This window comes from Limnothrix sp. FACHB-406 (genome assembly GCF_014698235.1).
In the GTDB taxonomy this organism is placed as follows: domain Bacteria; phylum Cyanobacteriota; class Cyanobacteriia; order CACIAM-69d; family CACIAM-69d; genus CACIAM-69d.
Map to the genome: position 1 here is coordinate 1 of NZ_JACJSP010000012.1, position 56235 is coordinate 56235.

Consider the following 56235-nt stretch of genomic DNA (forward strand, 5'->3'; position numbering starts at 1 on the left):
TTGACACTTGCCTATGGCGAGTATTACCTGATCACCTCAACAGAAGTGCAACCCATTCAGTCCGAAAACCAAGGGCGGGTGGTTGCCTTAGATCCCGGTGTCCGCACATTCATGACCTTCTTTGCTGAGTCATCCTATGGATGGATTGGCAATGACTCGAACTTGCTGATTCAAAAGCTGTGCTTCAAGCTGGATCGCCTGATTTCCAAAATCACCAAGGCTAAGTCAGCCCAGAAGCGCCGCTTCAAGAAAGCCGCCGATCGCCTACGTTCTAAGGTGCAACACCTGGTGAAAGAACTTCACCACAAAACCGCACGGTTTCTGACTGAAAACTTTGATGTGATCTTACTGCCCAGTTTTGAATCATCTCAAATGGTGAGCAAATCACGTCGAAAGATTAAGTCGAAAACCGTGCGGCAGATGTTGACCCTATCGCATTACCAGTTCAAGAAACATCTGGAATGGAAAGCTTGGGAGTTGGGCAAGATTGCCTTGACCGACATCAACGAAGCCTACACGTCCAAAACCGTTTCATGGACAGGTGAAATCGTCAAGATTGGCGGCTCTCGGATCATCAAGTCGAAAGTTGATGGGCGGTCAATGAATCGGGATCTCAATGGTGCTCGTGGGATTTTCCTGCGGGCATTGGTTGATACGCCTTGGTTGAGAGACCATCTCAACTTATGCATTTGTTAGCATCCGTTAGCAAAAAAGTATCGGTCGCAATTCACAGTTTTTAGTTTTTAGTTTTTAGTTCCAACAATCCCAAGGAATGGCAAAGCAATGGCTAACCACTTTCCCCATGATTTGAGATATAGCGACTCCCATGAGTATGTCCGGGTTGAAGGCGACGAGGCCACGATGGGGATCACGGATTTTGCAGCCGACCAACTGGGCGATGTGGTGTTTGTGGAACTGCCATCCGTAGGACAAAGGGTTGAGGCCGGTGACTCGGTGGGGTCGATCGAGTCCGTGAAGGCCGTCAGCGAGCTATATGCCATGGTGTCCGGGGAAGTGGTGGCAACCAATAACGAGATGGATAGTTCTCCAGAGTTGGTGAATGAGGATCCCTATGGGGATGGATGGCTGGTGAAAATTCGGATGAGCAATCCGCAGGAACTGGATCGAGCAATGACGGCGGATACCTACTCCAGATTGGTATCTGGGCAAGAGTAGGGGCCGTTACGAGGACTCGTTACTGGCGGGAGCGAGCGGCGATCAGGGCCTGTTGAGCGGTGCGCCGCAGCAGGTCGATCGCCGGGGACTCGGTGGCGGGCAGGTGGGCCAGATCGGCAATGGTTCCCGATCGGGCAATCAGGGCGGCGACGGTGCTGATCGCTTCGATCGCCCCCGCCGCGAGTAACAGCGCCCCTTGCAATTGGCCCTGGCGATCGTGCTGGATTTGGCAACGACCGGCCGCTAGGGCCAAGGCCGCGCTGCGCAGTTCTGGCCCTTCGCCACCGCCCACCACCGCCAAGGGCAGCGGCCCCCGCACGGCCCAAGGCTGCTGTTCATAGCGGATGCAATGGGGGCGTTGGATTGGGGTTTGCAGGCTGTTACGGATGATCAATTGGGCTTCGGTGGCGGCGATCGCCCCAATCGGGTGGCCTCCCAGCAGGGCCCCGCAGCCATATAGTTCTGGCGCGAGGGGCAATTGCAACCGGTCATTGGCGGGCCAATCGCCAATCCCGATCGCCCGGGAACAAAGCCGCTCAAACCCCTTGGGCAAGAGAGCTTGATAGTTACCGTCCGTGAGCAAGCAATCCACTTCCCGGGCCCGATCGCCAACTTGAATCCAGGTTTGTCCCTCCAACACTTTGCACTGTTGGGGGGCAGCCCGCAAAATCACCTCGATCGCCTGGGCTTCCAGTTCCGCTTGCAACCATTCGGCCGCGGCCACCGGTAACCCTCCCAAGACCCGATCGCCCGCCGCCGCCAAGGTCACTTGGGCCCCCAATCCCCGGAGTACCTGGGCCAGTTCGATCGCCATGGGACTGTCGGCGGTGACCAACCAGCGCTCGCCGGGCCGCACCCCCCGATGGGCCAATTGGGCGATCGTGTCCGGAGTGTAGGCCGTCACGGGGGCCTGCTCTGTCCACAGGGGCACGGTCGATCGGCCCGGCAACGCCAACAGACAACGCCGCCCCGCCAACAGGCGATCGCCCAATTGCACCCGCCACTGGTTCCGGTGTCGCATCAGTAACCCATCGCCCACCAGGCAGTCCACCCCACCCGCCGCCAAGGCAGCCCGTTGATCGCCCCAGAGGCGATCGTGCCATTGGGCCTGGCGTTGCAGCGATCGCCAATCAATCGTCCCGGCCGCCAGGGCCGCCCCTTGACTCACCAGCAACTCAGCCCAAGGGCGCGTTTCCGGTTCCAACGGCTCAATCAGCGCCACCCGCAACCCCGATCGGGTCGCCTGTTGGGCCGCCAGCCGTCCGGCCGCGGTTCCGCCCAAAATGATCCAATCGTGTTGTTCGTAGCAGGCTGCCATAGGGGGTTAAGGAACGACTGTGCCAAGGACGTGGGCCGATGATGATGTCAAGGATGCAAAAGGATGCGATCGCCCAGGATGATGCATTCAAAACTTGTTTGAGCTTTTGTCTGGGCTTTTATTTGGGCTTTTGTCTGGGCTTTTATTTGGGCTACTGACTACGCTACCAATTGAGCGACTGACTAAGCTACCGATGATTTGCTCAGGGATTCGCCAACAATGGGATGCGCATCATAGGCTATATGAGAACACATCCTTAGCCTTTTTTTGGCGGCTCCCGACTGTCTAATTTTCCCATCTATCTATTTCCATTCAATCTCAGCAAAGACTTTGGAGAGGTTTCATGCCCTGGAAATCTGCCCCCTACGAATCAGTTCGGAAAGCCATGAATCCCGGCGATATTGTTGCGTTTTCGAGCAATGTGGGATTTTCATCGCTGATTAAGATGGCCACGCGATCGAACATCACCCACATTGGCATTGTTTTTCAAACCAAACTCTTTATCTATGGAGAGGCCCAAGAGGGATTCTTTAATCAGGTGATGGAGTCCACCGTGGCCAGCGGGACGAGGGCCGGGGTAATTGCCAATCGGTTGAGCGATCGGGTGAAGTTTTATCCAGGAGATATGTGGTGGTTGCCCCTCAGACAGGACGTGCGCGATCGCATGGATTTGCGAGCTTTTTATAATTTTCTGCTCCATCATGAGCACCGTTCCTATGACATTGCCCAGGCAATTCGCTCCGCCTTTGATTTGCCCAGCAATTTACCGATTCCTGGGAAATTAACCCGTAATGCGGAAGATTTTTCACGGTTCTTCTGTTCAGAATTGGCGGCGGCGGCCCTGGAAGCCAGCGGGGCGATCGGGTCGATTAATGCTTCGGAAGTGACCCCGATCGACCTTTGTATGTTCTCAATCTACGAAGATGATTATTATCAGTTGAAGGGGCAAAAGAAACTGATCAGTGGCTATAACACCCTGAATCCTAATGGTTGGGGACAGGAGTAAGGTAATTTACGCTCGTAATTTACTCGTGTCTCCCTGTTCGACTGGCTGCACCTGAGTTGGCGCGAGCGTATTACTCGATCGCGCAATACTTAGGCAGCCGAATCGCTGCTTGATCGCCCGTTGAACAGTTCCAACACCTCGCGGCAGTAATGCTTAATTCGATCGGCCGGTTCGGCGCGGGGTTGGCTGTCGCCCTCAAACTGCCAGGCCTCGATCGTGGAGAAGCGCCACTGTTGCCCCCGATGGTCGTAGCCCGCCACCTCCACACCGATCGCCCGTTGGGTGTCTTCCACCGGATCCGCAAAAAAGCGCACTTGCACCAGCAAACTGCGGCAGGCACAGGCGCGGCTGTAGCCCGGGAAGTGAAACCCAATGTCGATCGAGTCTGGATCAACGGTGGCGCGGGTTTCTGCATCATTGAGCCAAGGTTTCAGATCCACGCGCACATCGGGAAAAGCGATGCGAAACAAATTCACCGCAGCCGCGATTTGGCTGGCTAGGGCGATCGAGTGGGCACGTTCGGCGGCGTTCACGCAACTCCTCCGGGCGAAACGGGCGATCGGCCTGCGGGCCAGGGCCGGCGGCGGGGCAATGGCGCTAAACCCCGACTCAGGGCCATGAAACCCGCATGGATTAACGTCGTTTCATCATAATGTACGAATCCCAACTGCAAAGGAATGGTTGCTACCAATGCCGAGTCCTCGCCGTGCTGCTGACGATCGCCCCGATCGCCGTGTGGTCTATTCGGAATTTGGCGATGCGGTTAATCCAGACGCGATCGCTCGGGCGGTTCCTGACCTGCCGCCCAATCAACAAAACCTGAAAGTGCAACTGTCCCGCAAAGGCCGCGGCGGCAAAACCGTCACGGTCATCAGTGGTTTTCAGCACAAGCCCGAGACGCTACAAGCCCTGCTGAAAACCCTGAAAAACCGCTGTGGAACCGGCGGCACAGTCAAGGACAACAATTTGGAAATTCAAGGAGATTATGCCGATCGGCTGGTGGCGTTGCTGGTGGAACAGGGCTATAAAGCCAAGCGCAGTGGTGGATAAATTGGCTTGAATTGATTGCTTGAATCAATCGGCTTGAATCAATCAACTTGGATTAATCAACTTGGATTAATTGACCGGAGTAAATCAATCGGCTTGAATTAATCGGCCTGAATTAATTGGCTTGAATTAATCGGCTTGAATCATACGCCCTTTCCCTTCGCCCCTCGCCCTTGCCATGTTGTCCGCTGATTCGTTGCCCAATTCCTTCGGCTTGCTATTCGATTTGGATGGCACTTTAACTGAAACCAATCCCTTGCATTACCGAGCTTGGGAACTGGTTTTGGCGGAAGTGGGCTATGACCTCACGCCCACGATTTATGAACAGGTCATCAGTGGCCGAACCAATGCCCAAATTGTGGTGGATTTGTTGCCCAGCTATTCCGTGGCGGAGGGAGCAGCCCTGAGCGATCGCAAGGAAGCGCTGTTTCGGCAGTTGGCCCCCGACTTGGAACCGGTGCTGGGGTTGCCTTTGCTGCTGAAAGCCCTGGAGCCTTGCCATCTGCCGATGGCGGTGGTGACCAATGCGCCCAAGGACAATGCGATCCACATGCTGACAGCCTTGGGGCTGCGGGAACGGTTCGCAACGGTGGTGCTGGCGGAGGAAGCGCCCCCCGGCAAACCGGATCCCGCACCCTACCGGTTGGGGTTGGAACGGTTGAACCTGGCTGCCAGTGGGGCGATCGCCTTTGAGGATTCACCCCCCGGAGTGCGATCGGCGGTGGCGGCGGGGATTTTCACCGTGGGTCTGAGCACCACCCACGCGCCCGAGGAACTGACCCAAGCCGGGGCCTCGTTGGTGATTGAAAACTTTACCGATCGACGGCTTTGGCAACTGTTGCGATCGCGCTTGGGAGATGAGGCGATCCCGCTTTCGGCTGCATCCACCGTTTAACCCCAATCTCCCTTACCGTTGCGCAACCCTCAGCCCTATGGATCCTCAGCCGATCACTGAATTGGGAAGCCATCGCCCGATCGATTTCCCCAACGGTTTGCCCCAACTGGATTTGTTAGCGCGGGCCTTGGCCTTTGCGGCCACAAAGCATCGACACCAACGGCGCAAGGATCGAGCGCGATCGCCCTATATCAATCACCCGATCGCCCTGCTGCGGGTGCTGGTGCATGAGGCCCAAATTACGGATCCTCAAGTGTTGGCGGCGGCCCTGCTCCACGACACGATCGAGGACACAGACACCACCGCTGCCGAATTGGTCACCCACTTTGGCCCCGAAATTGCCGCCCTGGTGCAAGAGGTGACGGACGATAAGCGATTGCCCAAGGCCGAGCGCAAGCAGTTGCAAATTGACCATGCGCCCACCTTGAGCGATCGAGCCAAGTTGGTGAAATTGGCGGACAAAATTTGCAATTTGCGAGATGTGGATCAGTCGCCCCCGGAGCGCTGGTCGATCGCCCGTCGCCAGGCCTATTTCGACTGGGCTGAACAGGTGGTGACTGCCTTGGGGCCAATGCCGCCGGCCCTGATGGAACCGTTTCGCGCCATTTTGCAAACCGGCCGCGCCCATTTGGCCGCCCCAGCGGCCGATCGCCCCTTGCGGCTTTATTGGGCTGGGCCGCTGTTTTCCTTGGGAGAACGTTGGCTGAATCAAACCTTGGCCGAGGAACTGCAAACCTTGGGCTATCCAGTCTTTTTGCCCCAGGCGGCATGTGCGGGCCTCAGTGATCCGCAGGCGATTTTTGAACGCTGTCGATCGGGGCTGGATCAGGCAAACGCCGTGATTGCCGTGTTGGATGGGGCCGATGCGGACTCGGGAACCTGTTGGGAATGTGGCTATGCGTTTGCGCGTCAGTTACCGATCGTGGCGCTGCGCACGGATTTTCGCGGTTCTGGTGATGCGGGCGGCTTCAACGCCATGCTGCTGGGAACGGCCCGATCAGTCATTGCGCTCACGGATCCGGCCGCCGACTTGCCCACGGTGCGATCGCGCTTGGTGGCGGCGGTTGAAGCCTTAGTGCCGCTGAATTAAGGGTTGATTTAACTGATCTGATCGATCAAGGCCGTGACGCGATCGCGAATTTCGTCGCGCACCCGCCGAAACACCTCGATCGGCTGGCCATCGGGATCGTCCAGTTGCCAATCCTCAAACCGTTCCCGCAGCACCCAGGCTTCCGGCAAATTCACCCCGCAGCCACAGAGGGAAATCACGCCGTCGAAGTCTTCGGGGGCAAATTCGGCCAGGGCGTTGGAGGTTTGGTCGCTGATCTCAATTCCCGCTTCCGCCATCACCGCGATCGCCGTGGGATGCACCCGGCTGGCTTCCAGACCGGAACTCACCACCCGAATTGTGCCCGCTCCCAGGGTTTTCGCCCAGCCTTCCGCCATCTGCGATCGGCAAGAATTGCGCCGACAAACAAACATCACCGATTTCATAAAGTCCTCCTGTAGGGGCGCAACGCTTGCACCCTTGGCTTGCGCCCTTGGCCTGGGCAGAAATCTAAAATCCGACGCAACGCGGATCGAGCAACGTGGCCTTTTCGGGCGATCGGGGGAACCAGTGGGCCGTGCGCCGACAGCATTCCACCAGCAACAACATCACCGGCACTTCGATCAACACGCCCACCACCGTCGCCAGGGCCGCCCCCGAGTTCAAACCAAACAACATCACCGCCGTGGCGATCGCCACTTCAAAATGATTGCTCGCACCGATTAAAGCCGCCGGGGCCGCATCTTCATAGACTAATTTCAGGGGTTTCGCTAAGGCATAGGTAATCCCAAAAATCGTCAGCGTTTGAATCAGTAACGGCACGGCAATTAGGAAAATATGCAGCGGATTATTCACGATTAGCTCTCCCTTAAAGGCAAAGAGCAAAATCAGGGTTAATAACAATGCTGAAGTGGCGATCGGGCTGAGGTAGTGCAAAAATTTTTGCTCAAACCAATCAGCTCCCTTGTATTTAAAAATCCAGTGGCGTGTGTAGATTCCCGCTGCCAAGGGTAAGCCCACATAGATCAACACGGACAGGGCGATCGTGGCCCAAGGAACCGCCAAATCATTGGCCGCCAACAGCCACCGTCCCAAAGGCGCATAGAGCAGCAGCATGGTCAGCGAATTCACCGCCACCATCACCAAGGTGTGGCCCTGATTGCCATAGCAGAGATAGCCCCACATCAACACCATGGCCGTGCAGGGCGCAATACCTAACAAAATTGCCCCGGCAATGTAGGAATCTGCTAGGGCGATGGATGTGCCACGCAATAGCTCGGAACCTTGGATCAGTGGGCGGAACCAATGGCCTAAAAATAGTTGAGCAATCGCGATCATCGTGAAGGGCTTAATCCCCCAATTCACCACCAGGGTCAGCAACACCGGCTTGGGCGATCGCATGGCCCGTTTAGCCTGGGTGAAATCGATTTTCACCATGATCGGATACATCATGAAAAACAGGCAGACCGCGATCGGGATTGACACCTGATGCACCGTCCAGGCATCCAGGGCGATCGCCACATCGGGAAACAACCGCCCCAACAGAATGCCGACCCCGATGCAGACCAGCACCCAAACGGTCAGATAGCGTTCAAAAAAACTGAGTTGGCCGCCCACATTCGGGGCCTTGGCACTGGGATTGATGGTCATAACACCTCGCGATCGGGCAATGCGCACCGATTTCCCCCGATCGCCTCCATTGTGCCAGGAATAGTTCAAAAAAAATTGATGAATTCAAAAAAAATTGATTTGAAAATCTCCAGCTACCCAACCGAAGGGGCAAGGGGTTTAAACCCCTTGTCTGTGGGCACGGCCGGTCTGTGGGCGCGGCGAATCGCTAGGAACAGCAGGCGCGATCGCCCCCGGTAACCCAGCCCGCCAAACTCGCCAAATATTGCTCTAAACGCTCAAATCCCATCGAATTCAGCCGGTAATAGTTCCAGCGGCCGTCTTGGCGCACTTCAATCAAGCCTGCTTCCCGGAGCACCTTCAGGTGAAACGACAGCTTTGATTGACTAACCCCCAGCAGCTCGCAGAGGTCGCACACGCACAACTCACCCTGACGCAAATGTTCGATCGCCCCCAACCGAATCGGATCGCCCAGGGCATGGAACCCCGCCAGCAGGGTTGCTCGCTCCACCGTTTCCGCCCGTTCGATCGATTTCAGTGCCATTTTGAGGTTCCTTGGCCGCGCTCTTGCCCAGCCTAACGCCCCTTGGCCCAGGTTGCTCAAGAGTCCGAGGCGATCGGCAGCAAGTCCGCCAGGGGCCAAACGCAATCGGGAAAGGCGATCGGGGCGATCACTTGGGTGCGATCGAGCTGCATAACCAACCCATAGCCCGCCGAATTGGGATTGCGAAACACCCAGAGCCGATCGCCCGGCAAATCTAGCACCCAATAATCCGCCAAACCCGCTTGGGCATAGGCGCGGGCCTTGGTTTGGGTGTCGTAGGCGAGGGTGCTGTCCGCCACCTCAATCAGCCAATGAATTTCCGCTGGGGTTGGGTGATGGTCGGCATAGTCGAGGGGATGGGGCCGGACGATCGCCAGGTCGGGTTCGGGTTGGGATTGGTCATTCAGGGCGATCGGGTCTTGCAGCCGAATCAGCACCGTTTCGCCCAATCGCCGACCCAGCAGCCGCGCCAAACGACTCACAGCAGCGGCATGGCGGGTTCCCTTAGCAGCCATTTGAATCAGTTGACCATTCAGCAATTCAATATGTTCTTCGGGGCCAAAACAACCCTGATCAATCAGGCATTGATAGTCACGAACTTGCAGCGGTCGCAGGGTCAAGGGTTCAGCAAGGATCGGCGGCATAGGACAGGGCTATCGATCGGCTCGATCGGATTGTAGCCAAGGCTTAGGGGCGATCGGGGACGATCAGTTCTGATCTCCGCGCCTCATCATGGCCCGAATGCCCAACAGTGCTCAGGTCATACTCCAAATTTTATTTCGTGCTTAAATAGTTAGTACACGAAATAAATCACGCTTGCAGTTTTCCCATGAACGCCACCGCTCGATCGCCCCGTTCCGCTGCGCCTTGGCAGGAAATTTTGGCCCCCCATGGCTTGGGCTATCGGATTCGGCTGCTGTCGCAACTGATGGGACGGCGGTTTCAGGAGCTACTGGAGCCGCACGGTCTCACGCCGTTTCACTGGGTCGTGCTCTGTTGCCTGTGGGAACAGGACGGGCTAGCCACCTGCGCGATCGGCGATCGGCTGCGGCAGGTGGGCGGCACAATGACCGGCGCACTCGATCGCATGGAGGAGCGCGGCCTGATTCGCCGGGAGCGCGACTGCCACGATCGGCGCGTGTGGCGGATTTGGCTGACGGATTTGGGCTGGCAACTGTGGGAAATTTTGCCGCCGATCGCCATGCAGTTGCGCGAGGAAACCCTCCAGGGATTTTCAGATCAGGATCGTCAACTCATGTCCCGTTTGGTCGATCAGGCGATCGCCAATTTGATTCCACCCCCCTAAAGCCCTGGGTCAGAGAGTTAGTAGGGTGGGCCATGCCCACCACCCCCTAACCAAGACAGCATCGATCCTCCAAGCCATGATTACCCTCGCGCAAGCGGCGATCGGATGCGTTGATCGAGGTTATAGGTGGGCAATGCCCTACAAGTTACAAGCTCACTCACCACCACCCTCAAACCAGCCTTCAAGCGCCCCAATAGTACGCACACGAAATAAAAATACCCGTAATAGTTGGTCATCTCGCCCTTGAGCATTGGCCCCCGTTACGCCCAAACCCTTAGTCAGAGGTCAGGACTCGTGAAACCCCAGTTGATCAGCAAAGTCGATCGCAACGGCACCAAGCCGCCCGCAACGGCCACCGTGCTGGCCCCAGATCCAGAACCGATCGCCCCACCCGAGAGCACTGAGCCGATCGAGCCAGCAAGCGCCGCCCCCCCGATCGCGCCGCCCACCGCCGCCAAGCGCCGCCCGTACAAACTGGCGATCGCCTTGGTGCTGGTGGCCGCTGGGGCGATCGCCGGGGGCCGCTGGGCTTGGCAGTTTTGGCAATACGCCTCCACCCACGAGGAAACGGACAACGCCCAGGTGGCGGGTCATCTTTATCAAGTGGCCAGCCGCGTGCCGGGCACAGTCACGGCCGTGGCGATCGAGGAAAACCAGCATGTGACGGCGGGGTCAGTGTTGGTGCGCCTCGATCCAACGGACTACCAAGTGAAAGTGCAGCAATCCCAGGCGGCCTTGGTGGCGGCGCAACAGGATGCCCGGGCGGCCCAATCCTCGATCGCCCTGGCCGGAGCCAACACCGCCGCCCAACTGACCACGGCCAGCGGTGATCTAAACGATGCCACCGCTGCGATCGCCAATGCTGAAGCGGCCTTGAACGAAGCCACCGCAGGCGTACCCGTGGCGCGGGCGAATTTGGCCCAAGCTCAGGCGGCCTTGACCAAAGCCAAGGCGGACTACGATCGCTACAATGCGCTCTACCAAGACGGGGCGATCGCTGCCCAGCAACGGGATGCCGCCAAGGCCGCCTACGATGTGGCCCTGGCCCAAACCGCCGCCGCCCGCCAACAGGTGCAACAGGCGATCGCCCGAGTGGCCCAGGCCCGCCAAGGGGTCGATCGGGCCAAGGCCACCCGCCAATCGCGCCAGGGCGATCTGCAACAGGCCCGCGCCACCGGCAACCAAACCCAGGTCAACCGCGATCGCTACGCCGCCGCCACGGCCCAAATTGCCCGCCAGGCCGCCGACCTACGGGCCGCCCAGTTGCAGTTGTCCTACACCACGATCGCCGCTCCCGTCAGCGGCCGGATTGGCCGCAAATCCGTGGAAGTGGGCGCACAGGTGCAGGCGGGTCAACCGCTGATGGCGATCGTCGGCGATCAGCTTTGGATCGAAGCCAACTTTAAGGAAACCCAAGTACAGCGGATGCACCCCGGCGAAGCGGTCGAGATTCGGCTCGATGCCTTTCCCGATCGCCCGTTCCGCGGCCATGTGGAAAGCTTGGCCCCCGCCTCCGGCGCGCAATTTGCCCTGCTGCCCCCGGACAATGCCACGGGCAACTTCACCAAAGTGGTGCAGCGGATTCCCGTGCGGATTGCGATCGACCCCGACAGTTTGCGCGGCTACGAAGCCCAAGTCACGCCGGGGATGTCCGCCAATGTCAGCGTGGCGGTGCGCTAGGAGCCAGGCCCCATGAGCGCTACATCTAATCCCACGATCGCCCCGACCTATCCCACCGGCTGGCTGAAGTGGGCGATCGCCGCCACCGCTTCCCTGGGCGCAATCCTGGAAGTGATCGACACCAGCATTGTCAACGTCGCCCTCACGGATATCCAATCCAGCGTCGGAGCCACCCTCAGCGAAATCGGCTGGGTCGTCACGGGCTACGCGATCGCCAACGTGATCGTGATTCCCCTAACGGCTTGGCTGGGCGAAACCTTTGGCCAAAAGCGCTATTTTGTCCTTTCCTTGGCCGGCTTCACGATCGCCTCCATCCTCTGTGGCCTGGCCGGTAGTTTGCCCGAGCTGGTGGCCGCCCGCATCTTGCAAGGGTTGCTGGGCGGCGGCTTGCTGGCCAAGGCCCAATCGATTTTGTTTCAGAGCTTTCCGCCCGCCGAGCAGGGGTTGGCCCAAGCGGTTTTCGGAGTCGGCGTGATTACGGGCCCAGCGATCGGGCCGACCCTCGGCGGCTACCTGACCGATAACCTCGGGTGGCGCTGGATCTTTTTCATCAATATTCCCTTCGGCATCGCGGCGGTGGCGATGGCCCTGCTGTTTTTGCCCGCCGATCGCCCGCGCGATCGCTCCGGCCCAAGGCGATCGGTTGATTGGTGGGGCATTGGCCTGCTGACGATCGCCGTCGGCAGCCTGCAAACCTTCCTAGAAGAGGGCGAGCAGGACAACTGGTTTGAGTCCCCGACGATCGTGGCCCTAGCGATCGCCGCGATCGTGGGGTTGGGGCTGTTTATTTGGCGGGAGCTGACCGTGCGCCACCCGGCCGTGGATTTGCGCGTGTTGCGCCATCGATCGCTCGCGGCGGGCAGCATCTATTCCGCCGTGGTGGGCATGGGTCTCTATGGAACCTTGTTCGCCGTGCCGATTTTTGCCCAGAGCGTGTTGCACTACACCGCCCAGCAAACGGGCCTGTTGCTGCTGCCGGGGGCGCTGGCCTCCGCCGCCACGATGCTCATGCTGGGAAAAGTGAGCAGCTTGATCGATCCCCGCTGGGCGATCGCGGCGGGCAGCGTCATGACCAGCCTCGTGATGTTTTCCCTGGCGACCCTCAACCCCGACTCCAGCAGCGATTCACTCTTTTATCCGCTAATTTTTCGGGGCGTGGGCACGGTGATGATGTTTTTGCCCCTCAGCTTGGCGACTCTCGGCTCGTTGCCCCCGGCTGATATTCCCGCCGGGTCGGGGTTTTATAACCTGACGCGGCAACTGGGTGGCAGCATTGGCATCGCGATTTTGACGACGCTGCTCGATCGCCGCAATGCCTTTCACCGCAGCGTGTTGAGCGAGCACCTGAGTGTTTATAGCCCCGAAACCCAAGCACGACTCGATGCCCTGACCAGCGCGTTTCAGAGTCGTGGCGTTGATCCGACGACGGCTCACCAACAGGCGATCGCCTCGCTGGATGGTCTCTTGAGTTTGCAATCGTCGATTCTGTCGTTTAGCGATACGTTTTGGGTGGTGGGGATGGCGTTTTTGGCTTCGTTGCCGCTGTTGTTGTTGCTGGGCAAGGGTCGCAAGGGCCAAGCACCGAGCGGAGGGCACTAGGGGCGATCGGCTTGGCTACAATCAAACCAAGCAATTCCCGGTCAGACCATGCCGCTTGATCCTGATACCACTGAAGCGTTCATCGATGCCCTCTATGTGGCGTTCGATCCCTTGAAGCCGCTGCCGCCGAGCGATCCGCGCTATGTCAACTGTGATGAGGTGCGCGGTGGGTCTGATGTGCTGAAATTGGCCAAGCCGATCAAGCGGTTGTCATCGGAGCGGGTGACTTGTCAGCTCTATACGGGGCATCGGGGGGCAGGGAAATCCACCGAGCTATTGCGCCTCGAAGAAGACCTGAAAAAAAAGGGCTTTACGGTTGTCTATTTGACCGCAGATCAAGATGATATTGATCCCCAGGATGCGGAATACATTGATATTTTGCTGGCTTGTACGCGCCGTTTAATTGAAGCATTTCGCGATTCTGACAAGGCAAAACCTGTATTGGATTGGTTGCGTGAGCGCTGGGAAGATCTTAAGGACTTAGCTCAGACTCCAATCAGTTTTGAAGGCTTGTCTATTGAGCAGCAGTTCAGTGCCTTCAGCAAGCTGACAGCTAACCTCAAGGCCGAGCCATCGTTGCGATTCAAAATTCGCAATCGAATTAATCCCCACTCAGTGACGCTCGTTGAAGCACTGAACAAATATATTGAGCGCATCCAAGAAGCCTTAGCCGGTGGCGATCGCCGGTTGGTGTTGATTGTGGATAACTTGGATCGAATTGTGCCCAAGATTCAAGAAGATGGGCGATCGAACCATGAAGATATCTTTATTGATCGGGGCGAGCAACTAACCAAGCTGGCTTGTCATACGGTCTACACGGTTCCGATTTCGCTAGTTTGTTCACAACACTGTAATCGGCTGGACGATATTTATCAAACCTGTGAAATATTGCCGATGATTGCAGCCAAAAACCAGGAAGGTGATTGGGATGAACCTGGCTTGAAAACGTTGGCAACAGTCATCCAAAAACGGGTTGCTGTAACGGCGGACGAAGTTGCTCAAGAATTGGGAAAAACGTTGCCACCACTCAGCTTGGAAGGGGATATTTTTGACCGTAAGGAAACCTTGGTGCAACTGTGTTATTACAGCGGTGGTCATACCAGAACCTTAATGCGGTTGATGCAACGATCGCTTGATGAGGTTGATCGCTTGCCGCTGAGTCCCAAGGCGGTGCAAGTAGCGATGACGGCGGAGCGCGAAACCCTGCGCCGAACGGTGAATGCGGATCAGTGGGCGATTTTGGCGGAGGTTGACCGTACCAAGAATATTGAAAACAATCCGACCTACCGTACGTTGGTGTTTTCTCGGTGCATTTTGGAGTTTCGGGATGAGCGGGGGCAAGCTTGGTATGACGTGCATCCGCTGATCCGCGGTTTGGCAGAATTTAAGCAAGCTACTGAGCAAGCTAAAGAATCCGCTGAGGTGGCGTAATGGGTGTGCGTCGGTGGCTCAAGGATCGAATACGGCGAGGATGGCGACGATTATTTGCGTCGTCTCCGGCTGTGGTGGCTCCGATAGCTACAGCGCCACCGCCTGAAGTAGCGCCCACCAGCGAGGAATCACCCTCAGCTCCAGAAACTGATTGGGATTTGAGCGTTCCTATCGATCCGGGGCAACAGTTTCAGGCTTTGATGCGCGGGTTGCGGCGACGAAAAGGCTTTGGGCTATTTTTTGTGCGCTGTGCTGGGGTTGTGGCTGATGAGCTACATGGCCAGATTCAGGGATCGCTGCCTGATAAGCAAATTGGTTTGTTGGAACTGGCAGGCGAGGAGCCTGACCTGTTGGCGCGGGTGTTGACCATCTCCAATTTGTCGGAGTTGGATGTGGTTGTGGTGCGAGGGATTGAAAAATCTTTGAGTGGTCATCTCAAACCGGGCTATGGCGGCGAGGGAGCTTACTACAGTTTAGAAACCGTGCCCCCTATTTTGGGTTCGCTGAACTTGCAGCGGGAGCGGTTTCGGGAGCGTCTGTCCTGTGCTTTGGTGTTTGCGGTTGAGCCTTGGGCGTTGAAGTTTTTTATTCGCCGAGCTGCTGATTTCTTTGACTGGCACTCGGGGGTTTATGAGCTGACTGATGATCAACAAACACTCGATACCAGAGCGCAGCAACTTTCCATTGAAGGAGACTACAACAAGTTTTTGAGTTGGTCGCCTGAGCAGCAGATCGAATATATGACTCAACTGGAAAACTTGCTAGAAGAACCTAGTTTGGCTCAGTCGCGCCGTATTAATTTGCTCTTTAAGCTAGGCAATTTGTCCTTGGCAGCCAATTATCTTGATATTGCGGTTGGAGCCTATGACCAGGCAGTGGAAATTGAACCGAATTTCTATGAAGCTTGGAATAATCGGGGGATTGCGCTCCTGAAGCTTGAACGCTATGAAGCGGCGATCGGTAGCTACAATCGGGCGGTCAAAATCAAACCCGACTACCACGATGCTTGGAATAACCGTGGCAATGCCTTAGGCCGGCTCGAACGCTATGAAGAGGCGATATCGAGCTATCAAGAAGCACTAACAATCAAGCCTGATTTTTATGAGGCTTGGAATAATATGGGTTGGGCGCTGGGCAACCTGGGGCGATATGACGCGGCGGTTGCTAGTTATGATCGAGCGCTGGCGATCAAACCTGACTATCAAGAAGCTCAAAATAGTCGTCGCTGGGCGCTGGGAAATTTGGGCAGGCTTGATGCAACTTCTGGTAGCTATGAATCGGCGCTGCCATTTGCCCCCAACTCATCCCAATCCAATCAACCCACTGAAACGAAGAAAGCTTTACCACCTGGTAACCTAAGCCGACCCATCAGCAACCTTGGGCAACAAACTCCAACACTCGACCCCTACGATCAGGCGATTTCCCTTGGTCTTGATGATCACGAGCTTTGGTTTAAGCGAGGCGTTGTGCTGTTTAATCGCGGGTGGTATGGAGAGGTGCTTGCTAGTTTTGATAAAGCCCTACAATTCAAACCTGATAAACACGAAGCTTGGTACAACCGAGGCGTTGTGCTGTTTAATCTCGGGCGGCATGAAGAGGCACTCGCCAGTTTTGACAAAGCCCTACAATTCAAACCTGATAAACACGAAGCTTGGTATAACCGAGGCACTACACTGGGAAGACTCAAGCGGTATGAAGAGGCGATCTCCAGCTTTGACAAAGCCCTCCAATTCAAACCTGACAAACACGAAGCTTGGTACAACCGAGGCAATGCGCTGAAGGATCTCGGGCAGTACGAAGAGGCGATCTCCAGTTTTGACAAAGCTCTCCAATTCAAACCCGACCAACACGAAGCCTGGTACAACCGAGGCAATGTGCTGAAGGATCTCGGGCGGCATGAAGAGGCGATCCCCAGTTTTGACAAAGCTCTCCAATTCAAACCTGGTTTGCATGAAGCCTGGCACAATCGAGGTACTTCGCTGTTCAATCTTGGGCAATATGAAGAGGCGCTGGCCAGTTTTGACAAAGCCCTCCAATTCAAACCTGACAAACACAAAGCCTGGTATGCCCGAGGCCTTGTACTGCAGAGTCTCCAGCGGTATGAAGAGGCGATCGATAGCTACGGCCAAGCTCTCGAATTCATCGTGCCCACGCTCTGAGTGGGCACGCCCTCCCCGACGCTCTGCGTCGAAACACCCCCAACTGGACGCAGAGCGTCAACCCGCCATTCCCACGCAGAGCAATGCCAACCGTTTTGCAAGTCGGCCCCTACAGCTTCATTTTCTTCAGTAGTAGTAGTTGCGGTGCAGGGGAGAACGCTCGGAAGGCAATACCAATCGCCATTCATCTCCCATGCACCGCCACCCGTAACGCATGGAACGACGATCGGTTGGGTGGCGATCAATCCACGGTGCATGGGAGAACAAATCAACCGTTTCGTAACAATTGCAAATTGCTCCCATGCACCCTACCCGATCATCATTCATCAGTTGGGAGCGATCGCGGCTCGTCAAAAATCCCACGGTTCAAATAGCTCCGCCACCGGAAACGCAAACCCGCTCACCACATCCTCCCCCTCCAACAAATCGCCAACCCGCAACAGGCGATCGGGTTCCGGGCCGTGATAGACCAAAATGCAGCGCTCATTTGGGTCAATCTTCCACAGCAAGCGCGTCCCGTGGGCAAAATATTCCACGATTTTTTGGTGCATTTCGTCCACCGTGTTGCCCGGTGACAGAATCTCCACCACCAAATCCGGCGCACCCTCAAAATAGCCTCGGGGCGGGCGGCTGAGACCCTGCAACCGAGATCGATCGATAAAGGCAATATCGGGTGATCGTCGGTTGCCATTGCCCAAGGTAAACGCCGTGCTCGAATCACAAACCGCTCCCAAACGGCGCGATCGCACCCAATTCATCAGCGCCGCCACCAAAACGCAGGCCAAATAGCCATGCTCCATCCCCGCATGGCCCATATCCACGACCTGACCGTTCACCAACTCGTAGCGATGCCCCTCCCTGGGTAAGGTCATCCAATCCTGATCCGTCCAGGTTTGAGGGCTTGTGGCAATGGTCATTCCCGTTGCGCTCCTGCCGATCGCGATCGCCTGTTGCTATTGTGCCGTGGTCTACCCGATCGCCTCGGGATCAATACCCAACTCCCGCAGCCGGGCCGCCAGGCGATCGGCTCGATCGCGCTCCTGTTCAGCCCGTTCCCGTTCTTGCTCGGCGCGTTGATGCTCTTCCTCAGCCCGATCGCGCTCTTGCTTGGTGCGCTGGATTTCTTCCGCCAGGGTCGAAAAGGGCTGACCGTCCGGCCGAAACAGGGTGAGGCTGTCTTCGCCCATTTGGAACCGAATGCCGAGCCGGGGACTCACCCAATCGTCCGGGCGATCGTCCCGGAGCTGCAAATCGCCCCGTTCCGATCGCACCAAAATGCTCAAATCATGGCGATCGGGATCGTAGATGTAATATTCCTCAACGCCGTAGGTGTCATAAAAAGCCCGCTTTTTCAGCACTTCCCCAAAGCGATTTCCCGGCGACAAAATCTCAAATACCACTTGGGGCGCGATGTTGTTTTCACACCACTGCTTGTAGGAACCCCGATCGCCCTTGGGAACCCCAAACGCCACCATCACATCGGGCGCTTGGCGGGTTTTGTTGTCCCCTTCCACCGGATACCAGAGCAGATCGCCCGCCACAAAAACTTGCGGATCGTTGGTAAAGATGGCGGCAAGGTTCATGTAGATCTTTTGGATCCAATGAAACTGTTTCGTGTTGTCCGCGATCGGCTGGCCGTCGCTGTCGGGATAGTCGATCGGTGGGGGCTGAATCCCTGGCGTGATCGTCGTGGTGGTGGGTTGGGCAATCATCGGTTAGTCCTCACGATCGCGGTTGGTCTCATTATGCCAACGGAGCCTGATGCCAACGGAGCCTGATGCCAACGGAGCCTGCGATCGCCCGGTGGGGGTTTGTGGGGCCTAGGAAACCTGGATTCGGGGGAATTTTGATACGATCGCAGCAGCTTTGTTGCTGGCTCAAGGCTCAAGATACTTTTGGCTCAAAACCCTGAGCGGAAGGTTGCTTGATGCCACAGTGCGGCCTCAGGGAGCTAAACCGTTGGTGCATCTTTAATCGGCGTATTGTCACGCAGTCTGTCTTTTGGGGGGGCGATCGCCGCTGTGGCGGTCGGTTGTCATCATTTACCGAATTTTGACCACGAAATACCGGGATTTTGGGGGCAATTTCCCTTGAATCTCTGGTTTGAGGCGGATTTGGTCTGTGCGGAGTTGTAGCCCCTACCTAGTAACTGATGGTTACGACAGGCTGCATCGTTTTCGGCCGCATGGCGCTGCGATTATTGTGAATGCTCCAACGACAAGCTCGGCTGTGGTTGCCTCTGGTAGCCCAATTCTGATTGGCATTGCCGATCGGGAGTTGGCGCAGGCCTTGGCCCAGGTGGTGGCGGAGTTAGGGTGCGAAGCCCATTGCCCCGCGAGTTTGGATGAGTTGATGGCGGCGGCCGCTCGGCTCCAGCCGCTTTTGGTGTTGGTGGGGTCTTGGCCGGAGCTGGCGGCCTTGGAACTGTGCCATCAGTTGCGATCGGCGGCCCCTCACCAAAACACCCCAATCGTACTGGTAGGGGCGGCGGGGCAAATCGATCGGAGCGCGTTGTTTGCGGCGGGGGCGGCGGACTATTTGCTGTTGCCCCTGGAACCGGCGGAGGCTTTGGCGCGCATTCGGTTGCATTTGGATCGCAGTCGGCTCGATCGACTCCATGAGCGGGCCCGCAATCTGACGCTGTTTCGGGGGCCGGCCCTGTTGGCAGCCAGTTTGCAAAAGCGTTTGCGACGACAGGCAGAATTATTACAAGAGCAGCTCTTTTTGCTCGATCGGGAAGTGCGGGAGCGGCGGCAAATGGAATCGGCCCTGCGCGATGAGCAAAGCCGCACGCAAAAGTTGCTGTTGAATGTGTTGCCCCAAGCCATTGTCGATCGGCTGGCAAGGGAGGATGGGTTGGCGATGGAAAACGAAATCCTCGCCGATCGGTTTGAGGAAGCCACAATTTTATTTGCCGATATTGTGGACTTCACGCCCCTTTCGGTGCAGTTGCCGCCCTTGGAGTTGGTGCAATTATTAAATCGAATTTTTTCGGCGTTCGATCGATTAGCCGAAGAATTTGGCCTCGAAAAAATTAAGACGATCGGTGATGCCTACATGGTGGCCGGCGGAATTCCTGTGCCGCGCCCTGACCATGCCCTCACGGTGATGGAAATGGCGATCGCCATGCGCCGAGAAATTAATCAACTGCGGCGAGAAACCGGGCTGCCCTTGGCCTTGCGAATTGGCATCAACACGGGGGCCGTGGTGGCCGGCGTAATTGGCATCAAAAAATTTAGCTATGACCTTTGGGGCGACACGGTCAATGTGGCCAGTCGAATGGAGTCCCAGGGGATTCCCGGCAAAATTCAGGTGACCGAGGCAACCTATGCCTACCTGAAGGATCATTACGAGTTTGAGCGTTGGTCTAATTTGCCGGTGAAGGGGCGCGGTCGCATGACGGCCTATCTCTATGTGCGGCGGCGATCGAGTTCTTGGCCCAATCCGGAAGCCAACTCGGCCTCGGAAGAAACACCGGCCCCTGTGCCCCATGGCACTGACTCGGGGCCGTCGGAGTTGCGATCGCGCGAGCCAACCCCTGAAATTGCTCTTTGATGGGGGTTGCGATCGTGGTGATGATCGCGATCGTTCATGATCGTGATTGTGACTGTGATTGACTGGTTGAGGATCTGGGGATCTTGGGCCAAGCCATTATCCTGGGAATAGCTGAAGCAAGACCGGGGAACAGGCATGGTTTCGGAAGCGGCAAGGAAAGCTTGGTGGCAACGGCTGCAAACTTGGCAAAATCAACCCCGGCCGCAACCGGAAGAATCGATCGCCCTGCGAATCTTGGTGCAAATTTTGGTGGCGATCGGGATTTTGGCCACCGATGTGGCCGCTGGAACCCAAACCAGTTGGTGGGCCATTCCCCTCAGCTTTGGCGGGGCCTACTGGAGTTGGCGGCAACGGCGGCGGCGCAACCTGGGGGCGCAACTGGCGATCGCGGCGGGAATGCTGGTGGCCTTGGCCGTTTTCTTTCGATCGCTCCTGGGCAATTTGGGAGATACGCGCCTGGTTTTGGCGGAGTTGCTGATCCATTTGCAGGTGCTCCATTGCTTCGACTTGCCCCGGCGCAAGGACTTGGGCTACTCGATGCTGATCGGGCTGATTCTGATGGGGGTGGCCGGAACCCTCAGCCAAACCATGTTGTTTGCGCCCGTGTTGGTGGCCTTTGTGGGGGTGGCGCTGCCAATGTTGGTGTTGGACTATCGATCGCGCCTGGGATTGGAACCGGGCGATCGGGATTGGCGCACCCTCACGGGGCTAATTCGGCCGGGTCAGATGGCGCGGTTGTTTGGGGTGGTGGCGGTTTTGGGGCTGGTGGTCTTTGCCCTGCTGCCGCGTTTTCCGGGCTACCAACTGCGCCAGTTCCCGGTGACGGCTCCGCCCAATTTGATGGATCAGGTGTTTGATAACCGGGATCAGTCTGCGTCGATTCGCAATCCGGGTTATGGGCAAGATGGCCAAGCCCTCGGGGGAACCAGCGGCGCAGGCCGCGGCCAAACGGACAACACGTTCTATTACGGCTTTAGCAGCACGATCGACCAAACTCTTCAGGGGCAACTGGTTCCCACCTTGGTGATGCGGGTGCGATCGCAGTCACCGGGCTTTTGGCGAGTGTTGGGGTTCGATCGCTACACCGGTCGCGGGTGGGAAATTTCCCGCAATGACGACACCCAAAGCCTGGTGCGGCCCGATTGGTCCTATCGCTTTGTGATTCCGCCGGAGCCAACCCGCGCCCAAATTGAAGAGGTGGTGCAAAGCTACACGGTGCTTTCGGCCTTGCCCAACCTGATTCCCACCCTGGCCCAACCCACGGAGCTGTTTTTCCCAACCCGAGGAATTGCGATCGACAAGGAAGGCAGTATTCGATCGCCCCGCATTTTGGATGAGGGGTTAACCTACTCGGTCATCTCCCAAGTGGCCTACCGCGATCGCACCCGACTGCGCCAGGCCCGCCGTACCTATCCCCCCTTCATTCGCAACTATTACCTCGATGTGCCCGCGGCCCTGCGGCCCAAGTTGCAAAAACGGGCCCAAGAGTTACTCGCGAAGGCTCCCAATGCCCGCAATGATGCGTATGAGCAGGCGCTGTTCTTAGCCCAAGCCCTGAAGCAAACCTACACCGTACAACCGGACTTGCCGCCACCGGCTGCGGGTGAAGATTTGGTCGATCGCTTTTTGTTTCAGTATCAAGGGGGCTATCCCGATCATTTCCCCACCACTCTCACCCTCATGTTGCGGAGTTTGGGGATTCCGGCACGGGTGGCGGCCGGGTTTGCGCCGGGTCGGTTCAATCCTTTCACCGGCCTATACGAGGTGTACAACACCGATGCCCATTTGATCACAGAGGTTTATTTTCCCGGGTATGGCTGGTATAGCTTTGACCCGATTCCTGGCCATCCCTTGATTCCACCCTCGATCGAGAAAAATGAAACCTTCAGCACCCTAGAAAAACTCTGGGCTTGGGTGGCTGGTTGGTTGCCCACGCCCCTGCGCAATTGGCTGGATGGGGTGATTTCAGGGGTGCTGGGGGGACTGCTGGCGCTGGTGGGTCGGTTGCTGGGTTTGTTAACGGGGGGCTGGACGGGTATTTTGGCGGCGATCGCCCTGGCTTTGGTGGTGGGTGGGGCCCTGTGGTTGGGTTGGTTGGGCTGGCACGCTTGGCAACGGCGGCGGCGCTTGGCTCGGTTAGCCCCGATCGCTGCGTTATATCAGGAGGTGCGCGATTGGTTAGCAGAAGACTGTCCCGCCTATCCTTGGCAAACACCATTGGAATATGTGGCCGCCTATGAACAGTGGCTCGCCCAGCAGGGGGGCGGCCCCGGCGCGGGCGATCGCTTGGCGCTGTTGGCGGCGGTGGCCGGGGCCTACAGTGATTGGCGCTATGGCGATCGCCCGGCGGATGTGGCGGCTTTGCGGGAACAGTGGCAACGGGTGCGACGGCGCGATCGGCCCCGGCTGTTGGGAGCGGCGGCTCGCTAGGGGGCGGGCGATCGGGCCCTGGCCTTTGGTGTTCAACGGTGGGGGACTGGTTTGGCGCTAAACTTTTAAGACGCAATTCCCGTTCCCAGGATTCAGGACTCCAATCCGCACCGAGGATCTTCGAGGTTGGGAATCGGTAAAGGCTCCGTTGGCCGTTGTTTGCCCAATTGCCCATGACCCTCAAAGCAATTCTGCTGGACTTTAACGGCACAATCATTAATGACGAACCGCTGCACGGGCAACTTCTGCAAGAGATGTTGCTGAGTGAGAATTTGCGGCCGGATCCGGAGGAATTCCGCGAGGTCTGTTTGGGCCGGAGCGATCGGGCCTGTTTGCGGGATCTGCTGGCTCGGCGGGGGCGCATGGTGGATGATGACACGCTCGATCGGTTGGTGGCCCGCAAGTCGCAACTGTATCTCGATCGTCTGGCCCACTTGCCCCAACTGCCGATCTATCCGGGCGTGGTGGACTTTTGCAGTCGGGTGCGCACCTTGGGGTTGCCCATGGGAATTGTGACCGGGGCCCTGGCTGCGGAGGTGGAGACGGTTTTGAGTCGGGCGGGACTGCGATCGTTCTTTAGCGTGCTGATTACGGGTGATATGGGCCTAGAGAGCAAGCCCGCTCCCGATGGTTATTTGCAAGCGGTGGCCCAGTTGCGATCGCAGCTCGATCGGCTGGATTTACAACCCCAAAATTGCTTGGCGATCGAAGACACCTACCCTGGCATTGCGGCGGCCAAGGCTGCGGGAATGCAGGTGGTGGGCGTGGCCACCAGCCACCCATTCCAAATGGTGCACCGCCGGGCCGATTGGGTGGTGGACTTTTTAAATACCTTGGATCTCGATCGGGTGCAGCGGCTTTTTGCCGGTCGGGAACGGCCCGAACCGCCGATTGGTGCTACCATGTCCGATACGCCAATTGCCTCGGGGAATTAGCTCAGTTGGTAGAGCGCTGCGATCGCACCGCAGAGGCCAGCGGTTCGAGTCCGCTATTCTCCATTTCAACCAGTTCCCATTTCAACCAGTTCCTTAAACTTGGGGCGCGTTGGCCAACACAGCCGTCAGTTTGGCTGCGGCTTCGAGGCTGTCGGCCAGGGAAATCGGCAAGCTTTCAATTAACTCGCGCGTTTCATCACTGGGTTCCCCCAACACCCGCAGCACGATCGCGGGGCCGCGTCCCTGATTCAGGGCCAAATTATTAGCCCAATTATTCACAGCCAAGTCCCCTTCACTGCGGGTGGTGGAGAGGGGTTGCGGTAATTCTTCCATCGGTTGGGTTTCCTGTCGCCACCAACCATGGCGCTTGGCATATTGGTGAATCACTGCCACCACGCCATCCAGGGTGATGGCACTGCCCAACAAATCCAGCAGCACCACCCGCACTGGATGTGGATGGCTGAGACTGGCTAAGGCCTGTTCGAGCCGCCCTTCTAGGATTTCGGGGCGACCACCGCCCACGGTCCAGCCCACATTGATGAACCCGGCCACGTTGCCCCCAAAGCGGCAAACCAAATCCAAGGCCGCTAAGGTCAGCCCCATGCCATTGCAGACAATCCCGATCGGGGTGCTGGCGTTCTTTTTGCTGCGATCGCCATTGGTGGAATTGCTGCTCTGACCGTTCACGGCCCCCTGAGCACCGTGGGCCGCATTGGCCACCGAAGCGGGCGCGGTTCCGCCCTCAATCCAAACGGGCTTGAGGCTGGGCGGCATCACTACGCCGTTGAGCAAGCATTTCAACTCCGTGTGGCGATCGATCGCACTGTCGTTCACGGTGACTTTGCCGTCCAGGGCCATCAGTTCCCCGGCGCGATCGACCCCTAGGGGATTGATCTCCACCAAATCCAAATCATTTTGGACAAACAGAGCATACATCCGCTCCACAATCTCGCTGACGGAAGGCACTAGCTCGCCCCGTAGCCCCATCTTCAGCACCAAACGGCGGGCATAGAAGGGCGAAAATTCCCCATCCACCAACACCTGATGCACCGTACCGGCGGACAGCTTGCCATCCATCCCCCCTTGGGTGGATCCCAGCAGCACCGGCCGCCGGGCGTTGTCATCCAGCGCCACCGCCAGATAAAACTCCTGCTCCACGTTGTATTTGGCCTCCGCCAACAGCAACGCAGGACATTCCCCCCCGATCGGCAAGCTGAAAATGGCTTGGGCGGCGGCCACCGCGTCGATCGTGTTGCTGGCGAACCGGATCCCACCAGCACGCCCCCGTCCCCCGGCCCGCACTTGGGATTTCAGGGCGATCGGGTAGGGAATCTTCAATTCCCGCAACTCCTGCAAGCTGGCGATCGGTTGGGAAGGCAGCACCGGAATGCCCATGGCGGCAAACAAGGCTTTTGCCTGATACTCCAGCAAGTCCATCGTTAACCTAGCTAAACGCTGTGGGGAGGGGATGGCCAGCCTTGTGGGATGGCTTTGGCATTATACGATCACGCCGAAAACGGCGCTGTGTCGCCCAATGCCACGCAAGGCACAAAAGCAACCTATTGGATACCGGGCCGAATCCGGGTCTCAGTCGTTGCCCAAGACCAACTGGGCCCCAAGGGCGCGAGCGGCAACCCTCACTCAACCCAAAGATCGCCTTCCAGCTCTGGATCGGAGGTGGGCTGAGCATCGCGGGCCGATCGCCCCGGGCCCGGATGAGGTGTTTCGCGGGTCAAGTCCGTGGTGGGAGCGGGGGTGTGGTCAACCTGGGGATCGAATCGAGCGGGGGGTTCCGCCTGGGTTGGACAAACCACATAGGGCAAGGTTGCGCCCTTCAAGCCCCGTTGCAACCGTTCGGGCGATCGCTCCGACAGCAAAAACAGCGGATAGATTCGATCGGCCCGATCGCCCACCACATGGCGGTAAGCCAGGGGCATCACCCATTCATAGTCGCGATCGAGCAGCAATTGCGTCTGTCGCCAGCGACTCATCAGCCCATAAAAATCCTCATTGGGCCGATGCACAAACACAAACACCGCCACGCCCGTGGTCACCTGCCATTCGGGATCGCACATCAGGAGGGCAATCTCGCAGGGTAACCGCACCGCCTGCCGCCCCGGCTTGTTGGTCGATCGCTCGGACTCGATCGAATGGCGACGGCGCGATCGGCTCACATCGGCCACCTCGGCCAGTTGGGTCATTTCCAGCACATCGGGATCGATCCGCGCCAACGGCAACGTAATCACCACGGTGCTGTCCAGGGGCCGCCGCATACTGGGCAACAGTTCCAAGTAGGGCCGATATTCCCGCAGCAGCTCGATCGCTGCCTGCCGCCCACTATAAGTCGCCAGAATTTCCTCATAATCCGCAGACTTGATGGACATAGGCTGCCTCGCTGATGCTACTGCTCACTCGATCGCTGGAAAAGTTTGCCTGAGAAAAATTCGCCCGCGAAAAATTCGCCTGAAAAAAGTTTGCCTGAGAAAAGCTGACCTGAGAAGAATTCGCCCGCGAAAAATTCACCTGAAGTTTTGATGATCGATCGCTTTGCCTTGGAGTTTTGGTGGTTGATATTTGGAGTTTTGATGGTTAATAGCGTTGCCTTGCAGCACTACTTAATCGCATCCATCACCGCAAAGATGGGCAAATACATCGCCAACAAAATCGAACCAACCATCCCCCCAATCACCACAATCATCAACGGCTCCAACATACTGGTTAGACCCTTGATTGCTTGCTCCACTTCATCTTCATAGAAGTCCGCCACCTTCATTAGCATTTTGTCGAGTTCCCCGGTTTCCTCACCAATCATCATCATCTGAATGGCCATGGCCGGGAAGACCTTATATCGCTCGATCGCCGCACTGATCGTTCCCCCACCTTGAATTTCGGTAATGGAGGAAGCCACCGCATCCGAAACCACCTGGTTGTCGGCGGTATCTTTACAAATTTCGAGGGCTTGAATAATCGGCACACCCGATCGCGTCAACGTCCCAAAGGTGCGGCAAAAACTAGCCACCGAGCTTTTCTGAATGATGTCTCCAAAAATCGGCAACTTCAGAAATACGGCATCCATTTGGCGCTTGCCAGCCGGTGTTTTGTACCACAGGTCATAGACAACCTTGCCGATGACCAAGGCAATTACCAAAAACACCACATAGAAATTCCTACGCCCCTTGGGATCATCTTCATCGAAAAATGGGCCACGCAAAAACTCACTGATATTAATCATGATTTGCGTGAACGCCGGCAGTTCAGCCCCTAACTTATCGAAAATTCCCGTAAAGGTTGGCAGCAGAAAAATGGTCATTCCCAAAAAGATAAGGACCGCCAAGGATCCCACTGTGGAGGGATAGGACATGGCGGACTTAATTTGGTTTTGTAGCCGGGCGGCATTTTCCAGCAGGGTTGCCAGTCGGGTGAGTACTTCATCGAGCACCCCCCCAATTTCACCCGCTTCCACCATGGCGCAATAGAGCTTACTGAAGATGTCGCCGTGTCGTTTCAGCGAAGAAGATAGGGTTTCCCCTTCTTGCACATCAGCATTGATTTTAAATAGGGCTTTTTTCAGTTTGGGATTTTCACATTGATTGCTCAAAATATCCAAACATTTCACCATGGCAATGCCCGCATTGAACATGGCGGAAAATTGCCGAGAAAACACGGCCAAATCTTTTACGGTTACGCTGGCTGTGAGGCTGGCGAGGTCAATGTCTAGGCCGCTTTTCTGTTCCTTGAGATCGCGAATTTGGGCTTGGCTAAACCCAGCGGCAATCAGTTTATTACGCGCCCCGTTGATGCTTTCTGCTTCAACAACTTCGCGCTTGCCTTTGCCGTCGGGGCCAGCGATGGTGGCGATGAATTTAGCCATAGGGCGCTGCTCAAACTACGTGAGTCCTCAGAATTCTGTCGAGAGTCCGTTGCCAGAGGTGGCGGCGGCACGGGGGAAAAGGGGCTGTGGGGGTTGGGCTGGGGTCGATCGCCCGAGGGTTTGCCGAGCGATCGGCCCCGTCGTTACCTTCTGTCGATCGATTATGCGCCCGATATGCGCTCGATCGGTGATGCCAATTTAGGTACGCCTCATTGGATCCGCCTGATTAGGGCAGGAATGCCGCGTCCCTAGCGACCAGCACCCACCTTGCCACCCAACAACCGCTGTAGCTCGTCGGGTTTGGAGCTTTTGCCCAGGGCATCTTCGTAGGTGATCTTGTTTTCTTGGTACAGCTTCGCCAGGCAAGATTCCATGGTTTGCATCCCCTGCTTACCACCCATTTGAATCGTGGAATAGATTTGCGAGGTTTTGCCTTCCCGAATCAGGTTCGCCACAGCGGGGGTATTCAGCATAATTTCGTGTGCTGCACAGCGACCGCCCCCAACTTTCTTGACCAAGTTTTGTGAGCAAACCCCCACGAGGGAGTTGGCCATCTGGGCCCGGACTTGGGGCTGTTGGATGGGGGGAAACACGTCCAAAATCCGGTCGATCGTCCCGGCGGCGGAGTTGGTGTGCAGGGTTCCGAAAACCAAGTGACCGGTTTCAGCGGCGGAGATAGCCAAGGAAATGGTTTCCAAGTCCCGCATTTCCCCCACCAGAATGATATCCGGGTCTTCCCGCAGCGCTGCCTTCAGGGCGTTGGCAAAACTCTTGGTGTCTTCGCCCTTTTGCCGCTGGTGGAACAGGCTTTTCATGTTCGGAAACACATACTCGATCGGGTCTTCCACGGTCAGGACATGCTCCGCGCGGGTGCGGTTGATGTAGTCCAAGCAGGCCGCCAGGGTGGTGGTTTTGCCGGATCCCGTTTGCCCCGTGATCAGCACCATGCCCCGGGGCCGCTCCGCCATCTCCAGCAACACTTGGGGCAAACCGAGTTTTTCAAAGTTGGGAATTTGGGAAGCCAGGGCCCGCAAACAGGCGGCCCAGCAGCCCCGCTCGCGATAGACATTCACCCGAAACCGCGACAGACCCTTGACCCCATAGGCGCAGTCCAATTCCCAGTTCTGCTCCAGGTCTTTCCGCTGGTTGTTGTTGAGCATACTGAAAATCAGCTTTTGGCAGTCCTGGGAGTCGAGAACTTCGCCAAATTGCGGTTGGGGGGTCAGTTTGCCGCTAATCCGAAAATAGATGGGCGCACCGGCTTGGATATGCATGTCGGAGCCGCCTTGTTCGATCAGCGATTCCATCACGTCTTCGATCATGTAATCCAGTGGCATGGTCGCTACTCCTGTCGAGTGAGGTTAGGTCGAATGGGGATCGAATGAGGGGTCGATCGAATGAGGGGTCGATCGGGATCAAGACGCTGGCACGGCCCGCAAAGTTGGCAGGGTTTGAACAACTCGGGCGGGGCCAACCATGGGGAAGCGTCGAAATCGGGGATGAGGTCAGCCGTGAATTTGGCCTGAGGATGCCCAATTGGGCGGGCGATCGTATCAAGATCGCATTCCCTGCCAACCGGCAAGCCATTCACGAGCGATCGCCAAAAGCTAGCGACCGGTCACCAACGGCTCTTCAAACCGAGGCGTGAGGCAATAGGGACAGTCCATCCAGTCTGGCTGGAGTTCTGCCGCGCAGGTGCGACAGGTGAGGGCGCTCTTGCGCTTGGCCTTCAGTTCCGCTTCTAGGCCGGTGTCGGTGAAGGTGACCCGCTCCACTTCCTCGAAGGTGGTCAGCCCTTCCCGCACCAGATCCAGGCTGTAGGCCAACAGGGTAACCATCCCTTCTTCAACGGCGGCCTCCTTGATGCGATCGGTTGGGGCCCCTTGGGTAATCAGGTTTTGCAAGGTTTCCGTCACTTGCAAAACCTCATAAACCCCGCAACGGCCCTTGTAGCCCACACCGCCACACTTGGGACAAAGTTTGCCCATCTCGCCCAGGCTCTTGCGCTCATCAGGCGACACCACATTGGCCTTGTAGAAGGTCAGGTGGGATTCTTGGTTGGCGCTCATGCCGTAGCGGGCCAACTCTTCGGGGGTGGGAGTGTAGGGCACGCGGCATTCGCTGCAAACGCGCCGCATTAGCCGCTGGGCCACCACGCCCAACAGGGCCCCCGCCACCATGAAAGGTTCCACGCCCATTTCATCCAAGCGGGCGATCGCCCCGGATGCGTCGTTGGTGTGCAGGGTGGTTAACACCAAGTGGCCTGTGAGGGCCGCCTCGATCGCCGTTTTGGCCGTTTCCTTGTCCCGCGTCTCACCCACCAGAATCACATCCGGGTCTTGGCGCAGGAATGCCCGCAGGATCCGCGAAAAGTCCAGCCCCTTTTCCCGAATCACCTGCACCTGGGTAATCCCGGGCAAGGCGTATTCGATCGGGTCTTCAGCGGTACTGATGTTGATGCCTGGGTCGTTCCGTTCCGCCAAGATTGAATAGAGCGTGGTGGACTTCCCGGAACCCGTCGGCCCCGTCACCAAAATCAAGCCAAAGGGGCGGCTGGCCATCTCCCGCACCAACTGCAACGATTCCGGCCGGCCAATCAGCTTATCCAAACCCAGTTGTGTTGAGGAGTTATCCAAAATCCGCAACACAATCTTCTCGCCGTAGCGACTGGGTAGCACATTGACCCGAAAGTCCACTTTCCGCCCTTCAAAGACCCGGCGAATCCGCCCATCCTGGGTGTCCCGTCGTTCGGCAATGTCCAGGTTGGAAATGATTTTGAACCGGGAGGTCACGGCCGGAACCACCTTTTTCGGGAGCCGAAACACCTCTTGCAGCACCCCATCTTTGCGGAACCGAATCCGCATTTCTTCCTCTTGGGGTTCCACGTGAATATCCGAAACGCCGTCTTGCAGGGCCTTAATCAAAACCTTGTTCACTAGGTTGACGATCGGCCCCGACTCCGCGTCGTTCATGGAGCTGGCCAGGTCGTCCGTCTCCAATTCGTCGGAAGCCTCTTCCATTTGCATGGCTTCGAGGTTCTGCAAATCCGACTCATCGAAACTGACGGCGGCGGAAGTTTGGCGAGAAGCCTGTTGGGACTTGCGGGCCGCTTCGTCTAGGTATTGGCTAATGATGGCCTGGTAATCTTCGGGGGCAATCACCCGCCGAATCAGGGCCAGGTTTTGGGGCCGCAGGATGCGATTCAAATCGTCCAGTGCATCCAGGTTGTCCGGGTCGGCCATGGCCACCATCATGGCCGGTGCGTCGCCCCGTTGGGCCCGCCCCAGGGGCAGCAACCGATAGCGACGGCAAACATCCACCGGAATCAGGGTTTCAATGCATTGCTCCACCTGGGCCGCGGACACTTCTTCAATTTCCGGGTCGATCGCCTCAACCCCGTGGAGAATTTTGAGTTCAAACAGCAGTTGCTTTTTGTACTGGCGTACCAATTCCGGTGGCACTTCTTTGCCGGCGATCGCTGCCAGCACTTCCATCAGCGGCCGGCCCGACTGGCGGTGTTCAGCCAAAGCGCGGCTCATTTGGTCGGGATCCACATAGCCCGACTGCACAAGTTTGTTACCGAAGGGCGAAAAATTGCTTTGGACAACCAGGGCGCGCCGGTTTATGGAGTTTGTCATAGCAGGTGACACCTAGCGGGATCGAAGGCGCATCGATCGGGCGATCGGGCGCGAGGAGCGAAACGGACGGGCAATCAATTCAGCTACAGGGCCCAACTCAGCTACAGCATGACCCAGGTATACCCCGGTCTACCCCCCGAAAACAACAGCCCGCAGCCACGCAGCCCCAAGGATCGAAGCTGGATCCTGAAGCTGGATGCCTAGGAATGGCAGGCATTGACACTGATTGGTTTTTGGGCCATGGTTTTGAGTTTTGGGCCATGGGTTCGAGCCTGTTCTCGGATCGGTTTCAGGGTGGGCTGGCGGGTCATGCAAAGCCAATGGATCAAAACCAAATCAATCCTAAGCTAAAGGTCTCGGGAAAGCTCGCATCTAGAGCTGGCATCTAGAGCTGGCATCTGAGGCAGGGGCCAGGGCGGGAAATGTTCGATTCGGCCGGGTGGCGTTCTAACATAGGTTGAGCCTGTGCGGGTCACTGTCCGGGCAGCCCTGCGGGACAGGTGGGTGATGGGCAATCTGCACTTCAGCGAGCACTGAAGTGGTGAGGGCCACCCACGGGCGATCGCCCCAATTTGGCCAATTTGCACGGGTCAGGAAATTTGACCGTTGTTGGACTGTTGATGGTCAAAGCTCAACAGGAACTCAACAAAAACTCCATTGTGATCACTGCTAGCGAGGAACCAATGACCTACAGCCCTGAAGAAAACCTGACGGAAGACAATACCTCGGTGAATGACCCGGCCCCCGAAGCGGCAGTAGAACCCCCAACTGCTGAAGCGCCGACCCCCGAAGCCGCCACCCCCGAAACCAGCGCAACCGAGGAAGCACCGGCCACCCTGGATGATCTGGACTTGTCTGAGTTGGAAGAACCGGCAGCCGAAGGAACCTATGGGCCAAAGGTGGCGGACTTGCTGCGGGAAATTGAGGGCTTGAAGGGGCAACTGGACGATCGCACCGGCCAGCACATGCGCTTAACGGCTGACTTTGAGAATTTCCGCCGCCGCACCGCCAAAGAGCGCGAAGAGTTGGAGTTGCGGATTCGCTGCGACACGATCCGCGAGCTGTTGTCGGTTATTGATAACTTTGAGCGGGCCCGATCGTTCATCAAGCCCCAAACCGATGGCGAATTAAATCTGCACAAGAGCTATCAGGGCATTTATCGCCAGTTGGTGGACAGCCTGAAGCGGTTAGGGGTGGTGAAAATGCGCCCCGAGGGCCAGGAATTTGACCCGAATTTGCATGAGGCGGTGATGCGGGAGCCGTCCAATGAGCACCCGGAAGGCACAGTGCTGGAGCAGTTGCAGGATGGTTATTTGTTGGGCGATCGGGTGTTGCGCCATGCCATGGTGAAAGTTGCCGCTCCCGGTGAGCCTGTGGTAGCGTCTGAGGACAACGACCAGGCCGCCTCTGAGTCCTAAGGGCCGCCGGATGAGCAATGGCGCACCCGTTGGGATCAGGGTCAATGATGATTCAGCGATGGCCCTGGGGCGATCGCCTCGGTTATCGGTTAGTGATCGGTTAATCGATCGTCCCAGGCTCTGGCCCAACGGCTCCGGGTTATGGTTCCGGGTTCAGTGCTGATGTGGTGGCCTCCTCTTCAGCCCAGTTTCGTCATTGGCTCTACCGGGCAATTCGTTCTAGCGGCTTGTTCTAGAAGTTTGGGTTCTGACCGTTGGGGTTCCAAAAAAATTCGAGTGCCGGAACTCTCAGCTCTCGATCTTAAAGTTTTAGAAATTGAGCTTGAAACCATTCATCGCCGGGTTGCGGTGTGTTTGTTCCGAAAACCGGTCAATATGAAGGCCAATGGAAACTGCCTGGGTATTGATGAGGTATCGATCAATCTTGCCGTGATGGGGATGATTGAACCGCTGCTGCCATTGAGTTGAAAACTATGGGAAAAGTTATCGGGATCGATCTTGGCACGACCAATAGCTGCGTCGCCGTTCTGGAAGGCGGCCAAGCGATCGTCATTCCCAACTCGGAGGGGGCCCGCACCACTCCCAGCATTGTCGGGTTTGGCAAAGGGGGCGAACGGCTGGTGGGGGAGCTGGCCAAACGGCAGGCGGTCACCAACGCCGAAAACACGGTCTTCAGCATCAAGCGCTTTATCGGTCGCCGTTGGAATGAAACGGAGTCCGAGCGGCGTGTCATGCCCTACACCTGCGTGGCCGGGCGCGATGAGACCGTGGATGTGAAAATTCGCGACCAGTCCTACACGCCCCAGCAGATTTCTGCCATGGTGCTGAACAAGCTGAAGCAGGACGCGGAGGCCTACCTGGGGGAGGCGGTCACCCAAGCGGTGATCACGGTTCCTGCCTACTTCACCGATGCCCAACGCCAGGCCACGAAAGACGCGGGCCAGATTGCGGGTCTGGAAGTGCTGCGGATCGTGAATGAACCGACGGCGGCGGCTTTGGCCTACGGTGTTGACAAGCAGGATGTCGATCGGGCGGTGCTGGTGTTTGACCTGGGCGGCGGCACGTTTGATGTGTCGGTGCTGCAACTGGGGGATGGGGTTTTTGAAGTGAAGGCCACGGCCGGGAATAACCACCTGGGGGGCGATGACTTTGATAACTGCATCATTAGCTGGGCGATCGAAGAGTTCAAGGCGATCGAGGGCATTGACCTGCTCGAAGACAAGATGGCCCTCCAGCGCCTGCGGGAAGCGGCAGAGCGGGCCAAAATTGAACTGTCCGGTTCCCCCACCACCTCCCTGAACCTGCCGTTCATCACCGCCGACGAAACGGGGCCCAAGAATTTGGAAATGGAGCTGACCCGCACCAAGTTTGAAGAACTGGTGGCACACTTGGTGCAGGCCACGCTCGACCCGGTGGATCAAGCCATTCGGGATTCGGGCCTTGCGCCCGATCAGATCGATCGAATCATTTTGGTGGGGGGTTCCACTCGCATTCCCGCCGTCCAACAGGCCGTCAGCGCCAGGTTTGCGGGTCGTCAGCCCGATCGCTCCGTGAATCCCGATGAGGCCGTGGCCCTGGGGGCTGCCATCCAAGCGGGAGTCTTGGGCGGCGAAGTGCAAAACCTGCTGTTGCTGGACGTGACTCCCCTATCCTTGGGGTTGGAAACCCTGGGGGGCATGTTTACGCGGATTGTCGATCGCAACACCCCGATTCCCACCTGCCGATCGCAAGTCTTCTCCACCGCGATCGATGGTCAAACCTCCGTGGAAATCCATGTGGCCCAAGGGGAGCGGGCCATGGTTGCCGACAACAAGAGCCTTGGCCGGTTCCTGCTGACCGGCATTCCCCCCGCTCCCCGCGGCCTGCCGCAAATCGAAGTCTCCTTTGAAATTGACGCTGACGGGATCCTCAAGGTCTCGGCCGTGGACAAAGGCACGGGTCAAAAGCAAAGTATCCGGATCACCAATACCGGTGGCCTGTCCACGGAAGAAGTGGAGCGGATGCGGCAGGATGCGGAAAGATTTGCCGATCTTGATCGCAACCGACGGCAGCGCGTGGATCTGAAAAATCAGATTGATAGCCTGATGTATAGCTATGAATCGGCACTCCAAAGCAATGCCGATCTGATCGATGATTCGTTGCACCAAGTGCTGAAAACCCAGGCCGACACCCTTGGGCGACTGGATAGCGATCCGGAAGCACGCTTTGAGGATTTGCAATCGGCATTCAATGCGCTTCAGGAATCCCTACTGTCGGTGGGTAAACGGGCTTATCAGAATTCGGAAGCTGCCAACAAGCCCTCATCTTCCCCGCAATTCCCATCCCCCGCTCCCGCTCCTTCCGTGACGGGGCCAACCAGTTCAGCATTCAGCTCCCCCCCGATCGCCTCCACCCCGGTCACGCCGCCGCCCGTGACTCCCGTGGCCACCAGTCCCGCGCCCGTCAGCGTTCCCAGCCCCAGCCCGGTTCCGGCGGTCACCCCTGCCGTGCCTGCGGTGAACCTGTTGGCCAACGGGGATGGGAATAGCTTTTCGATGCCGGAGTTGAGTGTGGATCCGCCATCCCCGATCGCCTCGATCGCCCTCACGGATTTGGGCATTGAGTTACCGGAGGATGACGATTCGGAATACGATGACTCCACGATCGCGGCCGACTACGAGGCGATCGAGGACTAAACGCCCGATCGCTCCAATCTTGATCGATTCCCAAGCCAATTTCGACCCATTCCAACAGTCGCCAGCCCAGGCCAACTCTCCCAAGATTGGCCTGGGTAACCCCCCTCATCCATAGACGGCAATTACGCCCCCTCGCCAGTTGCAGCGTCACACCCCCTTTTGTTAAGTTTCGTCTGTTGGAGTTGCCCCTAACCACCCACACACCGATTGAAATCGCGCTATGGCTGATTACTACGAGACTCTCGGCGTATCTCGCGACGCAGATAAGGACGAAATTAAGCGAGCCTACCGTCGGTTAGCTCGGAAGTATCACCCCGACGTGAACAAAGAGGCGGGGGCAGAAGAGCGGTTTAAGGAAATTAACCGAGCCTACGAAGTGCTCTCGGAGCCAGAAATGCGGGCCCGGTACGATCGCTTTGGCGAAGCCGGTGTGTCGGGAGCCGCCGGGGGGCCAGGCTTCAGCGACTTTGGTGTGGGCGATATGGGGGGCTTCGCCGACATTTTTGAAACCTTCTTTGGTGGGTTTGCCGGAGCTGGCGGGGTTGGGGGGCCCGGTGGTGGCCGACGACGCAGCGGGCCGGTGCGGGGGGATGACCTCCGCCTCGATTTGCGCCTTGACTTCAAGGAGGCCATCTTCGGTGGCGAAAAGGAAATCCGGATTAGCCATCTGGAAACCTGCAACACCTGCAACGGTTCCGGAGCCAAGCCGGGAACCAGCCCCAAAACCTGCGGCACCTGTGGCGGCTCAGGCCAAGTGCGCCGAGCCACCCGCACGCCCTTCGGCAGTTTTGCGCAAGTGTCCGTTTGCCCCACCTGTAACGGTACGGGTCAAGTGATTGAGGACAAATGCACCGACTGCGGCGGCCGCGGCACCAAACAGGTCACCAAAAAGCTCAAAATCTCCATCCCGGCTGGGGTAGACAACGGCACGCGACTGCGGGTTTCCAACGAAGGCGACGCGGGCAAGGCCGGCGGCCCGCCTGGGGATCTTTACGTTTACCTTTTTGTGAATGAGGAGGAACAGTTCCAACGGGATGGCATCAATATTCTGTCGGAACTGTCCGTGAGCTATTTGCAGGCAATTTTGGGGGCCACGATCGAGGTGGAAACGATCGATGGCACGGAGGCGCTGGAAATTCCGGCCGGAACCCAACCCAGCACGGTGTTAACCCTGGAGGGCAAGGGCGTGCCTCGCTTGGGGAACCCCAGCCAGCGCGGCGATCACCTGATTACGGTGCAGATTGAGATTCCCACGCGGATCAGCAATGAGGAGCGGGAAATTCTCGAGAAATTGGCGGCCCTGCGTGGCGACTCGACCCATAAGGGGGGCCGCGGTTTTTTAGGTAATTTGTTTCATTAGGGGACTGGAAAGGAGTTGACAGGATGGCGGCGATCGCCCTGGAACCGGATGAACAGCTTGATCTGCGGGGAACGCCCTGCCCCATCAACTTTGTGCGCACCAAGTTGAAACTGCAACAGATGGCCGCCGGGGCGCTGCTGGAAGTGTGGCTGGATGCGGGGGAGCCGATCGAGCAAGTGCCCGATAGTTTAACCATGGCGGGCTATGCGATCGAGTTTTTGGGCCCTCACCCCGAGGCGGCAGATGGTCACTTTGTGCTGCAAGTGCGCAAGCCGGCCGCTGCTGCTGCGGAGTCATGACCGGGCAGGCAACGACTCTCCCCGCTGAGCCGATCGCGATCGAACGGTTAATGGGCACGGTTTTGGCCGTGCAAGCCAACTATTACTGGGTGCAGCTTGACCCTGGTGCTCCCATTCCCGCCACCTGCACCACTCAACGGTTGCTGTGTTTGCGGCGGGCCCGCCTGAAAAAGGTGGGTCAACAAGTGGCCGTGGGCGATCGGGTAGTGGTGGTGGAACCGGACTGGCAAGGTCAACGGGGGGCGATCGAAGAAGTCTTGCCCCGCCGCAGTTGGCTCGATCGGCCGCCCGTGGCCAATGTGGATCGGGTGTTGTTGGTTTTTGCCCTAGCGGAACCCGCCTTGGATCCCCATCAACTGAGTCGATTCTTGGTGAAAGCGGAGTCTACGGGGCTGGCGGTCACCCTTTGCCTGAACAAACGGGATTTGCTGTCGGCGGCGGACTGCCAGCAATGGCGCGATCGGCTGCGAAATTGGGGCTATGACCCATTACTGATTAGTGTTTATCAACAACAGGGACTCCAAACCCTACATGAGGCCCTTGCGGGGCAAACAACCGTTGTGGCGGGCCCGTCCGGCGTTGGCAAGTCCAGCACGATCGGGGCCTTAATTGGCACGGATCTACGAACGGCCGCCGTTTCCGGCAAATTGGCCCGCGGTCGCCACACCACCCGCCACGTGGAGCTATTTGAGCTGCCGGGTGGTGGTCTGCTGGCGGATACGCCGGGATTCAATCAGCCTCAACTGACCTGTGGCCCCGCTGCCATTCCGGCCCTGTTTCCCGAAATTCAGCAACGGCTAGCGATCGCCCCCTGTCGCTATGGGGATTGTCGCCACCGCAATGAGCCAGACTGCGCCGTTCGCGGCGACTGGGAACGATATCCTTTCTATCTGGAGTTGCTTGAGGAGGCGATCGACTACGAAGCCGCCCAAGAGCGCCAACGCCAAACCGAAAGCTCCTTCAAGCGCAAAATCCAGCGAGACGGGCGCGAAGTCCTGGAACCCCGGTTGAATAGCAAACGATTTCGCCGCACTTCCCGCCGATTGCAGCACCAGGCGATCGAGGAAACGGATGATCTTTAATATTCCAAACCTGTCCCGAACCTGTCCCGGAGCAATGGCCGGAAGATAGCCGAAGGATGAGCGCTGGCAGCGGGTGGCAATCTTGAGCCGCTTCAACAGCCAGAATGATCGCCTGAACGATATGGAGCCGATCGAGCCATCGACCCGATCGGGCAATCACCCCTAGGATACTTGCAACGCAAAGCCATCCGGCAGGGCGGCCCCCTGCAAATCCGCTTGCCCCAACAGCGTTCCGGTCAAATCCGCCCCGCGCAAATCCGCATCCCGCAAAATCGCCCCCGTCAGATCCGCATAGCTGAGGTCAGCACGCTTCAGATTGGCTCCCGTCAGATCCGTAATCAGAGGCGTTGCGCCGGAAATGCGGCGTAAATTGGCGCGGCAGAGCTTGGCTCCCTCCAATGATGCATGGCGCAAAATTGCCCCATTCAGTTGGCCATAGCTCAAATCTGCCTCCGCAAAGTGGGCGTGCTGCAAATTCGTGTGGTGATTAGGGGTCGATCGAAAATCCACCTCATATAAAACGGCCCCTTGCAAATCTGCCCGCGCCAAATCCGCACCGCTCAAAATTGCCTTGCAAAAGTTGGCGAACTTCAAGCAAGTTTGCGTCAAAATTGCCCCCGTTAAATCTGCCTCTCGCAGCGTTGCCTCGCTCAAATCTGCTCCATGCAAATTCGTTCCCCAAAGCAGCGATTCACTCAGATCCGCCTGTTGCAGATTGCAATGGCTGAGGTTGCTTTTACCTAATCTTGCTTGCCGAAAATCCGCTTGCTTAAAGTCAAATCCCTGGAAATTCATGGCGGTTAATTCCACATCCCGCATTTGGATGAGATGGAATTTTTGTTCACCCGCTGCACCGCGCTGAATCAGTTCTTGCACGTCCATAAAGTCCGTGATTTCCTATCGATGAATTCGGTTAACAGCCTGTTTAATCGCTAATCATGGCCGCTTGAATGGTTGCTGCTGCACGATTGCCGCGATCATCCGGGGTGGCTTTGGGCGGCCGATCGCCCTGCTCGATCGCCCATTCCCGTCGGGCCCAATTGGAACTGTTGAGCCTGTTGCCGCAGTCGATCGCCAATGCCATCGCAAACACTCTGACAAAGCACAAATACCTTGGGATCCGCCACTTCGTAATAGGCGCTAACGCCCTTGGGCTGCCGGGACAAGATGCCCGCCTGGGTCATAATCTTCAGGTGTTTGGACAAGTTGGCTTGACTAAAACCCGTCGCTTCCGTCAGTTCCATCACGTTCATGGGCCCCGATCGCAAACAACACAAAATTTGCAAGCGGCTCACTTCCGAAAGCACCTTGAAATAGTCAGCGATCGAGGTCAAAACTTCAGGGGTCAGCGGGTTGCAATCTTGATCAGTCATGCCAGAAGGGGGCCAAGCAATGGCGTTGGAGAATATGCAAGCGTTTGGGAGCAAACAGGCTGCTGGTGAGGGCAATTCAGCATGGGAGCACAGGAGCAAGATGGCCCAATGTGCGATGACCCAATGAGATGACCCAATAAGTATAACTGGATAGCCATAAAGAGTTTAATAGAGATTGCCCGATCGCCCAAGGGACATCCCACAACCCTTTCAGCCAAGCTGATGCGCATGGAATGCCTTGCGATATCCTATGGGGGAAGCTTGGACTCTAGCAACGCGAGATCGTAGCCGAATGGACTCTAAATACCGAAGAATTCTACTGAAGCTCAGCGGCGAAGCGCTGATGGGTGACTTGTCCTATGGCATCGATCCCGAAATTGTCCACGGCATTGCCCGCGAAGTGGCGGAGGTGATGGCCACGGGGGTGCAACTGGCGATCGTGGTGGGCGGTGGCAATATTTTCCGAGGAGTCAAGGCGGCGGCCGGCGGCATGGATCGGGCCACGGGTGACTACATCGGCATGATCGCCACGGTGATGAACGCCATGACCCTGCAAGATGCCCTAGAGCGCCAAGGGGTACCCACCCGAGTGCAAACCGCGATCGCCATGCAAGAAGTGGCTGAACCCTACATTCGACGACGCGCCATTCGTCATCTAGAAAAGGGACGAGTGGTGATCTTTGGGGCTGGTTCCGGCAACCCGTTTTTTACCACGGACACAACGGCAGCGCTGCGAGCGGCGGAAATTGATGCGGATGTGATCTTTAAAGCCACGAAGGTGGATGGGATCTACGACGCGGATCCAAAGACCAATCCTGAGGCAAAACGCTACACCAGCCTCAACTACAATCATGTTTTGACGCAGGATCTGCGCGTGATGGATGGTACCGCGATCGCCCTGTGCAAGGAAAACAACATCCCGATCGTGGTGTTTGACTTGACCGTTAGCGGCAATATTCAGCGCGCGGTCATGGGAGAATCAGTCGGCACGATTGTAGGAGGACGCTGTGAAGTTAGCTGACGTTGAAAGCAACATGCAAAAGAGTGTGGAAGCCACCCTGCGCTCTTTTAATACGCTTCGAACGGGGCGGGCGAACACCTCCCTGCTCGATCGAATTGTGGTGGAATATTACGGCACTCCTACGCCTTTGAAGTCTTTGGCCGGCATCAGCACCCCCGATGCCAGCACCATTGCGATTCAGCCCTACGATAAAACCACCCTGTCGTTGATCGAAAAAGCGATCTCGATGGATGAAGATATTGGCCTCACGCCCAATAACGATGGTTCGGTGATTCGCCTGAATATTCCGCCCCTCACCTCAGAGCGCCGCAAGGAACTGGTGAAGGTGGCCTCGAAGTATGCCGAAGAAGGCAAGGTCGCCATTCGCAACGTGCGGCGAGAGGCGATCGATCAAATTCGTAAGCAAGAAAAGAGCGCCGAGTTGTCAGAAGATGAAGCTCGTGATTTGCAAGATCAGGTGCAAAAAACCACGGACAAATTCATCTCCAAAATTGACAGCTTGCTAGCGGAAAAAGAAAAGGACATCATGACCGTTTAACAGGTTTGGTGAACGAATTGGCAACCCGATCTCGTTCAGGTGCTGCCCTGCTGTGGGATTGGCCTGACTCGATCGGGTTTTGCTGTTTTGCGATGGAGTTGGCTATTTGAATTTCGGTTGAATCTCGGTTGAATTCAGCCTGAATTTCGGTTGGTTTCAGCTCCGTTGCTTCCAGATCCCTCTTGCAGTGAATTTTTGACCTATGACCCTTTCAGTTGGCGATCTCGCCCCCGATTTCACCCTGCCCGATGGCGAAGGCAACTTGGTGCAACTGTCGGCGCTGCGGGGCCAGCGGGTGGTGCTCTATTTCTATCCTCGGGACAACACGCCCGGTTGCACCAAAGAGGCCTGCGGTTTCCGCGACCACCACGCTGAATTCCAAGCAGCAAACACCGTGATCTTGGGTGTCAGTGCAGACGACGCAAAAGCTCACCAGAAATTCACCCAGAAGTTTTCACTTCCTTTCCCGTTACTCTGTGATCTCGACGGTTCCGTCGCTACCGCCTATGAGAGCTATGGCCCTAAAAAATTCATGGGCAAAGAATATATCGGAGTTTTCCGACAGACTTTCGTTATTGGGGTAGATGGTAGGATTGAGCAAATCTATCGGAAAGTGAAGCCTGAAATTCATCCAACTCAGGTTCTTGCTGACCTTTCAACCCCGTTGGCATCCCCTGAATGAACTGGGAAATTTGGCCGTGACCGGTTTTCGTCCTTTGGCCCAAGTTTGGCGCTATGTCAAAACAGTTTTGGGTGTGGTGTTTCGCCATCCCCTGGTGGGTGTGACGATGATTCCGGTGATGCCGGATGGCCGGTTCGTGCTGGTGAAGCGGCGGGATAACGGCCTGTGGTCGTTACCCGGTGGTTTGGTGGATTGGGGCGACACGATCGCTTCGACCATTCACCGTGAGCTGGCGGAGGAAACGGGTCTCACCGTTGTGGCGGTGGGGCGGTTAGTGGGGGTTTATTCGGCCTTTGACCGCGACCCTCGAATCCATGCCGTGAACATTTCTGTGGAAGTGCAGGTGACTGGAGCGATCGCCCCGGTGGATCAACTGGAAATTGCAGAAGTGGGCTTGTTTGCGCCAAGTTCGATCGGGGGGATGTTGTTGGCGCATGATCATGCGAGACAAGTCCAGGATTATTTCAGAGGCCAAGCCGTTGTGGATTAAACCCCAGACAGCGGCCCAACTGGTGCGTAATGCCCGAATGCGGTTGCCGCGAGGGGATTGGTTTTGGCGAGAGGCGGGAAAGCCGAACTCGCTGGCGGTGGTTTGTTTGCATGGGGCAGCCCATGACGGCGGCCAGTGGCAGGGGCTTTTGGAAGCGTTGGGGCGATCGACCCATTGCCTTGCGCCGGACTTGCCCGGGGTGGGGGAGTCGGGGCGGCCGCGCTGGGAGTCGTTGCCGGGGTTGCTGGCGGCGATCGATGAGTGGTTGGACGCGCTGCGGGTCGATCGGCTGTGGCTGCTGGGAGCCGACTTGGGCGCTTGGATCGCCATCAGCTATGCCCTGTATCGTCCCCATCGTGTGCTGGGGGTGTTGCTGGTGGATCCGGAGCAAACCTTGAAAGGTGCTCAATTACGATTCCGGTGGCCACAGTTGGGTTCTCCCCGTCGCAGGCGGCAAACGGCGACCCCATCCTTGCTGAAGCGGGCGGTTCGATCGCCTGCATCACCGATCAATTTGGAGTGGGGCACGGTTCGGGCCGAAATTTTGGAAACGAAGAATTGGGATAGTCTGGTTTGTCCAGTTTGGACGCTGCGGGCTGTGCGCGAAACCGGGCGCGATCGGGGGCGTTCAGCCAAGGGGCCCCATGCGGCTTGGTTAGCCCAGACTCGACAGGCGTTTTTGCCTCTGGAAGGGGGGCAGCAAATTCAAGAAGCGCCGGAACTGGTGGCGGAGATCATTGCCAGAACCATGGCAAACCCCCGATCGCCCATTTTGCAACTGGATCTCTAGGAGCCAGGATGGGCGCGGAACCTGGGCAATTTTGGGAAAGTGAAGGCAATGATGGAGCAGGGCGCACCGATGGAGGATCTAAAACGGTTGCTGGAGGCGGTCGCGGCGGGGCGGGTGGCCCCTGAACAGGCCATGGCCAACCTGCAAGATCAGGGTTTTTTTGCGGTGGAAGGGTTTGCCAAGGTGGATTGGCAACGGGAACGGCGCACGGGGTTTCCGGAGGCGATTTGGGGCCAAAACAAAACCCCGGAACAGATCGCAGCGATTATGTTGGCGATGCGCGATCGGGGCGCGCCCGTGATTTTGGCAACGCGGGTCGATCGCGCGGCCTATGACCAAATTGCTGCGATCGTGCCGGATTTGTACTACCACGCCTTGGCGCGGATTTGCGCTTGGCAGTCGCCGGCCGCCCTGCGTCGCCAGCTTCGGCCCGGCACGATCGCCCTGGTGTCGGCGGGAACGGCTGATTTACCCGTGGCGGAAGAAGCGGCGGTGACCGCTGAGTTAATGGGATTTCGGGTCGATCGGCTCTGGGATGTGGGAATTGCGGGTATTCATCGGCTGTTTGCCCACCGCGATCGCCTGGCCCAGGCTGACGTGTTGATTGTGGTCGCGGGGATGGAAGGGGCCTTGCCCAGCGTGGTGGCGGGGTTGGTGGATGTGCCGGTGGTGGCCGTGCCCACCAGCGTGGGCTATGGGGCCAACTTCAACGGATTGGCCCCGCTGCTGACCATGCTCAACTCCTGCGCGGCGGGCGTGGGGGTGGTGAACATTGACAACGGCTTCGGAGCGGCGATCCTGGCGGGCCAAATCCTGCGCACGGCGGCCCGCATTCCCATTCCCGATCGCGCCTCTGAAGATCAAAAATGAGCAGCTCAGAATTGAGCGCTAATAAGCGCTGATTTGGCTCCTTTGTAGTGCTTTTGCAGATTTATCGGGGAATTTACTGGGGAATTTACTGAGAAATCTGCTGACGAAACTGTTCAGCCTTGGCCGCTAAGTCCACTTGGGCGATCGCCTCCTGATGCCCAGAAGCCAGCCATTTGAGCTGCACCGTGCCGTTTTCGGCCTCCGCATCACCCAAAATGACGCAAGCGGCAGCTCCGGCGCGATCAGCCCGTTTGAATTGCTTACCAAAGGCACTGGCGCTCAAGTCCATTTCCACCGCAAAGCCCCCCTGCCGCAGAACTTGGGCCACTTTCAAGGCCTGTTGTTCGGCCTGTTCGCCCCGGGAAACCACGTAAAAATCCACCCGATCGCCCGTCAAGGGTTGCAATTGTTGCAACAACAAAATCAACCGCTCCATCCCGATCGCCCAGCCCACGGCCGGCGTTTCCGGGCCGCCCAGCTCGCTCACCAAGCCATCGTAGCGACCACCACCGCAAACGGTGGCCTGTGCGCCCAAGTCATCGGACTGGATTTCAAAGGCCGTGTGGCTGTAGTAGTCCAACCCTCGCACCAGTCGTGAATCCACTTGGTAAGCAATGCCCAAATCCGTCAGGGCCTGTTGCACCTTGGCAAACCGCGCGGCCGACTCGGGCGAGAGGGCATCTAAAATGCTGGGGGCTTCCTGGCAAATTTCCTGGGTTTTGGCCACTTTGCTATCCAAAATCCGCAGGGGATTGCGGCTGAGGCGATCTTGGGAATCCGGATCCAAGTCCGCGAAGTATGGCGTGAGGTAGTCCACCAGTTGGGCCCGATAGGTGGCGCGATCGACCCGATCGCCCACGGAATTCAGCAACATCCGCAACGATTTCAACCCCAAGTGATTCAGCAGCTCCACGGCCACCGCGATCGCTTCCACATCCGCCCGCGCATCCCCACTACCCAACAGTTCCGCGCCAATTTGGTGAAACTGCCGTTGCCGGCCCGCCTGGGGGCGCTCGTACCGGAACATGGGGCCGCAATACCACAACCGTTGGGGGCCGCCAGCCGCAAAGAGCTTGTGCTCCACAAAGGCCCGCACTGCGCCCGCCGTGCCTTCCGGCCGCAGGGTCAAGGAGCGATCGCCCCGATCGGTGAAGGTATACATTTCCTTACCCACCACATCCGTTGCTTCGCCAATGCCCCGGGCAAACAGCTCCGTTTGCTCAAAGATGGGGGTACGAATTTCCCGGAATGCGGCGCGGCCCAGCACTTGGCGGGCGGTGGCTTCCACGTGCTGCCAATAGCCGATTTCGGTCGGCAAAATATCTTTGGTTCCGCGTAGGGCTTGAATGGCAGTCATGGCAGGCGATCGAGTCGAGGTGAAAGAATCGAATTGAAAGGGTGGTGAAGCGTTCAATATCCTAGAGCGGTTGGGGCCCCGAGATCCTGCAAATTCTGTTGATTAATCCCCGCAACTGCTTAGGTCGTGGGGAGCGATCGCCAGGGGCCAAACCGATCGGCATAGTGATCCAAAATCGCTTCCACCTGTTGCCGGGCCCGATCGCCCAGCACCGGATCCAGTTCGATCGCCACGCCTCCCACCTGACTTTGCAAATAATCAAACTCCTGGGAGGTTTGGGGCAACAAAATCGCCTGCACCCCAGCGACCAAGTTCAGGTGGGCCGCCAGTTCACGGTAAACCGCCAGAGGCAGGCGATCGCAGGTTAACGCTTGCCGCATGGAATCAGAATTTAACAGCGCCATAATCGCTACGGTCGGTGATAACGAGGGTCGAAATAATGTCGAAATAAAAAGGGTTGATCGGCTGTGACGAATCGCCGTGATTTCTTGCGGTCAATATCGATATGGATCCAATCGGCATCGATATAGATGTGATCAGTATCGATATGGAATGGATCAGGATCGATCTGTACCAACCTGTACTGGTCAATGCAGATCGCTGTAGATCAACACAGAATCAATCGCAATAGATCAAATGTTCTAGGCTTCCGGGGTTGGCTCTGTTTCCCCATTGGACACGGGGCGATCGCGCCGCTGGGCCCACAATTGTCGATAGAGCAACTCCAAATCGTTGCCCGCCCGCCGAAACAACTTGGCTTGGGTAAACACTAGCCCCTGAAAGAGGCGATAAAACGCCAACGACCCGATCGCCACCACCAGCCCCGTCGCCGTGCTGATCAGCGCTTCCCCAATGCCCAGGGTGACCCCCGCCGTGGCATCGGTTCCCAACTGCCCAATTCGGATTGATCCCAAGGAGCCAATCAGCCCCAACACCGTGCCCAACAGGCCCAACAGGGGCGAAAGAGCAATCACCGCCTCTAGCAGTTTGTCGCCCTTGCGCATGGCGCTGAGTTCTTCTTCGGCGGCCGACTCCAGGGCCAGGCGAAAGAGTTCCGGGTCTGGGTCTTCTAGCTTTAGGGGAGCCGCCAAAAACCGCCCGATCGGTTGGTCGCGGGCCTTGCTGGCGATCGGGCCGGCGCTGCTCCAGTCATTGCGGGCCGACTCCAGGATTCGATCGGCCACCTCCCGTTCCCGCAGCAAAATGCGCCCCCAAAACCAACAGCGCTCAAAGACCGTCCCCACTGACAGCACCGACAGTGTTAACAACGGCCACATGGCCGGGCCGCCCTTGGTAAACAGATCACTTACACTCACGGTTTCGTCCTTGCTCGTTGCGCGATCGCTCGTTCCCTGGCCAGAGCGCAGGAGAGCCAAAGCATCGGTCAGCCCCGCGCCAAGGGCACAACATTGCGCTCGGCTTTACACTTAACTTCGCAAATTTAGCAAATTTAACGGATCCATACCTAACGCCCCAGAGCGGCCACCCCGCCTTTCGATCGGGATTCAACGCAAAATCACCGGGCAAACTGCAACCAAATTTGCACCATCTCAACAGAGGATTGGGTTAATCTAAAGACATGCGACTCTGAGCGATCCCTCAACAGTCGATCGAACCGCCGTCAAGGAGCCTTCGATTAATGGACTATATCGAACAGGTGATAGAAAAGCTGAAACAGTGGGCACAGAAGGTGATCGAAGCGCTGCTTGGCCCACAGGCCCAGCCGGAGGCGGAACCGATTCCCGTGCCTGTGGATGATCGCGCCTATCGCCGCCGCTAATTGGATATTTGTCCTGGGAAGTTAGCGTCAAGCGTTCGTATCTTTCAACAACCGATTTAAACCGACGATTCGCCAAGCAAGGGGACTATCCTCTTGCTTGTGCTTTGAAGGGGGGTTGGGCACTGTCAGCCAACCCCGTAAAAATGCTGATTTTTTGATCCAAACCATAGTTCCAAACCATAGTCCCACCTACGCCCAAGCACGACAGACAAGGGGCTTAAGCCCCTTGCCCCCCACGATTTCGCCACGGTGGAGTTAGGGAATTGGGGGAGCGAATTCTGACCTGAAGTTGGCGCGACCCTCAGAAAAGCCTCAGAAAAACTGGGGCTGAAATTTTGCGAGAATGGGCCACTCAGTCCATTGAATTAGACCGCGAAAGAGCGCCGAAATCCGCGTGAAAATCTTGATTTTGCATGGCCCCAATCTGAATTTGCTGGGGCAACGGGAACCGGGAGTCTATGGAACCCTGACCCTGGCGGCCATTAACGAACGTTTGGAACAGGATGCGGCGGAGCTGCAAGTGGCGATCGATTGTCGCCAGTCCAATCACGAGGGAACGTTAATTGACTGGATCCATGAGGCTCTGGGGCAATTTGACGGTTTGGTGATTAATCCCGGTGGCTACACCCACACCAGCGTGGCCATCCGCGACGCGATCGCCGGGGTGGCCATTCCCACCGTGGAAGTACATCTCAGCAATATCCACAAACGGGAAAGCTTCCGTCACCATTCCTACATTGCTCCCGTGGCGATCGGGCAAATTTCCGGCTTCGGCCCCGAAAGCTACCGGTTGGGGCTGCGGGCGTTGGTCACCCAGTTGCAATCAAGCAAGTGACCCGACTAATTTCTGCCGAACTCTTTGCTAGGTGTTATGGATAATCTCGCGGAACCTGAATGGACGTAACTGGACTCGAACCAGTGACCCCCACGATGTCAACGTGGTGCTCTAACCAACTGAGCTATACGTCCGTAACGGGTTATCACCATACCATGATCTCTTGAAAAAACGCAAAGCTTTGACCAAGGTTTTTCAAGGTTTTTTCGCGAGCGGTGCGTTGGGGGGCGATCGAGCGGCCTTCAGCGGCTGTCAGTCGCCCCCGAGCCTGGTTAGGATAGAGGCGCTTTCCCAACCGTTGCTGCCGGACATTGCATCCCCAGCCTGTCATGGTTGGCAATTTCCCCTGAGGATTCGGATTCGTGGCCAAAATTACCGCTCACCAGTCTTTGCGCAATCTTGATCGACTGGCCCGTTTAGGGGTGATCGGGGGCATGACTTTGGGGGTTGGCCTGGCGATCGGGTTGCCGTTGGCCCCTGTGGCCCAGGTTTCTGCCGCCCGTCCCAATTTGGATCCGCTGGCGCAACTGCGGGCTTTCAACCATTGCCGAGGCTGCGATTTGCGCTATCGAGACCTCACCAGTTTGAACCTGCAAGATGCGGATCTGCGATCGGCCAACCTCTACGGAGCCAACCTGCGAAACGTCAATCTCCAGCGGGCAAACTTGGCAGAGGCCAACTTAGGCGCAGCCGACTGCACCAGGGCAGATTTTCGAGGAGCCAATTTAGAACGGGCCAATTTACGGGCCACCAATTTCAGTGCAGCCCAGCTCGATCGAGTGAACTTTGCTCGCTCCAATTTGATGTTCGCGGACTTGCGGGGAGCCAGCTTGGCCAATGCCAACCTCAGGGATGCTCACCTGGTGAATATTCGGAGCGACGGAGCCGAGTTATGTGGGGCAACCCTGCCCAATGGCACGTTGGTGCGGCAACCCTGCGAAGCCCCCAAGCCCGAACCCAATAAGTTTTAGAAGACCATGGGGCGATCGGTTGGTTCGCGCTGATTCGCAAGTCCCACGCAAAGCTCACGCAAAATCCACAAAACAGCCCTCAAAGCCGTTTATCAATCATGTCTGCCAGCAAGGCCAAAATGGCCGTTTGGGTGGCAGCCAACAGTAAAATTAGGGTGGCTTCCGTCAAGTCATTGCGCACAAAAATATCTTGCGCCAACGAAACGCAAAACCCGATCGCAAAGGCCGCTGAAACGGGCATCAAAATTCGCATCGGCGCAAAATATAGCCCCGTGCGCAGAATAATTTGCACAAATCGCAAAGTGTCCCGAATCGGTTTAATTTTGCTGCGGCCTTGGCGCGGGCGATAGTCGATCGGCTCGTAATGCACCGTATAGCCATTGGTGAGCATGGCCACCGTAATTGTGGTGGTGAAGCTAAAGGTATTGGGCAAAATATTCAAAAACCGATCGGCAATTTCCTTCCGAAAAATCCGCAAGCCACTATTCAAGTCAGGAATCTTGGTTTTGGTAATCCACTCCGCAAAGCGAACGAGAAACCACTTGGGAATTTTCCGCAAATTGGAATATTGCACATTCTCTCCAGTCCGCGACCCCACAACCATGTCCGCTTCCGCCAGTTGAATTAAATTCACCAAGGCCGGAATCCGTTCGTTGGGATAGGTTCCATCCGCATCGGTAATTACAATCAAAGAATACTTGGCGTGACGAATTCCGGTTTTTAAGGCCGCACCATAACCCCGATTAATGTTGTGATCAATGACCCGAATACCGGGTAGTTGATGCAAAATTTCACCGGTTCGATCGCTGGAACCATCATTCACAGCAATGATTTCATAGACACCCGGATAAGCACTGAGGGTGGCTTGCAGATGTTCGATGGTGGGAGCAACGCCCAATTCTTCATTAAAAATCGGCAACACCAAAGAAAAAGCAGGATAGGCTATTTCCCCAGAGCGATCGCCTGGCTCATTTTGATCCACCAGAGCGGGATGGTTAGCGATGCTTGGGGGATTGCTACTCATGCGAAATAATCGCCTCAAAAAACAGGAAAGTGACGGGAAATTAAGGGAGCGGGAATGCAGTTAGCACCCGCACACCAAACGCCGTCTACTTTACCATTGGCCTGATCTACCCCAGGAAATTCTAAATGGGGTAGTCATTATCGCCGCAGAGGATCGATCGCCTCATGCCGTTTGGAGCGGTGATGAGGGGGTGATGGGGTGGTGATTCGATCGCGAAACTTCGAGAAAACTCGACCGTCGAGCCTTCGTCAAGCCTTCGTAGAACCTTGGTTGCAGAAATTCAGAGATTGAGAGGTTGATCAGTATGCGTAATTTGGCGGCGCGATCGCCCCGTTGGCGACCCCACTGGCCCCCCTTGGGCCATCTGAAATGGGGATTCTTGGCCGCGTTGGTCATTGGCCTGGCCGCGATCGGGGGCATCGTTAGTTGGGGAACCACCCAGCCCAGCCAGGCCGCAACCCCCGGCGGTACGGAACTGGTTTGGTATGGCCAATCGGCCTTCAAGCTCACCACCCCTTCGGGCAAAGTGCTGTGGCTCGATCCCTGGTTGCAAAATCCGGCCAACCCCGAGGGAAAAGCCATCCTGAACCAGCTCGATCGGGCTGATTTGGTGCTCGTCACCCACGGCCACAACGATCACGTGGGAGATGCAGTGGCGATCGGCCAAAAAACCGGGGCCCAATTGGTGGCCACCTTTGACTTGGCCAATGCTCTGGTTTCCGTGTTGGGCTACCCCAAAGAGCAATTGCAATTTCCGGCCCTGGGCAACTTCGGCGGTCAAATTTCCTTGCTGGATGGGGAAGTGGAAGTGGCATTCGTGCCAGCGGTTCATAGTTCCACCGTCAGCACAGATGGCAGCCCCCAACCCTTTTATGCAGGTAACCCGGGCGGCTTTTGGATCAAGGTGAAAAACGGCCCCACCCTCTACCACACGGGCGATACAGACCTGTTTGGCGACATGGCCCTCATTCCAAAATTTGGCCCCGTAGATTTGATGTTGACCTGCATTGGTGGCAAATTCACCATGGGCCCCGATCGCGCCGCTGAAGCGGTGGAATTGGTGCGCCCCAAATTGGTGATACCCATGCATTACGGCTTATTTTCGTTGCCGGGCACACCGGAACAGTTTGCCGCAGCCCTGAAAGCTAGACGCATCACCACGCCCATGAAGGTGATGAAAATTGGGGTTCCCGAACAAATTTAGGAACCGCATTTTTGCAGCCCAACAATCAACAACCCAACAATCAACGTTGATGGGCTTTTTGGGCAATTCATCAACAACCAGTCCACCAAAAACACTGGCAAGCTGATCAAAAATGATCGATCGCCCTGCCAGTGTTTTTCATGATTCATCGTCAACATTGCAATGCCCCGATCGAGTTGAAAACTCAAAATCATGGGACATTTCAACTCAGCAAATTAATTCGGAACTATGCGGGTTCCCCTTCGGAAGAGTCAGGGGCGATCGCGGCAAACTTGGCAAACACTTCCGCCTCCGTCAGGTTCACCGTTTGGTTCGCAAAGTCATAGTAATGGGGCTTGCGATCGACAAAAATTTGCTCCGTGAATTCAAAAGGCTGGTCATCGGCAAATAATCCTGCTGGCACAAAATAGTCCTGAGTCGGAACCAGCCGATAAAACAAATGCGTGCCACATTCACCGCAAAATGCTCGCTCAGCCCAGTCGGACGATCGGTAAACCTTCAGTTTCTCGCTTCCTTCGATTTGCACATTGGAACCGCAAGCAATTCCCAACGCTGGGCCACCACTCCATCGACGACACATCCCACAATGACAAGCATCCACGGTGGTTTTGTCGGGAACTTCAATGGCGATCGCCCCACACAGACAGTGACCTTTCATCGATCGCGCCTCCTCCATCAGAGACTATTTGAACGGCCGCAACAATGGTTACAACAAGGACTGCAACAACAGCGGTTACGGCAACCATTATTTGATTTTAGTACAATAACCCTCAGGGGTCACTGCCAAAATGTCGCAACGGCGATCAATCGGGCGATCGCTTGCCTCGTCCCCTAGCACCAGTCTTGCAATAATCTAGGCTGAAGGTGCTGCCCGATCGCGCCCAAGAACTCTATTGATCGTTCGATGCCCCACTCCAGATTGAGCGCACCAATAAAGCCTTCTATCAAACTTAGCGAGCCAACAAATGATGACTGCCAAAGAACGACTCCTCCTAGCGATCGACCAAGCACCCAAAACCGTCATAGAGATTGTTTTGACGCTTCTGATGTTTGTTCAGCAACAACTTCAGTCATCGCTACAACCCCAAGCAGAGACACCGGAATCTGCTACGGATGAAGCCGCACCATTACCCAGCTTTTTTGCGACTGCCCAGCGCCTAAGCGCAGAACTCCCCGAGGAAGCCTGGAAAGATTGGCCGGCTGATTTTTCAATCAACCTTGACCACTACCTCTACAGCACTCCCTCAAGTTAAAGTGTAATTCTGCCCTGAATAAAGAGGATTAGGGAAGATGACCAGCGCAGCTTTAGAAAACCTAGCCAGACAAATTCTGAATTTATCATGGGGTGATCGAATCCGCCTTCTTTGGCAAATTCTGCAACAGCTTTGGCAAAAATCAACAGTTCTTGAGTCTCATAGGTTGAGTACTGCGGAACCTAGTCCTTTTGAGCAGCAATTCGGAACATTAACACTCGATGAGCCTTGTGATTTCGACAATGAAAGTATCGATGCTGACTTGGCACGTGCTTACGCTAGTGACCTGGAATCTTGATGATACTTCTCGATACCTCCGGGCTACTTTGCCTGCAATACGAGCAAGAGTCGCGCCATCAGCAGGCCGTCACTGCCTATCGAATGGCAACAGCTTGGATTACTCACAGCTTCATTATTGATGAATATATGTCGCTAGCAACGGCACGGCGCTATTCGCGAACCAAGGCTATCAACTTTATCAACTCATTGTTGAATACACCAAAGATTGAAATAGTTTGGGTTGATGAATTTCTGGTTAGAGCTGCCGTCACACTCTTGCAGAATCGCCCTGATAAGACTTACTCTCTCTGCGATACTGTCAGCTTTGTTTTGATGCAGCAGCGGGGTATTCGTGAAGCATTGACGACTGATAAACACTTCACCCAAGAAGGATTTACAGCAATTTTGCGGCAAACAAATTGAGGGCGCAGGGTTGCTAGTCCCCACGCCCCCGATCGAACTTACTTCTTGTCACGCGAACGCTTCAAGCCAGGAAACACCAACCAGGCGATCGCCACCGAACCAGCAAACATTGCTGCCACCGGAAAGGTCTGCGACAAAGCCGCCAACGCCGCCGTTACTTCCAACAACAACTTGATGTCTTCGAGGGTTTCCATCGGCTGTCCTCCGAACTCGATATCTCTATCAAACTCGGCGCTTGTCGGAGTTACAGCCGTTGCCCTGTCGGACTTGGGTTGCTCTTTGATGAAACTCAGCGCGGGAACAGATCCAAAACCTGTCCCCGCTCATGAACTGAGTCATTCAGCGCAGTTTGCGATTACAGGCTCGACAGCACTTCGCGAGCGGCGGCCAAGGTGGCTTCGATGTCCTCGTCTGTGTGGGCCAACGACGTGAAGCCCGCCTCAAACTGCGAGGGAGCCAGGTACACGCCCCGCTCCAACATGCCCCGGTGGAAGCGGCTGAACTTGGTCAGGTCAGCGGCCTTCGCTTCTTCGTAGTTGCGCACGGGGCCTGCCGTGAAGAACATGCCGAACATGCCGCTGATGTGGCCGCCGCAGACTTCGTGACCTGCTTCCCGGGCGATCGCCAACAGGCCGGTGATCAGCTTGCCGGTGATTTGGTCGAGATATTCGTAGCTGCCGGGACGACGCAGCAGCTCCAGAGTCTTGATGCCAGCGGTCATGGCCAAGGGGTTGCCCGACAGGGTTCCCGCTTGGTACATGGGGCCAGCGGGAGCGACCATTTGCATGATTTCGCGGCGGCCGCCGTAAGCGCCCACGGGCAGCCCACCGCCGATCACCTTACCGAGGGTGGTCAGGTCGGGGGTAATGCCGAATTTTTCTTGTACGCCACCGTAGGCGATCCGGAAGCCGGTCATCACTTCGTCGAACACCAGCAGCGCGCCGTTTTCCTTGGTGATTTCGCGCAGACCTGCCAGGAAGCCGGGTTCGGGGACGATGAAGCCCGCGTTACCCACGATCGGCTCCAGGATTACGCCCGCGATTTCGCCGGGATATTCCGCGAACAGGGCCTTGACGGCTTCCAGGTCGTTGTAGGGGGCGGTCAGGGTGTCGGCGGTGACGTTTTTCGGCACGCCGGGGGAGTCGGGCAAACCGAGAGTAGCCACGCCGGAGCCGGCCTTGACCAAGAACATGTCGCCGTGGCCGTGGTAGCAGCCTTCAAACTTCAGCAGTTTGGTGCGGCCGGTGTAGGCACGCATCAGGCGCTGGACGGCGATACAGGCTTCGGTGCCGGAGTTGACGAAGCGCACCATTTCAATGCTGGGGACGGCATCGATCACCATCTGGGCCAGTACGTTTTCTAGGTAGCAGGGCGCACCGAAGCTGGTTCCTTTGTCGATCGCGGCTTTCAGGGCTTCCAACACTTCGGGATGGGCATGGCCGCAGATGGCGGGGCCCCAAGTGCCCACGTAGTCGATGTAGCGGTTGTTGTCCACATCCCAGGCATAGGCTCCCTGGACGCGATCGAACACGATCGGCTGACCACCCACGGACTTAAACGCGCGCACGGGCGAGTTCACGCCGCCGGGCATCAGCGTTTGGGCAGCGGCAAAAATTTCTTCTGAACGGGTGGTGTTAAGGGCAGTGGCAACCACAGCGAGCTTCTCCTTAGTTGGGTGTAATGGTTGGTTGTGATGGGGTTGGCGAATATCAAACCATTTTTACAACCCTAAAATTTTAAAATGAGAGGGGCGATCGCTGTCAGAAGTGGTAATATAGCCAAGCGATGTTGAGTGGCGCTTGTGCGGCCGCTTGCATAGCCGACCCTGGATGCGTAGCTCAGTTGGATAGAGCATCAGATTCCGGTTCTGAGGGTCGGGGGTTCGAGTCCCTCCGCATCCGTTCCCATCAAATGGCGATCGCATAAAATGGCGATCGCGGGCTGGTTTTGGTGTTGTTCAACCAGCCCTAAGGTTTATTGTGACCACTGACGCATCGCCTTCTCATTCGCCTCATCTACCTTCCCAGTCGTCCGAATCGCGGGCTGGGGCTAATGTTGGTCTCGGGTCTGAGTCTTCACCCCCTGCGGAGTCTGCGGCCGCCAAGCCGGCCCCGGCCAATGCGGTGGTTACTCGCGACATGACGATCGATGACCTCGCTCCGGTCTTTCACCTGGGCGAGCAGCTTTTTCAAAATGAGTTGTATCCCACGCTTTACCGCACTTGGGATGAGTGGGAGGTCACGGGCCTCTACAACACGGATCCGGAATATTGCCTGATTGCGGAAGTGGAAGGCGAGTTTGCGGGATTTGTGCTGGGTACAGTGATTGAAAAACAGGTGACCTACGGCTACATCAATTGGCTCGGGGTTGATCACCGATTCCAGCGCCGGGGCGTGGCCGACTCCTTGGTCGATCGATTCGTGGAGCGCACGATCCACCAAGGGGCCCGCAGCCTATTTATTGATACGGATCCCGCCAATGAACCGGCAGTGAAGTTCTTTACCCGCAAGGGCTTTGACAATGTGCGCCGCCACGTTTACATGTCGCTCGATTTGGGACAACATCCCTACTTTGGCCGATTGATTGACTACGAGCAAGATCAGGTGGAACGGGCTGCTCGCAAGCACCGTCGCCGGGCCAAGGGATAAGCTGTGCAGTTGATCCCCTGATCCCCAAGCCTGCCCTCTGGCGATCGTGGGGTGCGATCGTGGACTCCAATCGTGGGGTGCGATCGTGGACTTTGATCGTGGACTGAACTGGTGAGAAGCAAGGGCCGTCAGCCCCTAATTTGCCCATGAAATTTTTGCCCCTGCGCACCAAAATCGTCCTTGCTGTGGTGGCTAGTGGCTGGCTGGGGGCGGCGGTGGTCGGTCACTTGACCCTGGAGATGATGCGGGCTTCTTTTTCGCCGGCCACCGTGCAGGGCCACCAAGAAAAGTATCGATCGCACGTATTGGCCTATTACCAATCGGCTGGATCTTGGGACGCAGCCAAACAGCGGGAAGACCTAGGCCACTTCATCCAGCGCCGTCGAGCAGCACTGGCCCACAATCGCGCTGCTGACCTGCCTAAGGATCCCCGCCCGATCGATTGTCCTGTGGAAAGCTGGCTTCAGCGGCTCAAGGCTTGGCTAGGCCCTTTGGTGATGTTTGGGCGACCCTCTCCGCCTCCCGTGACCCATGGGGGATTCGGGGCATCATCGTGCAATTCGGAAGCCGCTTTGCCACCGGATTTCCCGGAGTTG

General features: G+C 57.0%; 61 protein-coding genes, 3 tRNA genes and 1 pseudogene (1 of these 65 only partly in view). 39 read left to right on the forward strand and 26 right to left on the reverse strand.

What is annotated here, in order from left to right; translation table 11 throughout:
* Together H6G53_RS12320 and gcvH are read left to right on the forward strand one after the other, a co-directional pair.
* Positions 1–696: transposase (locus tag H6G53_RS12320; protein ID WP_199309229.1), on the forward strand; the 696-nt coding region annotated here is incomplete at its 5' end.
* Between the two features lie 87 nt (positions 697–783).
* Complete coding sequence (gcvH, locus tag H6G53_RS12325; RefSeq protein ID WP_190533341.1) at positions 784–1176, forward strand: glycine cleavage system protein GcvH; 393 nt, start codon at positions 784–786, stop codon at positions 1174–1176.
* Positions 1177–1195: 19 nt separating this feature from the next.
* Here the strand turns inward: gcvH and H6G53_RS12330 are convergent, their stop codons facing one another.
* On the reverse strand, positions 1196–2494 hold the full coding sequence (locus tag H6G53_RS12330; RefSeq protein WP_190533344.1) for an FAD-dependent oxidoreductase: 1299 nt from the start codon (positions 2492–2494) through the stop codon (positions 1196–1198).
* A gap of 343 nt (positions 2495–2837) precedes the next feature.
* Between H6G53_RS12330 and H6G53_RS12335 the strand changes: the two genes are divergently transcribed.
* A complete protein-coding gene (locus H6G53_RS12335) occupies positions 2838–3500 on the forward strand; it encodes a hypothetical protein (RefSeq protein WP_190533347.1) in 663 nt (220 codons plus the stop codon).
* A gap of 89 nt (positions 3501–3589) precedes the next feature.
* Here the strand turns inward: H6G53_RS12335 and H6G53_RS12340 are convergent, their stop codons facing one another.
* Complete coding sequence (locus tag H6G53_RS12340; RefSeq protein WP_099535123.1) at positions 3590–4033, reverse strand: hypothetical protein; 444 nt, start codon at positions 4031–4033, stop codon at positions 3590–3592.
* A 157-nt stretch (positions 4034–4190) separates the two neighbouring features.
* On the opposite strand from H6G53_RS12340, the gene H6G53_RS12345 reads away from it, so the two are divergent.
* The 4 genes and pseudogenes from H6G53_RS12345 (at position 4191) to H6G53_RS19285 (ending at position 6532) form a co-directional block, all read left to right on the forward strand.
* The gene (locus H6G53_RS12345; protein ID WP_099535125.1) at positions 4191–4550 is read left to right on the forward strand and encodes a translation initiation factor; all 360 of its coding nucleotides are present in this window, start codon (positions 4191–4193) and stop codon (positions 4548–4550) included.
* A 175-nt stretch (positions 4551–4725) separates the two neighbouring features.
* Positions 4726–5442, forward strand: a complete 717-nt coding sequence (locus H6G53_RS12350) for an HAD family phosphatase (RefSeq protein ID WP_190533350.1) — start codon at positions 4726–4728, stop codon at positions 5440–5442.
* Positions 5443–5548: 106 nt separating this feature from the next.
* Positions 5549–6085, forward strand: a pseudogene (locus tag H6G53_RS19280) (HD domain-containing protein); the annotation flags it as partial.
* Positions 6086–6097: 12 nt separating this feature from the next.
* Complete coding sequence (locus H6G53_RS19285; RefSeq protein WP_370567833.1) at positions 6098–6532, forward strand: nucleoside 2-deoxyribosyltransferase; 435 nt, start codon at positions 6098–6100, stop codon at positions 6530–6532.
* An 8-nt stretch (positions 6533–6540) separates the two neighbouring features.
* On the opposite strand, the gene arsC is transcribed toward H6G53_RS19285, so the two are convergent.
* The 4 genes from arsC to H6G53_RS12375 all read right to left on the reverse strand — a co-directional run bounded on the left by arsC (position 6541) and on the right by H6G53_RS12375 (position 9307).
* The gene (arsC, locus tag H6G53_RS12360) at positions 6541–6936 is read right to left on the reverse strand and encodes an arsenate reductase, glutathione/glutaredoxin type (RefSeq protein ID WP_190533355.1); all 396 of its coding nucleotides are present in this window, start codon (positions 6934–6936) and stop codon (positions 6541–6543) included.
* 64 nt (positions 6937–7000) lie between these two features.
* Positions 7001–8140, reverse strand: coding sequence for an ACR3 family arsenite efflux transporter (gene arsB / locus H6G53_RS12365; protein WP_190533539.1), 1140 nt, complete (start codon positions 8138–8140; stop codon positions 7001–7003).
* Positions 8141–8327: 187 nt separating this feature from the next.
* Positions 8328–8663 (reverse strand): helix-turn-helix transcriptional regulator, encoded by a 336-nt coding sequence (locus tag H6G53_RS12370; protein WP_190533358.1) that lies wholly within the window; start codon positions 8661–8663, stop codon positions 8328–8330.
* 56 nt (positions 8664–8719) lie between these two features.
* The gene (locus H6G53_RS12375; RefSeq protein WP_190533361.1) at positions 8720–9307 is read right to left on the reverse strand and encodes a Uma2 family endonuclease; all 588 of its coding nucleotides are present in this window, start codon (positions 9305–9307) and stop codon (positions 8720–8722) included.
* 185 nt (positions 9308–9492) lie between these two features.
* On the opposite strand from H6G53_RS12375, the gene H6G53_RS12380 reads away from it, so the two are divergent.
* The 5 genes from H6G53_RS12380 to H6G53_RS12400 all read left to right on the forward strand — a co-directional run bounded on the left by H6G53_RS12380 (position 9493) and on the right by H6G53_RS12400 (position 16838).
* A complete protein-coding gene (locus tag H6G53_RS12380; protein ID WP_099535137.1) occupies positions 9493–9969 on the forward strand; it encodes a MarR family winged helix-turn-helix transcriptional regulator in 477 nt (158 codons plus the stop codon).
* Between the two features lie 294 nt (positions 9970–10263).
* Entirely contained in the window at positions 10264–11649 is a 1386-nt protein-coding gene (locus H6G53_RS12385; RefSeq protein WP_190533363.1) for an HlyD family secretion protein, read from the forward strand.
* Between the two features lie 12 nt (positions 11650–11661).
* Positions 11662–13248: a DHA2 family efflux MFS transporter permease subunit gene (locus H6G53_RS12390; RefSeq protein WP_190533367.1), complete on the forward strand. Its 1587-nt coding sequence runs from the start codon at positions 11662–11664 to the stop codon at positions 13246–13248.
* A 48-nt stretch (positions 13249–13296) separates the two neighbouring features.
* Positions 13297–14679 (forward strand): ATP-binding protein, encoded by a 1383-nt coding sequence (locus tag H6G53_RS12395; protein WP_190533369.1) that lies wholly within the window; start codon positions 13297–13299, stop codon positions 14677–14679.
* A gap of 575 nt (positions 14680–15254) precedes the next feature.
* Complete coding sequence (locus tag H6G53_RS12400; protein WP_190533372.1) at positions 15255–16838, forward strand: tetratricopeptide repeat protein; 1584 nt, start codon at positions 15255–15257, stop codon at positions 16836–16838.
* 126 nt (positions 16839–16964) lie between these two features.
* Here H6G53_RS12400 and H6G53_RS12405 read toward each other — a convergent pair whose 3' ends face one another.
* The 3 genes from H6G53_RS12405 to H6G53_RS12415 are packed head-to-tail and all read right to left on the reverse strand — an operon-like array spanning position 16965 to position 18550.
* The gene (locus H6G53_RS12405) at positions 16965–17201 is read right to left on the reverse strand and encodes a hypothetical protein (RefSeq protein WP_190533375.1); all 237 of its coding nucleotides are present in this window, start codon (positions 17199–17201) and stop codon (positions 16965–16967) included.
* Positions 17189–17755: a Uma2 family endonuclease gene (locus H6G53_RS12410; protein WP_190533378.1), complete on the reverse strand. Its 567-nt coding sequence runs from the start codon at positions 17753–17755 to the stop codon at positions 17189–17191. The genes H6G53_RS12405 and H6G53_RS12410 overlap by 13 nt, the downstream gene beginning before the upstream one ends.
* 51 nt (positions 17756–17806) lie before the next feature.
* Positions 17807–18550, reverse strand: coding sequence for a Uma2 family endonuclease (locus H6G53_RS12415; protein ID WP_190533381.1), 744 nt, complete (start codon positions 18548–18550; stop codon positions 17807–17809).
* A 270-nt stretch (positions 18551–18820) separates the two neighbouring features.
* Here H6G53_RS12415 and H6G53_RS12420 point away from each other — a divergent pair, with 270 nt between their 5' ends.
* The 5 genes from H6G53_RS12420 (at position 18821) to H6G53_RS12440 (ending at position 23821) form a co-directional block, all read left to right on the forward strand.
* Positions 18821–18973 (forward strand): hypothetical protein, encoded by a 153-nt coding sequence (locus tag H6G53_RS12420; protein WP_158234551.1) that lies wholly within the window; start codon positions 18821–18823, stop codon positions 18971–18973.
* Positions 18974–19067: 94 nt separating this feature from the next.
* A complete protein-coding gene (locus tag H6G53_RS12425; RefSeq protein ID WP_347343141.1) occupies positions 19068–20393 on the forward strand; it encodes an adenylate/guanylate cyclase domain-containing protein in 1326 nt (441 codons plus the stop codon).
* A gap of 135 nt (positions 20394–20528) precedes the next feature.
* Entirely contained in the window at positions 20529–22823 is a 2295-nt protein-coding gene (locus tag H6G53_RS12430) for a transglutaminaseTgpA domain-containing protein (RefSeq protein ID WP_190533384.1), read from the forward strand.
* Between the two features lie 173 nt (positions 22824–22996).
* Entirely contained in the window at positions 22997–23758 is a 762-nt protein-coding gene (locus H6G53_RS12435; RefSeq protein ID WP_099535427.1) for an HAD family phosphatase, read from the forward strand.
* Positions 23749–23821, forward strand: a tRNA-Ala gene (locus H6G53_RS12440). Before H6G53_RS12435 ends, H6G53_RS12440 begins: the two co-directional genes overlap by 10 nt.
* A 30-nt stretch (positions 23822–23851) precedes the next feature.
* Here H6G53_RS12440 and H6G53_RS12445 read toward each other — a convergent pair.
* The 6 genes from H6G53_RS12445 to H6G53_RS12470 form a co-directional block, all read right to left on the reverse strand.
* Positions 23852–25195 (reverse strand): ATP-grasp domain-containing protein, encoded by a 1344-nt coding sequence (locus H6G53_RS12445; protein ID WP_099535419.1) that lies wholly within the window; start codon positions 25193–25195, stop codon positions 23852–23854.
* Between the two features lie 200 nt (positions 25196–25395).
* Positions 25396–26142 (reverse strand): hypothetical protein, encoded by a 747-nt coding sequence (locus tag H6G53_RS12450; protein ID WP_190527284.1) that lies wholly within the window; start codon positions 26140–26142, stop codon positions 25396–25398.
* Positions 26117–26281, reverse strand: coding sequence for a pentapeptide repeat-containing protein (locus tag H6G53_RS19290; protein WP_190355380.1), 165 nt, complete (start codon positions 26279–26281; stop codon positions 26117–26119). Before H6G53_RS19290 ends, H6G53_RS12450 begins: the two co-directional genes overlap by 26 nt.
* Positions 26282–26369: 88 nt before the next feature.
* The gene (locus tag H6G53_RS12460; protein WP_190533387.1) at positions 26370–27629 is read right to left on the reverse strand and encodes a type II secretion system F family protein; all 1260 of its coding nucleotides are present in this window, start codon (positions 27627–27629) and stop codon (positions 26370–26372) included.
* A 248-nt stretch (positions 27630–27877) separates the two neighbouring features.
* Positions 27878–28966, reverse strand: coding sequence for a type IV pilus twitching motility protein PilT (locus tag H6G53_RS12465; RefSeq protein ID WP_099532084.1), 1089 nt, complete (start codon positions 28964–28966; stop codon positions 27878–27880).
* A gap of 270 nt (positions 28967–29236) precedes the next feature.
* Positions 29237–31267, reverse strand: a complete 2031-nt coding sequence (locus H6G53_RS12470; RefSeq protein ID WP_190355382.1) for a GspE/PulE family protein — start codon at positions 31265–31267, stop codon at positions 29237–29239.
* A 620-nt stretch (positions 31268–31887) separates the two neighbouring features.
* Between H6G53_RS12470 and grpE the strand changes: the two genes are divergently transcribed.
* The 6 genes from grpE (at position 31888) to rsgA (ending at position 38101) form a co-directional block, all read left to right on the forward strand.
* The gene (gene grpE / locus H6G53_RS12475) at positions 31888–32685 is read left to right on the forward strand and encodes a nucleotide exchange factor GrpE (RefSeq protein ID WP_370567834.1); all 798 of its coding nucleotides are present in this window, start codon (positions 31888–31890) and stop codon (positions 32683–32685) included.
* Between the two features lie 240 nt (positions 32686–32925).
* Positions 32926–33153: a hypothetical protein gene (locus H6G53_RS12480; RefSeq protein ID WP_190533393.1), complete on the forward strand. Its 228-nt coding sequence runs from the start codon at positions 32926–32928 to the stop codon at positions 33151–33153.
* A 5-nt stretch (positions 33154–33158) separates the two neighbouring features.
* Entirely contained in the window at positions 33159–35360 is a 2202-nt protein-coding gene (gene dnaK / locus H6G53_RS12485; protein ID WP_190533396.1) for a molecular chaperone DnaK, read from the forward strand.
* Between the two features lie 220 nt (positions 35361–35580).
* Complete coding sequence (dnaJ, locus tag H6G53_RS12490; RefSeq protein WP_190355385.1) at positions 35581–36720, forward strand: molecular chaperone DnaJ; 1140 nt, start codon at positions 35581–35583, stop codon at positions 36718–36720.
* 23 nt (positions 36721–36743) lie between these two features.
* Positions 36744–37019 carry a sulfurtransferase TusA family protein gene (locus H6G53_RS12495; RefSeq protein WP_099532077.1) on the forward strand — a complete coding sequence of 92 codons (276 nt, stop codon included), beginning with the start codon at positions 36744–36746 and terminating at the stop codon, positions 37017–37019.
* Complete coding sequence (gene rsgA, locus H6G53_RS12500) at positions 37016–38101, forward strand: small ribosomal subunit biogenesis GTPase RsgA (RefSeq protein WP_190533399.1); 1086 nt, start codon at positions 37016–37018, stop codon at positions 38099–38101. Before H6G53_RS12495 ends, rsgA begins: the two co-directional genes overlap by 4 nt.
* Before the next feature lie 162 nt (positions 38102–38263).
* Here rsgA and hetL read toward each other — a convergent pair whose 3' ends face one another.
* Positions 38264–38983 carry a heterocyst differentiation pentapeptide repeat protein HetL gene (gene hetL / locus H6G53_RS12505; protein ID WP_099532075.1) on the reverse strand — a complete coding sequence of 240 codons (720 nt, stop codon included), beginning with the start codon at positions 38981–38983 and terminating at the stop codon, positions 38264–38266.
* A gap of 95 nt (positions 38984–39078) precedes the next feature.
* Positions 39079–39474: a metalloregulator ArsR/SmtB family transcription factor gene (locus H6G53_RS12510; protein WP_099532074.1), complete on the reverse strand. Its 396-nt coding sequence runs from the start codon at positions 39472–39474 to the stop codon at positions 39079–39081.
* Between the two features lie 292 nt (positions 39475–39766).
* On the opposite strand from H6G53_RS12510, the gene pyrH reads away from it, so the two are divergent.
* The 6 genes from pyrH to larB all read left to right on the forward strand — a co-directional run bounded on the left by pyrH (position 39767) and on the right by larB (position 43865).
* Positions 39767–40495 carry a UMP kinase gene (gene pyrH, locus H6G53_RS12515; RefSeq protein ID WP_099532073.1) on the forward strand — a complete coding sequence of 243 codons (729 nt, stop codon included), beginning with the start codon at positions 39767–39769 and terminating at the stop codon, positions 40493–40495.
* Complete coding sequence (gene frr / locus H6G53_RS12520; protein ID WP_099532072.1) at positions 40482–41033, forward strand: ribosome recycling factor; 552 nt, start codon at positions 40482–40484, stop codon at positions 41031–41033. Before pyrH ends, frr begins: the two co-directional genes overlap by 14 nt.
* Positions 41034–41235: 202 nt before the next feature.
* Positions 41236–41715, forward strand: coding sequence for a thioredoxin-dependent thiol peroxidase (gene bcp / locus H6G53_RS12525; protein WP_099532071.1), 480 nt, complete (start codon positions 41236–41238; stop codon positions 41713–41715).
* The gene (locus H6G53_RS12530; RefSeq protein WP_234406562.1) at positions 41678–42205 is read left to right on the forward strand and encodes an NUDIX hydrolase; all 528 of its coding nucleotides are present in this window, start codon (positions 41678–41680) and stop codon (positions 42203–42205) included. Before bcp ends, H6G53_RS12530 begins: the two co-directional genes overlap by 38 nt.
* Positions 42195–42995, forward strand: a complete 801-nt coding sequence (locus tag H6G53_RS12535; protein ID WP_190533403.1) for an alpha/beta fold hydrolase — start codon at positions 42195–42197, stop codon at positions 42993–42995. Before H6G53_RS12530 ends, H6G53_RS12535 begins: the two co-directional genes overlap by 11 nt.
* Before the next feature lie 69 nt (positions 42996–43064).
* Entirely contained in the window at positions 43065–43865 is an 801-nt protein-coding gene (larB, locus tag H6G53_RS12540) for a nickel pincer cofactor biosynthesis protein LarB (protein ID WP_099532088.1), read from the forward strand.
* Positions 43866–43950: 85 nt separating this feature from the next.
* Here larB and hisS read toward each other — a convergent pair whose 3' ends face one another.
* The 3 genes from hisS to H6G53_RS12555 all read right to left on the reverse strand — a co-directional run bounded on the left by hisS (position 43951) and on the right by H6G53_RS12555 (position 46538).
* Complete coding sequence (gene hisS / locus H6G53_RS12545) at positions 43951–45222, reverse strand: histidine--tRNA ligase (protein ID WP_190527263.1); 1272 nt, start codon at positions 45220–45222, stop codon at positions 43951–43953.
* 119 nt (positions 45223–45341) lie between these two features.
* Entirely contained in the window at positions 45342–45626 is a 285-nt protein-coding gene (locus H6G53_RS12550; protein WP_242030902.1) for a hypothetical protein, read from the reverse strand.
* Positions 45627–45863: 237 nt separating this feature from the next.
* Entirely contained in the window at positions 45864–46538 is a 675-nt protein-coding gene (locus H6G53_RS12555; RefSeq protein WP_190533405.1) for a MotA/TolQ/ExbB proton channel family protein, read from the reverse strand.
* 323 nt (positions 46539–46861) lie between these two features.
* On the opposite strand from H6G53_RS12555, the gene H6G53_RS12560 reads away from it, so the two are divergent.
* Entirely contained in the window at positions 46862–47002 is a 141-nt protein-coding gene (locus tag H6G53_RS12560) for a hypothetical protein (RefSeq protein ID WP_190355392.1), read from the forward strand.
* Positions 47003–47396: 394 nt separating this feature from the next.
* Positions 47397–47837, forward strand: coding sequence for a type II 3-dehydroquinate dehydratase (gene aroQ, locus H6G53_RS12565; protein ID WP_370567146.1), 441 nt, complete (start codon positions 47397–47399; stop codon positions 47835–47837).
* A 60-nt stretch (positions 47838–47897) separates the two neighbouring features.
* Here the strand turns inward: aroQ and H6G53_RS12570 are convergent.
* Both H6G53_RS12570 and H6G53_RS12575 read right to left on the reverse strand, forming a co-directional pair.
* A tRNA-Val gene (locus H6G53_RS12570) sits at positions 47898–47971 on the reverse strand.
* Between the two features lie 11 nt (positions 47972–47982).
* Positions 47983–48168, reverse strand: coding sequence for a hypothetical protein (locus H6G53_RS12575; protein WP_190533408.1), 186 nt, complete (start codon positions 48166–48168; stop codon positions 47983–47985).
* 31 nt (positions 48169–48199) lie between these two features.
* Between H6G53_RS12575 and H6G53_RS12580 the strand changes: the two genes are divergently transcribed.
* Positions 48200–48808: a pentapeptide repeat-containing protein gene (locus H6G53_RS12580; protein ID WP_190533411.1), complete on the forward strand. Its 609-nt coding sequence runs from the start codon at positions 48200–48202 to the stop codon at positions 48806–48808.
* Between the two features lie 79 nt (positions 48809–48887).
* On the opposite strand, the gene H6G53_RS12585 is transcribed toward H6G53_RS12580, so the two are convergent.
* The gene (locus tag H6G53_RS12585; protein WP_190533414.1) at positions 48888–49832 is read right to left on the reverse strand and encodes a glycosyltransferase family 2 protein; all 945 of its coding nucleotides are present in this window, start codon (positions 49830–49832) and stop codon (positions 48888–48890) included.
* A gap of 304 nt (positions 49833–50136) precedes the next feature.
* On the opposite strand from H6G53_RS12585, the gene H6G53_RS12590 reads away from it, so the two are divergent.
* The gene (locus tag H6G53_RS12590; protein WP_190533417.1) at positions 50137–51036 is read left to right on the forward strand and encodes a metal-dependent hydrolase; all 900 of its coding nucleotides are present in this window, start codon (positions 50137–50139) and stop codon (positions 51034–51036) included.
* A 226-nt stretch (positions 51037–51262) separates the two neighbouring features.
* Here the strand turns inward: H6G53_RS12590 and H6G53_RS12595 are convergent, their stop codons facing one another.
* Entirely contained in the window at positions 51263–51694 is a 432-nt protein-coding gene (locus H6G53_RS12595; RefSeq protein WP_099532085.1) for a GFA family protein, read from the reverse strand.
* Between the two features lie 310 nt (positions 51695–52004).
* On the opposite strand from H6G53_RS12595, the gene H6G53_RS12600 reads away from it, so the two are divergent.
* Genes H6G53_RS12600 through H6G53_RS12610 form a run of 3 tightly spaced genes read left to right on the forward strand, consistent with a single transcriptional unit; the run spans position 52005 to position 52991 of the window.
* Positions 52005–52289, forward strand: a complete 285-nt coding sequence (locus H6G53_RS12600; RefSeq protein ID WP_190533420.1) for a hypothetical protein — start codon at positions 52005–52007, stop codon at positions 52287–52289.
* A 37-nt stretch (positions 52290–52326) separates the two neighbouring features.
* Complete coding sequence (locus H6G53_RS12605) at positions 52327–52587, forward strand: hypothetical protein (protein WP_190533423.1); 261 nt, start codon at positions 52327–52329, stop codon at positions 52585–52587.
* Positions 52587–52991, forward strand: a complete 405-nt coding sequence (locus H6G53_RS12610) for a type II toxin-antitoxin system VapC family toxin (RefSeq protein ID WP_190533426.1) — start codon at positions 52587–52589, stop codon at positions 52989–52991. Before H6G53_RS12605 ends, H6G53_RS12610 begins: the two co-directional genes overlap by 1 nt.
* A gap of 38 nt (positions 52992–53029) precedes the next feature.
* Here the strand turns inward: H6G53_RS12610 and H6G53_RS12615 are convergent, their stop codons facing one another.
* Together H6G53_RS12615 and hemL are read right to left on the reverse strand one after the other, a co-directional pair.
* The gene (locus tag H6G53_RS12615) at positions 53030–53185 is read right to left on the reverse strand and encodes a hypothetical protein (RefSeq protein ID WP_158234333.1); all 156 of its coding nucleotides are present in this window, start codon (positions 53183–53185) and stop codon (positions 53030–53032) included.
* 161 nt (positions 53186–53346) lie between these two features.
* Positions 53347–54645 carry a glutamate-1-semialdehyde 2,1-aminomutase gene (gene hemL / locus H6G53_RS12620; RefSeq protein ID WP_190527250.1) on the reverse strand — a complete coding sequence of 433 codons (1299 nt, stop codon included), beginning with the start codon at positions 54643–54645 and terminating at the stop codon, positions 53347–53349.
* Between the two features lie 173 nt (positions 54646–54818).
* On the opposite strand from hemL, the gene H6G53_RS12625 reads away from it, so the two are divergent.
* From H6G53_RS12625 to H6G53_RS12635, 3 genes are all read left to right on the forward strand, one after another.
* Positions 54819–54892: transfer RNA gene (locus H6G53_RS12625), tRNA-Arg, on the forward strand.
* Between the two features lie 237 nt (positions 54893–55129).
* On the forward strand, positions 55130–55639 hold the full coding sequence (locus tag H6G53_RS12630; protein ID WP_099532059.1) for a GNAT family N-acetyltransferase: 510 nt from the start codon (positions 55130–55132) through the stop codon (positions 55637–55639).
* 146 nt (positions 55640–55785) lie between these two features.
* A protein-coding gene (locus H6G53_RS12635; protein ID WP_190533429.1) for an ATP-binding protein crosses the window boundary here: on the forward strand, positions 55786–56235 show its beginning. It continues 2013 nt past the right edge of the window; only the first 450 of its 2463 coding nucleotides appear in the window; its start codon is at positions 55786–55788; its stop codon lies beyond the right edge, outside the window.

Coding starts and splice junctions, on each gene's coding strand:
- H6G53_RS12465 (WP_099532084.1), bottom strand. CDS start 28,966: ATGCCACTGGATTACATGATCGAAGACGTGATGGAATCGCTGATCGAA.
- H6G53_RS12345 (WP_099535125.1), top strand. CDS start 4,191: ATGCCGAGTCCTCGCCGTGCTGCTGACGATCGCCCCGATCGCCGTGTG.
- H6G53_RS12350 (WP_190533350.1), top strand. CDS start 4,726: ATGTTGTCCGCTGATTCGTTGCCCAATTCCTTCGGCTTGCTATTCGAT.
- H6G53_RS12410 (WP_190533378.1), bottom strand. CDS start 17,755: ATGACCATTGCCACAAGCCCTCAAACCTGGACGGATCAGGATTGGATG.
- dnaJ (WP_190355385.1), top strand. CDS start 35,581: ATGGCTGATTACTACGAGACTCTCGGCGTATCTCGCGACGCAGATAAG.
- H6G53_RS12585 (WP_190533414.1), bottom strand. CDS start 49,832: ATGAGTAGCAATCCCCCAAGCATCGCTAACCATCCCGCTCTGGTGGAT.
- H6G53_RS12435 (WP_099535427.1), top strand. CDS start 22,997: ATGACCCTCAAAGCAATTCTGCTGGACTTTAACGGCACAATCATTAAT.
- H6G53_RS12380 (WP_099535137.1), top strand. CDS start 9,493: ATGAACGCCACCGCTCGATCGCCCCGTTCCGCTGCGCCTTGGCAGGAA.
- H6G53_RS12510 (WP_099532074.1), bottom strand. CDS start 39,474: ATGACTGATCAAGATTGCAACCCGCTGACCCCTGAAGTTTTGACCTCG.
- grpE (WP_370567834.1), top strand. CDS start 31,888: ATGGTCAAAGCTCAACAGGAACTCAACAAAAACTCCATTGTGATCACT.
- H6G53_RS12390 (WP_190533367.1), top strand. CDS start 11,662: ATGAGCGCTACATCTAATCCCACGATCGCCCCGACCTATCCCACCGGC.
- gcvH (WP_190533341.1), top strand. CDS start 784: ATGGCTAACCACTTTCCCCATGATTTGAGATATAGCGACTCCCATGAG.
- H6G53_RS12550 (WP_242030902.1), bottom strand. CDS start 45,626: ATGGCGCTGTTAAATTCTGATTCCATGCGGCAAGCGTTAACCTGCGAT.
- H6G53_RS12450 (WP_190527284.1), bottom strand. CDS start 26,142: ATGTCCATCAAGTCTGCGGATTATGAGGAAATTCTGGCGACTTATAGT.
- bcp (WP_099532071.1), top strand. CDS start 41,236: ATGACCCTTTCAGTTGGCGATCTCGCCCCCGATTTCACCCTGCCCGAT.
- H6G53_RS12395 (WP_190533369.1), top strand. CDS start 13,297: ATGCCGCTTGATCCTGATACCACTGAAGCGTTCATCGATGCCCTCTAT.
- H6G53_RS12460 (WP_190533387.1), bottom strand. CDS start 27,629: ATGGCTAAATTCATCGCCACCATCGCTGGCCCCGACGGCAAAGGCAAG.
- H6G53_RS12470 (WP_190355382.1), bottom strand. CDS start 31,267: ATGACAAACTCCATAAACCGGCGCGCCCTGGTTGTCCAAAGCAATTTT.
- arsC (WP_190533355.1), bottom strand. CDS start 6,936: ATGAAATCGGTGATGTTTGTTTGTCGGCGCAATTCTTGCCGATCGCAG.
- H6G53_RS12615 (WP_158234333.1), bottom strand. CDS start 53,185: ATGGAAACCCTCGAAGACATCAAGTTGTTGTTGGAAGTAACGGCGGCG.
- H6G53_RS12370 (WP_190533358.1), bottom strand. CDS start 8,663: ATGGCACTGAAATCGATCGAACGGGCGGAAACGGTGGAGCGAGCAACC.
- hetL (WP_099532075.1), bottom strand. CDS start 38,983: ATGGACGTGCAAGAACTGATTCAGCGCGGTGCAGCGGGTGAACAAAAA.
- H6G53_RS12330 (WP_190533344.1), bottom strand. CDS start 2,494: ATGGCAGCCTGCTACGAACAACACGATTGGATCATTTTGGGCGGAACC.
- H6G53_RS12605 (WP_190533423.1), top strand. CDS start 52,327: ATGACCAGCGCAGCTTTAGAAAACCTAGCCAGACAAATTCTGAATTTA.
- pyrH (WP_099532073.1), top strand. CDS start 39,767: ATGGACTCTAAATACCGAAGAATTCTACTGAAGCTCAGCGGCGAAGCG.
- H6G53_RS12630 (WP_099532059.1), top strand. CDS start 55,130: ATGACGATCGATGACCTCGCTCCGGTCTTTCACCTGGGCGAGCAGCTT.
- H6G53_RS12575 (WP_190533408.1), bottom strand. CDS start 48,168: ATGACAGGCTGGGGATGCAATGTCCGGCAGCAACGGTTGGGAAAGCGC.
- dnaK (WP_190533396.1), top strand. CDS start 33,159: ATGGGAAAAGTTATCGGGATCGATCTTGGCACGACCAATAGCTGCGTC.
- larB (WP_099532088.1), top strand. CDS start 43,065: ATGGAGGATCTAAAACGGTTGCTGGAGGCGGTCGCGGCGGGGCGGGTG.
- H6G53_RS12335 (WP_190533347.1), top strand. CDS start 2,838: ATGCCCTGGAAATCTGCCCCCTACGAATCAGTTCGGAAAGCCATGAAT.
- H6G53_RS12445 (WP_099535419.1), bottom strand. CDS start 25,195: ATGGACTTGCTGGAGTATCAGGCAAAAGCCTTGTTTGCCGCCATGGGC.
- H6G53_RS12430 (WP_190533384.1), top strand. CDS start 20,529: ATGGTTTCGGAAGCGGCAAGGAAAGCTTGGTGGCAACGGCTGCAAACT.
- H6G53_RS12590 (WP_190533417.1), top strand. CDS start 50,137: ATGCGTAATTTGGCGGCGCGATCGCCCCGTTGGCGACCCCACTGGCCC.
- hisS (WP_190527263.1), bottom strand. CDS start 45,222: ATGACTGCCATTCAAGCCCTACGCGGAACCAAAGATATTTTGCCGACC.
- H6G53_RS12595 (WP_099532085.1), bottom strand. CDS start 51,694: ATGAAAGGTCACTGTCTGTGTGGGGCGATCGCCATTGAAGTTCCCGAC.
- H6G53_RS12495 (WP_099532077.1), top strand. CDS start 36,744: ATGGCGGCGATCGCCCTGGAACCGGATGAACAGCTTGATCTGCGGGGA.
- arsB (WP_190533539.1), bottom strand. CDS start 8,140: ATGACCATCAATCCCAGTGCCAAGGCCCCGAATGTGGGCGGCCAACTC.
- H6G53_RS12375 (WP_190533361.1), bottom strand. CDS start 9,307: ATGCCGCCGATCCTTGCTGAACCCTTGACCCTGCGACCGCTGCAAGTT.
- H6G53_RS12560 (WP_190355392.1), top strand. CDS start 46,862: ATGGACTATATCGAACAGGTGATAGAAAAGCTGAAACAGTGGGCACAG.
- rsgA (WP_190533399.1), top strand. CDS start 37,016: ATGACCGGGCAGGCAACGACTCTCCCCGCTGAGCCGATCGCGATCGAA.
- H6G53_RS12610 (WP_190533426.1), top strand. CDS start 52,587: ATGATACTTCTCGATACCTCCGGGCTACTTTGCCTGCAATACGAGCAA.
- H6G53_RS12415 (WP_190533381.1), bottom strand. CDS start 18,550: ATGATTGCCCAACCCACCACCACGACGATCACGCCAGGGATTCAGCCC.
- H6G53_RS12600 (WP_190533420.1), top strand. CDS start 52,005: ATGACTGCCAAAGAACGACTCCTCCTAGCGATCGACCAAGCACCCAAA.